The 43,517-nt window shown below is 75.5% G+C and carries 26 protein-coding genes; 7 read left to right on the top strand and 19 right to left on the bottom strand.

The genetic code is table 11. The features are described 5' to 3' along the window. From ACFVVX_RS35060 to ACFVVX_RS35020, 9 genes are all read right to left on the bottom strand, one after another. A partial coding sequence (locus ACFVVX_RS35060; protein ID WP_387951805.1) for a beta-ketoacyl synthase N-terminal-like domain-containing protein occupies nt 1-5,191 on the bottom strand: 5,191 nt, incomplete at its 3' end. A gap of 216 nt (nt 5,192-5,407) precedes the next feature. Further along, entirely contained in the window at nt 5,408-6,067 is a 660-nt protein-coding gene (locus ACFVVX_RS35055) for a 4'-phosphopantetheinyl transferase (protein WP_387951803.1), read from the bottom strand. A 103-nt stretch (nt 6,068-6,170) separates the two neighbouring features. Then, nucleotides 6,171-8,570: an arylsulfatase gene (locus ACFVVX_RS35050; protein ID WP_387951801.1), complete on the bottom strand. Its 2,400-nt coding sequence runs from the start codon at nt 8,568-8,570 to the stop codon at nt 6,171-6,173. Continuing rightward, a complete protein-coding gene (locus ACFVVX_RS35045; RefSeq protein ID WP_387951799.1) occupies nt 8,567-10,204 on the bottom strand; it encodes an ABC transporter ATP-binding protein in 1,638 nt (545 codons plus the stop codon). Before ACFVVX_RS35045 ends, ACFVVX_RS35050 begins: the two co-directional genes overlap by 4 nt. After that, nucleotides 10,201-11,058 (bottom strand): ABC transporter permease, encoded by an 858-nt coding sequence (locus tag ACFVVX_RS35040; protein ID WP_387951798.1) that lies wholly within the window; start codon nt 11,056-11,058, stop codon nt 10,201-10,203. The genes ACFVVX_RS35045 and ACFVVX_RS35040 overlap by 4 nt, the downstream gene beginning before the upstream one ends. 3 nt (nt 11,059-11,061) lie before the next feature. Further along, the gene (locus tag ACFVVX_RS35035) at nt 11,062-12,006 is read right to left on the bottom strand and encodes an ABC transporter permease (protein ID WP_387951796.1); all 945 of its coding nucleotides are present in this window, start codon (nt 12,004-12,006) and stop codon (nt 11,062-11,064) included. Nucleotides 12,007-12,009: 3 nt separating this feature from the next. Next, nucleotides 12,010-13,596 carry an ABC transporter substrate-binding protein gene (locus tag ACFVVX_RS35030; RefSeq protein ID WP_387951794.1) on the bottom strand — a complete coding sequence of 529 codons (1,587 nt, stop codon included), beginning with the start codon at nt 13,594-13,596 and terminating at the stop codon, nt 12,010-12,012. Nucleotides 13,597-13,669: 73 nt separating this feature from the next. Further along, nucleotides 13,670-14,911 carry an ROK family protein gene (locus tag ACFVVX_RS35025; RefSeq protein WP_387951792.1) on the bottom strand — a complete coding sequence of 414 codons (1,242 nt, stop codon included), beginning with the start codon at nt 14,909-14,911 and terminating at the stop codon, nt 13,670-13,672. Nucleotides 14,912-14,968: 57 nt separating this feature from the next. After that, nucleotides 14,969-15,925, bottom strand: a complete 957-nt coding sequence (locus ACFVVX_RS35020; protein ID WP_387951790.1) for a TauD/TfdA dioxygenase family protein — start codon at nt 15,923-15,925, stop codon at nt 14,969-14,971. A gap of 571 nt (nt 15,926-16,496) precedes the next feature. Between ACFVVX_RS35020 and ACFVVX_RS35015 the strand changes: the two genes are divergently transcribed. From ACFVVX_RS35015 to ACFVVX_RS35005, 3 genes are read left to right on the top strand one after another with little or no spacing between them, the layout of a single operon-like run. Beyond that, nucleotides 16,497-17,633, top strand: coding sequence for an enolase C-terminal domain-like protein (locus tag ACFVVX_RS35015; RefSeq protein WP_387951789.1), 1,137 nt, complete (start codon nt 16,497-16,499; stop codon nt 17,631-17,633). Then, on the top strand, nt 17,630-18,397 hold the full coding sequence (locus ACFVVX_RS35010; RefSeq protein ID WP_387951787.1) for an SDR family NAD(P)-dependent oxidoreductase: 768 nt from the start codon (nt 17,630-17,632) through the stop codon (nt 18,395-18,397). Before ACFVVX_RS35015 ends, ACFVVX_RS35010 begins: the two co-directional genes overlap by 4 nt. Before the next feature lie 35 nt (nt 18,398-18,432). Further along, nucleotides 18,433-19,290 (top strand): SMP-30/gluconolactonase/LRE family protein, encoded by an 858-nt coding sequence (locus ACFVVX_RS35005; protein WP_387951785.1) that lies wholly within the window; start codon nt 18,433-18,435, stop codon nt 19,288-19,290. Here ACFVVX_RS35005 and ACFVVX_RS35000 read toward each other — a convergent pair. The 4 genes from ACFVVX_RS35000 to ACFVVX_RS34985 form a co-directional block, all read right to left on the bottom strand. Next, the gene (locus ACFVVX_RS35000) at nt 19,246-19,479 is read right to left on the bottom strand and encodes a phosphopantetheine-binding protein (protein WP_387951783.1); all 234 of its coding nucleotides are present in this window, start codon (nt 19,477-19,479) and stop codon (nt 19,246-19,248) included. The two genes, ACFVVX_RS35005 and ACFVVX_RS35000, sit on opposite strands and share 45 nt — an antisense overlap. Next, on the bottom strand, nt 19,476-21,377 hold the full coding sequence (locus tag ACFVVX_RS34995) for an HAD-IIIC family phosphatase (RefSeq protein WP_387951781.1): 1,902 nt from the start codon (nt 21,375-21,377) through the stop codon (nt 19,476-19,478). Before ACFVVX_RS34995 ends, ACFVVX_RS35000 begins: the two co-directional genes overlap by 4 nt. 262 nt (nt 21,378-21,639) lie before the next feature. Then, complete coding sequence (locus ACFVVX_RS34990) at nt 21,640-22,437, bottom strand: thioesterase II family protein (protein WP_387951779.1); 798 nt, start codon at nt 22,435-22,437, stop codon at nt 21,640-21,642. Between the two features lie 118 nt (nt 22,438-22,555). Then, nucleotides 22,556-23,341, bottom strand: coding sequence for a BTAD domain-containing putative transcriptional regulator (locus ACFVVX_RS34985; RefSeq protein WP_387951777.1), 786 nt, complete (start codon nt 23,339-23,341; stop codon nt 22,556-22,558). Nucleotides 23,342-23,575: 234 nt separating this feature from the next. Between ACFVVX_RS34985 and ACFVVX_RS34980 the strand changes: the two genes are divergently transcribed. From ACFVVX_RS34980 to ACFVVX_RS34970, 3 genes are all read left to right on the top strand, one after another. Beyond that, nucleotides 23,576-23,836, top strand: coding sequence for a DUF6059 family protein (locus ACFVVX_RS34980; protein ID WP_387951775.1), 261 nt, complete (start codon nt 23,576-23,578; stop codon nt 23,834-23,836). Between the two features lie 321 nt (nt 23,837-24,157). Beyond that, nucleotides 24,158-25,873: an AAA family ATPase gene (locus ACFVVX_RS34975; protein WP_387951773.1), complete on the top strand. Its 1,716-nt coding sequence runs from the start codon at nt 24,158-24,160 to the stop codon at nt 25,871-25,873. A gap of 493 nt (nt 25,874-26,366) precedes the next feature. Next, nucleotides 26,367-27,416, top strand: coding sequence for an LLM class flavin-dependent oxidoreductase (locus ACFVVX_RS34970; RefSeq protein WP_387951771.1), 1,050 nt, complete (start codon nt 26,367-26,369; stop codon nt 27,414-27,416). A gap of 157 nt (nt 27,417-27,573) precedes the next feature. Here ACFVVX_RS34970 and ACFVVX_RS34965 read toward each other — a convergent pair whose 3' ends face one another. Continuing rightward, nucleotides 27,574-28,269 carry a TetR/AcrR family transcriptional regulator gene (locus ACFVVX_RS34965; RefSeq protein WP_387951769.1) on the bottom strand — a complete coding sequence of 232 codons (696 nt, stop codon included), beginning with the start codon at nt 28,267-28,269 and terminating at the stop codon, nt 27,574-27,576. Nucleotides 28,270-28,528: 259 nt separating this feature from the next. Between ACFVVX_RS34965 and ACFVVX_RS34960 the strand changes: the two genes are divergently transcribed. Further along, complete coding sequence (locus ACFVVX_RS34960; RefSeq protein WP_387951767.1) at nt 28,529-30,037, top strand: MFS transporter; 1,509 nt, start codon at nt 28,529-28,531, stop codon at nt 30,035-30,037. A gap of 218 nt (nt 30,038-30,255) precedes the next feature. On the opposite strand, the gene ACFVVX_RS34955 is transcribed toward ACFVVX_RS34960, so the two are convergent. The 5 genes from ACFVVX_RS34955 to ACFVVX_RS34935 all read right to left on the bottom strand — a co-directional run. Beyond that, complete coding sequence (locus ACFVVX_RS34955) at nt 30,256-31,728, bottom strand: FAD-dependent oxidoreductase (RefSeq protein WP_387951765.1); 1,473 nt, start codon at nt 31,726-31,728, stop codon at nt 30,256-30,258. Then, the gene (locus ACFVVX_RS34950) at nt 31,725-33,293 is read right to left on the bottom strand and encodes an FAD-dependent monooxygenase (RefSeq protein ID WP_387951763.1); all 1,569 of its coding nucleotides are present in this window, start codon (nt 33,291-33,293) and stop codon (nt 31,725-31,727) included. Before ACFVVX_RS34950 ends, ACFVVX_RS34955 begins: the two co-directional genes overlap by 4 nt. Nucleotides 33,294-33,431: 138 nt before the next feature. Next, nucleotides 33,432-36,776, bottom strand: coding sequence for a type I polyketide synthase (locus ACFVVX_RS34945; protein ID WP_387951807.1), 3,345 nt, complete (start codon nt 36,774-36,776; stop codon nt 33,432-33,434). 61 nt (nt 36,777-36,837) lie between these two features. Then, a complete protein-coding gene (locus ACFVVX_RS34940; protein WP_387951761.1) occupies nt 36,838-42,633 on the bottom strand; it encodes a type I polyketide synthase in 5,796 nt (1,931 codons plus the stop codon). A 53-nt stretch (nt 42,634-42,686) separates the two neighbouring features. Then, nucleotides 42,687-43,517: phosphopantetheine-binding protein (locus ACFVVX_RS34935; protein WP_387951759.1), on the bottom strand; the 831-nt coding region annotated here is incomplete at its 5' end.

Below are 43,517 nucleotides of genomic sequence, written 5' to 3'. Positions count from 1 at the left end.
CGATGACGAGGCTGGTGGGGGTGTTGATGGCGGCGATGGTGACGTGGGGGGTGAGGTGGGGGGTGATTTCCTGTTCGGTGGCTTGGATGGCGATCATGGCGCCGCCGGTGGGGGCGTTGTGCATGAGGCGGGCGCGGGTGGTGACGAGGTGGGCGGCGTCGGTGAGGGTGAGGATGCCGGCGGCGTGGGCGGCGGTGAGTTCGCCGATGGAGTGGCCGGCGAGGTGGTCGGGGTGGATGTTGTGGTGTTGGAGGAGTCGGAAGAGGGCGGTTTCGAGGGCGAAGAGGGCGGGTTGGGTGTAGCGGGTTTCGTTGAGTAGTGCGGCTTCGGGGGTGTCGGGCTGTGCGAAGACGAGGTCGTGGAGGGGGTGGTCGAGGTGGGGGTTGAGGGCGTTGGCGGCGTCGTCGAAGGCTTGGGCGAAGGCGGGGTAGGTGTGGTAGAGCTCTTGGCCCATGCCGGGTCGTTGGCTGCCTTGGCCGGTGAAGAGGAAGGCGAGGGGGGCGGGGGTGGTGGCGGTGCCGCGGATGAGGTGGGGGTGTTCGGTGTCGTGGGTGAGGGCGTCGAGGGCGTCGAGGGCCTGGGTGCGGTCGGTGGCGATCACGACGGCCCGGTGCTCCAACGACGCCCGGCCACCGGCCAGGGCGGCGGCCACGGCGGCCGGTGCGAGCTCGGGGTGGTCGAGCAGGTGGTCCCGTAGGCGTCCGCCCGCCGCGCGCAGGGCGTCCGCGCTCTGGGCGGACAGCGGCCAGAGCACCGGGCCCGCGGCCTGGTCGTCCTCGGCCGGCTGCGGTGCGTCGGGCGCGGGTGCCTGCTCCAGGATGACGTGCGCGTTGGTGCCGCTGATGCCGAAGGAGGAGACGGCGGAGCGGCGCGGGCGCCCGCGCTCCGGCCAGGGCACGGTCTCGGTGAGCAGCTCGACGGCGCCCGCCGACCAGTCCACGTGCGGCGAGGGCGCGTCCACGTGCAGGGTGCGCGGCAGGACGCCGTGCTGCATGGCCTGCACCATCTTGATGATGCCGCCGACCCCGGCCGCCGCCTGGCTGTGGCCGATGTTGGACTTCAACGAGCCCAGCAGCAGCGGCTGGTCGCCGGGCCGGTCCTGACCGTAGGTGGCCAGCAGCGCCTCGGCCTCGATCGGGTCGCCGAGCCGGGTACCGGTGCCGTGCGCCTCCATGGCGTCCACGTCCGCCGGGCTGAGCCCGGCGCCGGCCAGGGCCTGCCGGATGACCCGCTCCTGGGAGGGCCCGTTCGGGGCGGTGAGACCGTTGCTCGCACCGTCCTGGTTGATCGCGGACCCGCGCAGCAGGGCGAGCACCGGGTGCCCGTTGCGGCGGGCGTCGGAGAGCCGCTCGACCAGCAGCAGGCCGACGCCCTCCGCCCACGCGGTGCCGTCGGCGGCGGCCGCGAAGGCCTTGCAGCGGGCGTCGCCGGCCAGGCCGCGCTGGCGGCTGAACTCCAGGAACATCCCCGGCGTCGCCATGACCGTCACACCGCCGGCCAGCGCGAGGTCGCACTCGCCCTGGCGCAGCGCCTGTGCGGCGAGGTGCAGCGCGACCAGCGAGGAGGAGCAGGCGGTGTCGACGGTGACGGCCGGCCCCTCCAGCCCGAAGGTGTAGGCGATCCGGCCGGACGCGACGCTCGCCGTGCCGCCGGTGAGCAGATAGCCGTCCAGGCCCTCGGCGGGCTCGTGCAGGCGGGCGCCGTAGTCCTGCGCGGTGGCGCCGACGAAGACGCCGGTCTCGCTGCCCTTCAGCCGGTCGGGGGCGAGGCCGGCCCGCTCGAAGGCCTCCCAGGCGGTTTCGAGCAGCAGCCGCTGCTGCGGGTCCATCGCCAGCGCCTCGCGCGGGCTGATGCCGAACAGACCGGCGTCGAACCGGGCCGCCGAGGAGAGGAAGCCGCCCTCGCGGACGTAGGCGGTGCCGGGGGTGTCCAGGTCGGGGTCGTAGAGGGCGTCCAGGTCCCAGCCGCGGTCGGTGGGGAACGGGCCGATCGCGTCGGTCTCGGAGTGGACGAGCCGCCAGAGGTCCTCGGGCGAGGCGATCCCGCCGGGGTAGCGGCAGGCCATCGCGACGATGGCGATCGGCTCGTCGGCCGTCGTCCGGCGGGCGACCGGGGTGGTCGCGGTGGCGGCGTCCCCGCTGAGGCGCTCGCGCAGCAGGCGGACCACGGCGTCGGGCGTCGGGTGGTTGTAGACGAGCGCGGACGGGAGGGAGAGGCCGGTGGCGCTCTGCAGGCGGTCGCGCAGTTCGACGCCGGAGAGCGAGTCGAAGCCGAGGTCCTTGAAGCTGCGGCCGGTGTCGACCGCCTCGCCCGTGACGTGGCCCAGCACGATGGCGGCCTGGGTGCGGACGAGGTCCAGCAGGTCGGCGGGAAGCGCGGCGCGGCCGGTCCGTTCGGGGGCGGTGCGCTCGGGGGCGGCGGTCGCGGGGGGCTCGGCGGCGGCTGCCTCGGGGGCGGCCACGGGGGCGGTGTCGACGGCGGGCGGGCCGTCCAGCCAGTGGCGCTCGCGCTGGAACGCGTAGGTGGGCAGCGGCACGGGCCGGCCGCCCCGGACGGCCGGGGAGCCCGCCCAGTCCACCGGCGCGCCGTGGACCTGGGCGCCCGCCAGGGCGCCGAGCAGCGTCGCCGCCTCCGGTCGGCCGCGGCGCAGCCCGGCGAGCAGCACGTGGCCACCGCCGGTGTCGGCCAGCGCCTCCCGGCCCAGGCCGGTGAGGTGGGCGTCCGGGCCGAGTTCGAGGAACACCGTGGTACCGGCGCGGCGCAGCGTCCGCAGTCCGTCGTGGAAGCGCACGGCCGCGCGGATGTGCCGGGCCCAGTAGGCGGGGGAGGTGAGCTCCGCCGCGGTGGCGAGCCCACCGGTGACGTTGGAGACGACGGGGATCAGCGGTGCGTGGAACTCCAGTCCGGCGGCGGCGCGTTCGAACTCCGCCAGGATCGGGTCCATGTGCGCGGAGTGGAACGCGTGGCTGACCGCGAGCCGGCGGGTGCGGCGGCCCCGGGCGGCCAGTGTTCCGGCGGCGCGCAGCACCTCGGCCTCGTCGCCGGAGAGGACGACGGCGTGCGGGCCGTTGACGGCGGCCAGCGACACCCCGTCCGAGAGCAGCGGCAGCACCTCGTCCTCGGCCGCCTCGACGGCGACCATCGCGCCGCCCGCCGGCAGGTCCTGCATCAGGCGGCCGCGCGCGGCGACCAGCAGGGCGGCGTCCGGGAGCGAGAGGACACCCGCGGCGTGGGCGGCGGTGAGCTCGCCGATCGAGTGGCCGGCCAGGTGGCCGGGGGCCGGTCCGAAGCGGCGGACCAGGTGGTGGAGCGCGGTCTCCAGGGCGAACAGGGCGGGCTGGGTGTAGCGGGTCTCGTCGAGCAGGGCGGCCTCGGGGGTGCCGGGCTCGGCGAACACCAGGTCGCGCAGCGGGCGGTCCAGGTGGGGGTCGAGGGCGTCCGCGGCGTCGTCGAAGGCCCGGGCGAACTCGGGGTAGGCGGCGTACAGTTCGCGTCCCATGCCGGGGCGCTGGCTGCCTTGCCCGGTGAACAGGTGGGCGGTTGCGGGCGGCTCGGCGGGGGCCCGGCCGCGGACCACGGCGGGGTGGTCCTCGCCCGCGGCGAGGGCGGCGAGGCCGTCGAGCAGCGCCGGGCGGTCGGCGGCGAGGACGACGGCGCGCTCGTCGAAGAGCGTCCGGGTCGCGGCGAGCGCGTGGGCGATGTCGCGCGGGTCGGAGCCGGAGCCGGCGTCGGAGCTGGAGCTGGAGGCGGTGTCGGCGTCCGAGGTGAGGTGGGAGTGCAGCCGGGCGGCCTGGGCCCGGAGCGCCCGGCCGTCGCGTCCGGACAGTACCCACGGGAGCGGTCCGGCCGCGGCCCCGGCGGTCGCGGGCAGGTCGGCCGACTCCGCCGGGTCCGGCAGCTCCGCCGTCCCGGCCGCGGCCGCCGCTCCCGCCAGGTCCGCCAGCACCACGTGGCAGTTGGTGCCGCCCATGCCGAACGAGCTGACGCCCGCGATCAGCGGCCGGTCGGCCTGCGGCCAGGGGCCCTCCTCGGTGCGCACCCGCAGGCCGAGCTCGTCCAGCGGGATCGCCGGGTTGGGCTCGGCGAAGTTGAGGCTGGCCGGGAGCCGGCGGCGGGAGATGGCGAGGGTGGTCTTCAGCAGGCCGACCAGGCCGGCCGCGCCCTCCAGGTGGCCCACGTTGGTCTTGGCGGACCCGACGTGCAGCGGTGCGGGCCGCTCCCCGGCGCCCGTGCCGAGGACCGCCCCCAGCGCCGCCGCCTCGATCGGGTCGCCGACCGGCGTCCCGGTGCCGTGCAGCTCGACGTACTGGACGGACGGCGCGTCCGTCCCCGCCCGGGCGTGCGCCTCGCGCAGCACCGCCTCCTGGGCGGTCCGGTCGGGCACGGTCAGCCCGGTGGAGGCGCCGTCGTTGTTGACGGCGCTGCCCAGCAGGACGCTGTGCACCCGGTCCCCGTCGGCGAGGGCCCGGGCCAGCGGCTTGAGCACGACGGCCACCCCGCCCTCGCCGCGGACGTAGCCGTTGGCGCGCGCGTCGAAGGTGTAGCAGCGGCCGTCCGGCGACAGTGCCCCGAACCGGGCGCTGTCGGCGCTGGAGCCGGGCGACAGGATGAGGTTCACCCCGCCGACGACGGCGAGTTCGGACTCGCCGCGGCGCAGGCTCTCGGCCGCCAGGTGGACGGCGACCAGCGCCGAGGACTGCGCGGCGTCCACCGTGAGGCTGGGCCCGGTGAGGCCGAGCACGTAGGAGAGCCGGTTGGCCAGGATGCCGCGGTGCAGCCCGGTGACGGAGTGCCGCCCGGCCGCGTCCTCGCCGCGCCGGTGGTGCAGCGCCGCGTAGTCGTCCCAGATGGCGCTGGCGAAGACGGCCGTCCGGCTGCCGGCCAGCGTGGCGGGGACGATGCCCGCCTCCTCCAGCGCCTCCCAGCCGAGCTCCAGCAGCAGCCGCTGCTGCGGGTCCATCGCGGCCGCCTCGCGCGGCGAGATGCCGAAGAAGGCGGCGTCGAAGCGGTCCACCTCGTCGAGGAAGGCGCCGCGGGCCGGGGCGGCCGCGGACCAGCGTTCGGCCGGGGGCGTGCCGACGGCGTCCTCGCCGCGGCTGAGCAGCTCCCAGAACGCGGTGGGGTCCGGCGCCCCGGGGAGGCGGCAGGAGAGTCCGATGACGGCGATCGGGGCGGAGAGGTCGCTGCTCATGATCGGTGCGGTACTCCCTCGTCGTGGACACACAGGTCAGAACACCGTCACGGGCGGCCCTAACGGGGGCCTTGCGGCGTTCTAAACCGGGTGGGGTTCACCACAGGGGTTCACAACAGGGCTGTGCTGCAGGGGTGTTGCGGGCGTGCTACGGGCGCGGCCCGGTCCGGGGCCCCTTCGGGCTGGACCGGGCCGCGCCGGACCGGCCGGGCCGGCCTACTCGGCCGCCGGGACGGCGATCGCCGTGGCGAGCAGGCCGTCGCGGACGATCCAGCGGCCGTCGAAGGCGCCGACCGTCCGGCCGCCGACGACCGGGCCCGGTACCAGCAGCACGGCGTGGAAGGTCCCGTCGGGGTCCAGCGTGATGTCGGCCTCGGCGAACTCCAGGAACAGTCCGGTGAGCGGGAACCAGGCCTTGTAGACGGCCTCCTTGGCGCTGAACAGCAGCCGGTCCCAGGGCAGGTGCGGGAGCTCGGCGAGCAGCTTGCCGATCCGCTCCTGCTCGCCGGGCAGCGCGATGGCCTCCAGCACGCCCTCCGGGAGCGCCAGCGCGGGCTCGGCGTCGACGCCCAGCGAGGCGAGGTCGCCGGGCCGGGCGACGGCGGCGGCGCGGTACCCGGCGCAGTGCGTCATGCTGCCGATCACCCCGTCGGGCCAGCTCGGCGCCCCGCGCAGGCCGGGCACCAGCGGCCGGTACGGCACGCCGAGCCGGCCGAGCGCCAGACGGGCGCAGTGCCGGACGGTGGTGAACTCCCGGCGCCGGGTCTCCACGGCCTTGGCGACGACCGCCTCCTCGGCCGGCTCCAGCCGGGCCTGCGGCGGGTCGTCGTACGCGGCCTCGACCACCACGGACGCGGGCAGAATCTCGGCGATCACGCTTCCCCCTCGTGCAGGTGTGCGGGCCTGCGCCGCACGCCTGGACGAGGGTAACCCAGCGGTCCCCGGCCCGTCCGGGGCCGGGGACGGCCGGTCGGTGGTGCTACTCGAAGGCCGCCGCGGCCTCCCGCAGGGCCTGGGCCACCGTCTCCGGGTCGTACGGGGCCGGCGCGCCCGGGAGGTAGGTGACCGAGCGCAGTCCGCCGCTGTAGCGGAAGGAGCGGTGCCGCTCGTACACCGGCCAGGAGACCGGGGACTTGCGGTCCACGCCGACGCTGATGCCCTGGAACGGCGCCATGCCGATGAGCTGGTGGACCGGTCCGAGCCGGCCGCCCTCGACGCCGTCGACGAGCAGGCGGAACTCCCACTTGAGGTCCGCCACGGCCGCCGCCTCGACGGTGACCCGGCGCGCGCCGGCGGCGAGCGGGCCGCCGTCGGTCTCGTGCAGTTCGCCGTACTGGTTGTAGGCGAACCGCAGCCGCCCGTCCTCGACGTACAGGCTGTAGCCGCCGCCCTGGTCCCCGTGCGAGACCAGGACGCCCTGGTCGGCGTCCCCGTGCCGGTCGAGCTCGACCTCGATGGTGAAGGACCGGAAGGAGACCAGCCGGGAGGAGCGGTACCGCTCCAGCTCGGGCGTACCCGCGAGCAGGGTCACCGGCCGCCGCAGCCGGGCGTCCTCGGGGTTGCGCAGCGCGAGCGCGCCGCTGCCGTCGGACAGCGGGAAGACCCCGTCGCGCCAGGCGGCCGCCTCCCAGGCTGCCGCCAACTCCTTGACGATGTGGGGGTGTTCGGCGGAGACGTCGTGGATCTCGGTCGGGTCGGTGCGCAGGTCGTACAGCGCCCACTCGCCGTCGTCGTAGGGCGCGCCGAAGCGGTGCAGGGTGACCAGCTTCCAGCCGTCGCGGTAGTAGCTGCGGTTGCCGGTCATCTCGCAGTACTGCTCGTGGTGCGTGCTGGGCGCCTGCGGCTCGCGCAGGACGGGCGCGAAGCTGACCCCGTCCAGCTCCTGCACCGGCTGCCCGGCGCGCTCCTGAGGCCGCTGCACGCCCGCGAGTTCGAGCAGGGTGGGCAGGATGTCCGTGACGTACTGGTACTGCGGCCGGACGCCGTCGTCGCCCTCGGCGCGCGGCAGGCCGGCCGGCCAGGAGAGCACGAACGGCACCCGGACGCCGCCCGCGTGGGTCTGGCCCTTGTAGAGGCGGAACGGTGTGTTGGAGGCCATGCCCCAGCCGCGCGGGTAGTGGACCAGGCTCTGCGGGCCGCCGATCAGCTCGATCTCCCGCTCGACGTCGGGGTTCCAGTCCGCGGGCAGCCGCGGGTGGTGGACGAAGCGGCTGAAGTAGCTGCGGGTGCCCTCGGCGCCGCCCTCGCCGGTGCCGCCGTTGTCGGAGGTGAAGACGATGATGGTGTTGTCGAGCTCGCCGAGTGCGGCCAGGGTGTCGGTGAGCCGGCCGAGGTTCTGGTCGACGTTGTCGACCATCGCCGCGTACACCTCCATGTACCGGGCGTACAACTTCTTCTGTACGTCGGTGAGTTCGCTCCAGGGGCCGACGTCGTGGCCGGCCTCGGAGTTGCGCTCGGGCAGCTCGGTGCCCGCGGGGAAGTGGCCGGCGGCCGACTGGCGCGCGAAGCGGGCGGCGCGCAGCTCGTCCCAGCCGCCGTCGTAGCGTCCCCGGTGCCGGGCCAGGTCCTCGGGCTTCGCCTGGAGCGGGCCGTGCACCGCGTTGTGCGCGAGGTAGAGGAAGAACGGCTTCTCGGCGTCGTGCGCGCGCAGCGACTTGACCATCGAGATGGCCTGGTCGGTGATGTCGTCGGTGTAGTAGTAGCCCTCGGGGAGCTCGTCGATGTCCAGCGGGCTGTTGTCGCGGACGAGTTGGTGCGGGTGGAACAGGCTGGTCAGGCCCTCCAGCACGCCGTAGTACTGGTCGAAGCCCTTCTGCAGCGGCCAGTTGGCGCGGTTGTCGGCGGCGTTGGAGGTGGAGTCGCGGGTCAGGTGCCACTTGCCGACGGCGTAGGTGGCGTAGCCCTCGCCGTGCAGCACCTCGGCGAGGGTGGGGATGTCCCCGGCGACCTCCATGCCGTAGCCGGGGAATCCGGGGTCGGCGTTGGCGACGAAGGAGTAGCCGACCCGGTGCGGGTTGAGGCCGGTGAGCAGGGCCGCCCGGGCCGGTGAGCAGAGCGGCATGGTGTGGTAGTTGGCGAGCTTGACGCCGTCGGCGGCGAGCCGGTCCAGGGTGGGGGTGGGGATCTCCGCGCCGAACGGGCCGATGTCGCTGTAGCCCATGTCGTCGACGAGGACGACCACGATGTTGGGGGCGCCCTCGCGCGGGCGCACCCGCTGCGGCCAGGCGGGTACCGACTCGCCGAAGGTGCGGCCGACGGTGCCGGCGAAACCGGCGTACGGGTCGCGGCGGCCGGGGTGGTGCACGGGCGCGGGCTCGGACTCCGGCGTGGGAACGGACTCCGGCGTGGGCTCGGGCGTGGGCTCGGGGGTGGTGCTCATACGGTGCTCCTGAGGGCTGGTCCGGAGGCGGGTCCGACGGCGGGTCCGACAGTGGGGCCGACGGCGTCCAGGCGCGGCACGGCGGCCAGGAGCTCGGCGGTGTACGGGTGTTCGGGCGCGGTGACGACGCGGTCGGCCGGGCCGGTCTCGACGATCCGGCCGCGGTGCATCACGGCGATCCGGTGGCTGACCTGGCGGACCACGGCGAGGTCGTGCGCGATGAAGAGGACGGCGAGCCCGAGTTCGCGCTGCAGCCGGGCGAGCAGCTCGATCACCTGGGCCTGGACCGACACGTCCAGCGCCGAGACCGGCTCGTCGCAGATCAGCACGCTCGGCTCGGGCGCCAGCGCGCGGGCGATGCCGATCCGCTGGCGCTGGCCGCCGGAGAAGGCACGCGGGTGCCGGTCCGCCATCTCCGGCTCCAGGCCGACCTGTCGGAGCAGGTCGGCGACCCGGGCGGCCCGCTCTGCTGCGGTGCCGAGCCCGTGCGCGATGAGCGGCTCCTCGATGATCCGGCCGGCCGTCATCCGCGGGTTGAGCGAGGAGTACGGGTCCTGGAAGACCATCTGCAGCTCCCGCCGGGCGGCGCGGCCGCCGCCGTGGCCGAGTTCCTCGCCGCGGAACCGGATGGTCCCCGCCGAGGGGGCGTGCACCTGGACGAGGGCCCGGGCCAGCGTGGACTTCCCGGAGCCGGACTCGCCGACCAGTCCGAGCGTCTCGCCGGGGTGCAGCTCCAGGTCGACGCCGTCCAGCGCCGTGACCGGTCGCCGGCGCGGGCCGTACGTCTTGCGCACCCCGTGCACGGTCAGCAGCGGTTCGGGGCCCGGGAGGCTGTTGGCGGCGGCCTCGGAGGGCGCCTCCAGCCGCGGGACGGCGGCCAGCAGCTGCTTGGTGTACGGGTGCCGGGGTGCGGCGAGCACCTCGCCGGTGGCGCCCTGCTCGACCACCCGGCCGGCCCGCATCACCAGGATCCGGCGGCAGGTCTGCGCGATCACGCCGAGGTCGTGGCTGATCACCACCAGGGCGGTGCCGGTCTCCCGGTTGATCCGGGAGAGCAGGTGGAGGATCTGCTGCTGGACGGTCGGGTCGAGCGCGGTGGTCGGCTCGTCGGCGACCAGCACCTCGGCGTTGTTGGCCAGCGCGAGCGCGATCATGACGCGCTGGCGCTGGCCGCCGGAGAACTGGTGCGGGTGGTCGCCGAGCCGGCCGGCGGCGTCGGGGATGCCGACCAGGTCGAGCAGCTCGGCCGCCCGGGCGGCGCGCTCGGCCCGGGCGGCCGTGCCGTGGGCCCGCAGGGCCTCGTCGAGCTGCTTGCCGACGGTGAGCACCGGGTTCAGCGAGGACATCGGGTCCTGGAAGATCATCGCGATCCGCCGCCCGCGCAGGCCGCGCAGGGCGGCCTCGGGCAGGGCGGCGAGGTCCTGTCCGTCGAGCTCGACCGAGCCGCCGGTGATCCGGCCGCCGGGCGGCAGCATGCGCAGCAGCGCCAGCGCGGTGGTCGACTTCCCGGAGCCGGACTCGCCGACCAGCCCGAGGGTGTCGCCGGCGGCCAGCTCGAAGCCGACCCCGTCGACGGCCGTCACCTCGTCGAAGGCGACCGTGAGGTCGCGGACCTGCAGGACTGGGCGGCTCATCGGCGGATCCCCCTGTTCAGGGCCTCGGCGATCAGCGTGAAGCCGAGCACCAGGGCGGTGGTCGCGGCGAGCGGGGCGGCCGCGAAGGCGGGGTGGGTGTCGAGGTAGGCGACGGACTGGCTGAGGATCGAGCCGAGGGTGGGCTCCGGCGGGCGGACGCCCAGGCCCAGGAAGCTCATCGCGCCCTCGATGAAGACGCCGATGGAGAGGGCGACGGCGCTCTGCACGATCAGCGGGTCGGCGGAGTTGGGGACGACGTGGCGCAGCAGGACCCGCAGCCGGGACGCCCCGCCGACCCGGGCGGCCAGCGCGTACTCGCGCTCCCGCTGGACCAGGATGCCGGCCCGCAGCTGTCGCCCGAAGCCGGGGATCTCGGCGAGCGCGATGACGATCAGCACCGGCCAGCGGCCGGGGCCCAGCACGGCGGTCACGGCGAGCGCCAGGATGATCCCGGGGAAGGCGAGCAGCAGGTCGAAGGTGCGCTGGACGGTGACGTCCGCCCACCGGGAGGAAGCCGCGAGCAGGGCGAGCGAGCAGCCGAGCAGGGCGCCGACCGGGACGGCGCTGAGCGTGATCGCGAGGTCGGTGCCGATGCCGTGCAGCACCCGGCTGAAGAGGTCGCGGCCCAGGTCGTCGGTGCCGAAGGGGTGGTCGGCGCTGGGGCCGGCGAGCGCGAGGGCGCTCTGGGCGTTCGGGTCGAGGTCGGTGAGCAGCGGCGCGAACAGGCCGGCCAGCGCGATCACGCCGACCAGGGCCAGGCCGGTGAGGCCGCGCCCGGTGAGCAGGCCGGCCAGGTAGCGGTTGCGGCGGACGCGGGCGGCGCGCGGCGGCGCCTTGGCGGTCAGGACGGTCATCGGTCACTCCCACCGGATCCGGGGGTCCAGCCACGCGTACACCAGGTCGGTGAGCAGCTGGACGGCGACATAGACGGCGACGATCAGCAGCAGGAGGTCCTGCACGACCGGGTAGTCGCGGCGGATCACCCCCTGCTCGATCAGCTGGCCGAGGCCCGGCCAGGCGAAGATCCGCTCCACCAGCACGGCCCCGGCGATGAGTTGGCCGATCTGCAGGCCGAGGACGGTGATCGCGGACGGCAGGGCGTTGGGCAGCGCGTGCTGCCAGACGATCCGCCGGCGGGAGACGCCGAGGGCGGTGGCGGTGCGGACGTAGTCCTCGGCGAGGGCGCGTTCCATGCCGTCCTTGAGGTACCGGGCGAGCACGGCGGCGCTCGGCAGCGCCAGGCAGACGGCGGGCATCAGCAGGTACTGCACGGCCAGGTCGGGCTGGTCGAGCAGGGACTCGTGGCCGCCGGCCGGCAGCAGCCCGAGGGTGACGGCGAAGAGCAGCACCAGCAGCACGCCGGTGACGAACGGCGGCACCGCCAGGACGGCCGTGGTGAAGGCGCGGACGGCGGCGGCGACCGGCCGGCGCCGGGTGGTGGCGCCGAGCACGCCGAGCGGCAGCGCGATCACCACCACCAGCAGCAGGGCGCCGAGGGTGAGTTGGACGGTGGCGCCGAGCCCGTTGCCGATCAGGTCGGCGACCTGGCCGCCGATCGCGTAGCTGGGGCCGAGGTCTCCGGTGAGCAGGTCGCCGAGCCAGCCGACGTACTGCGAGAGCAGCGGCTGGTCGAGGCCGAGCCGGCCGCGGATGGCGGCGACGGCCTCCGGCCCGGCGTCGGGCCCGGCGAGCGAGGTGGCCGGGTCGCCGGGGATCAGCCGCAGGATGAGGAAGACCAGGAAGGAGGCGAGGACGAGGACGAGCAGCCCGGAGGGCAGCCGCTTGAACAGGAAGGATCGCATCGGTCAGGCCGTCAGGTAGGCGTCGTCGAGGATGAGGTAGCCGAACTTGTTGAGGTCGGTGCCCACCGCCTTGCTGCCGGCCACCTCCACCAGGCCGCCGATGGCGAGGTCGATCACGAACTCCTCGTCCAGCAGCACGTCGGTGATCTGCTGGTAGAGCGCCTTGGCCTCGGGGCCGGAGCTGTCCGAGCGGTTCCAGGCCTTCTGGACGATCTCGGTGTAGGCGGGCGAGCTGAAGCGCGAGCTGTTCTTGGCCTCGTTGAACGGGTAGGCGCTCACCGCGAGGGTGGCGGGCTGGAGTTGGGCGAACCCGTGGCTGAGCGTCCAGAGGGCCGGCATGGACTGGGAGATCAGCTGCTTCTGCATCGTGGGGGAGTCGGTGGGCTGGAGCACCGTCTCGATGCCGACCTGCTTGAGGTCGTACTGCAGGATCTGGGCGATCGCGGTGTTGCCCGGGTCGTTGGAGTGCGCGAACGGCAGGGTGATGCCGTCGAGCCCGGCCTCCCTGAGCAGCGCCCGGGCCTTGTCCGGGTTGTGGGTGTAGCGGGTGGCGTTGGCCTCGCTGTACGCGGGCGAGGACTTGGGCCAGGGCGCGGACGAGACGGTGCCGTACCCGCCGAGGGCCTGCTGCACCAGCCGGTCGCGGTCCACGGCCCAGGCGATGGCCTGCCGGACCCGCTTGTCGCCCACGTGCTCGGCGGTGAGGTTGGCGCCGATGTAGTAGGCGCCGGAGCCGGTGTCGTACTGCTTGATCCGGAACTGCGGGTCGCCCTTGAGGGTGGCCACGTCCTTGCCGCGGACGCCGTAGGAGAGGTGGGTCTGGCCGGTCTTGAGCGAGGACAGCAGGGACTCCGCCTGCGGGACGATCCGGATCTCGACCCCGTCCAGGTAGGGGCGGCCCGGGTTCCAGTACTTGTCGTTGCGGGCGAAGGTGATCGAGCTGCCGGGCTTGCGCTCGGTGAAGGTGAACGGGCCGGTGCCGATCAGCTTCGTCCCGGCGACGGCGTCCTCGACGCTGGCCGAGTCCGGGATGATCATGAACTCGAAGAGGTCGAAGAGGTTGCTGACCGGGTGGGCCAGGACGAGGGTCAGCTCGAAGTCGCCGTTCTTGCGGAAGTCGGTGACGGCGGCCGCCGTGGAGCGCAACTGGGCCGAACGGGAGGGGTTCTGGAGGTTCTTGACGGCGAACACCACGTCGTCCGCGGTGAACCTGCGGCCGCTGTGGAAGAGCACGTCCTCGCGCAGCTTGAGCGTGACGCTGGTGCCGTCCGCGCCGAGCTGCCAGGAGGTGGCCAGTTCGGGCTGCGGCTGGAGCTTGTCGTCGTACCTGGTCAGGGTGTTGAAGACCAGGCGCTGGACCAGGGTGTTGGCGCTCTGGGCGAAGAGCAGGCTCGGGGTGAAGTCGATCCCGGTGCCCACCGTGAGGACGCCGCCCCGGCGCGGGCTCGCCGAGCCGCCCGCGGGGGAGGAGGCGGTGTCCGCGGCCGAGCGGCAGGCCGCCAGCGCCAGCAGGCCGGCTCCGGCGACACCCCCGCGCAGCAGGGCGCGCCGGGAGAGGCCGGATACGGAGGAGGAGGTGAACGCGGTCATGGCGGGTCCTTCACAAGGGGCGATCGGGTGAACGGCGGGAGGAGCGGTGGAAGAAGAGGGGAGGGTCGGGCGGTCACGGCAGCGGACCCCGCCCGGTGGGCGGCGTCCGGTCGGGCGCGGCCGTCGCCTGCAGCGGCCGGGCGTAGAGCACACCCAGCACCGCGGCCCCGGCCGCCACGGCCAGGGCGTCCGCACCGCGCCGCTGGGCGATCAGCAGGTCCGCGTCCTGCCGCAGGCGCGAACGGCGGGCGAACTCGGCACGCACCACGTCCAGATAGGTCGGGTCGAGCATGGCGAAGGTCTCGGTCAGCACCAGCAGGTCCGGGTTGACCACGTCCGCCAGCAGGGCCAGCGCGCGGCCGATCACCTCGGACCGGTCGCGGACCAGCCGGTCGGCGCGCGGATCGCCGGCCCGGACCGCCGCCACCAGCTCGGCCCGGTCGGGCCGCTCGGTGATCCCGGCGGCGGCCGCCGCCTCGAACAGCGTGGTGTCCGAGGCGGCGGCGGCCAGACAGCCCAGCCGGCCGCAGTGACAGAGCGCGTCGCTGTCGGGGACGGGCAGGTGTGCGACGTCCCCGGTGGCCGAGGCGGGCCCGAGGTGCACCACGCCGGCGACCGCCAGGGCCGCGTCGACCACATGGCCGACGAAGAGCTGGACCATGCTGCGCCGCGCCGCCGGGTGGCCGAACAGGATCTCCGCCTGGGTGAGCGCCCGCGCGTGGTTGTCCACCTGGACGGGCAGTCCGGTGGCCCGGGTGAGCAGCTCGCCGAGCGGCATGTCCCGCCACCGCAGCGGATCGTGACGGACCGTCACGCCGCGCTCCGGATCCACCGTGCCACCGGTGACCGCGCCGAGGGCGACCACGGTCCGGCCGCCGGGCACGGTGGCGAGCAGCCGGGGCAGCCGCTCCAGCAGCGGCTTGAGCACCGCGTACCCCGTGCGCCCCCGGTTGCTCAACTCCTGCCGGTACAGCACGTTCCCGCGCACGTCCAGCAGCGAGAAGGTGGTGAACGGCACCCCGATGTGCAGCCCGGCCACGGCCAGCCGACCGGTGTCGATGTCGACCGGCAGCTGGGGCCGGCCGACCGTTCCGGCCCCGCCGCCGGTCAACTCCGGCCGCTCGTGGAGCAGTCCGAGCTGCGAGAGGTCCACCACCTGCCGGGACACCGCGGAGGCGCTGAGCCCGGTGAGCGCGGCGACCCGGCTGCGGGCGATCGGCCCGTGGTCCAAAACGGTCCGCAGCACGGCGGCGGCGTTGACGTCCCGCCGGTCGTCCCCGATGCGCACGGCGGGGCGCGGGAGCGTGTCGGACATCGGGGACCTTTCGCGAGGACGGACGGGGGTGAGGGAGGCGGGGGCCTGGGCGGGGGGCTAGGCCTGGAGAGTGACCTCCAGCTCCTCGGCGGGGACCAGGCCGGCCACCTTCGGCGGCTCGGTCGGCTCCAGCAGACGGCTCGGGGTGCCGTCGACGCCCACCGGCAGGTCCCCGTCCAGGGTGATCCGGCGGACCAGGCGCGGCTCGTCGCCGTAGTCGTTGACCGCGTAGTGCTGGGTCGCCCGGTTGTCCCAGATCGCCACGTCGCCGACCTGCCACTCCCAGCGCACGGTGTTCTCCAGCCGCTCCACGTAGCGCTGGAACAGATCCAGCAGCGCGCGGCTGTCCGCACCCGAGACGCCCTGGATGCGCTGCGCGAAGGCGCCGAGCAGCAGCGTCCTCTCCCCGGTCACCGGGTGCACGCGGACCACCGGGTGCTCGGTCTTGAACGCGGTCGAGACGAACACCTGGCGGAACAGCTTGGCGATCTCGGCGTTGTCCGCCAGCTCGGGGCGCAGCGCCAGGCTCGCCGCGTAGTCGTAGTCGTTGGTGTGCACCGCCCGCAGGCTCTCGGCCAGCACCTTCAGCGGCTGCGGCAGGTCCTGGTAGGCGGCGACGGTGTTGGCCCACACGGTGCTGCCGCCGGCCGGCGGGAGCTCCAGCGACCGGAGGATGGACGCCTTCGGGTAGGACGGGACGAAGGTGACGTCGGTGTGCCAGTTGTTGGCGCGCACACCCTTGGTGGCGTCCAGCTCGAAGATGTACCGGCCGTCGGCGCTGGGGACGGTCGGGTGGCCGACCGGCTGGCCCAGCAGGCGGGCGAAGGCCTCGTGCTCGGCGTCGTCCAGGTGGTCCTGGCCGCGGAAGAACAGCACCTTGTGCTCGTACAGCGCGGCCTCGACGGCGGCGACGGTCTCGGCGGACAGGTCGCCGCCGAGGCGGACGTCGTGGACGATCGCGCCGATCCGGCCGGCGGCCGGGGTGAGACGCAGTTCGGTGAGGGCAGCGGTCATGGCGGTTCCTCGGCTTTCACGTGGAACGGAGGGAAGGGGGGAGGCGGGCGCCGGGCATGCGGGTGTGCGGCATGGCGGCGGCGCGGCGCAGGGCATGCGGGGAGAACGGGTGGCACCGGGCGTGCGGGCACGGCCGAGCCGTGCGGGACACCGATCCGAGCGCTGGATCAGCGGGTGAGCGCTCCGCGGCGACAACAACGGCGCAGGGCGCAGCAGGGGCGGGGACAGGCAGGGCTCTGGACACGGCGAACGGCGGTCATCGGCCCTCCTTCCGGCTTGCTGCGAGTGGGCTCGGCGCTCATCGTGCTGAAGGCCGAGGCCCGCTGTCAATCGCTGTTTTGCCTGTTGGGCACGGGTGTTGCTGCCGTGTGTCGCCCTGTTGCGGGGGGTGGCCACCGGATGGCGGGAGCGCTTCGCGACGGTATTCGACCTTGTGACGGGCCCGCGCGGGTTATTAACTCTCGGAGCGAAAGAAACTCCGGAGCGGTCCCCGCTGGGGAACGCGCGGCCCCGGGCGGGCCGCGGATCGAGGGCGTGTCCTGTGCCGAGGCTGGAACTTCTTCACACCCGGGTGTCGGCCCGGACCACCTGGCGGGTGGTCCGGCTGCACGGGAGCGACGGCGCGACCGGACTGGGGGAGTACTCCGACGCCGGTCCGGCCGGGGACGCGCTGTGGCCGTCCGTAGCCGCGCGACTCGCGGACGGCGTGCCCGTCGCGGAGCTGACGGCCCGGCCGGACGGCCACCGGGGCACCGGCGACCCGGCCGCCCGCCTCGCCGAGGCCACCGTCCGCGGCGCGCTGGACCTCGCCGCCGCCGACCTCGCCGCCCGGCGGGCCGGACAGCCGCTCTGGCGGTGGCTGGGCGGCGACGGGCCCCGACCGGTCGCGCGCTACGCCAACATCAACCGGGCGCTGCGGCGGCGGACCCCGGAGGAGTTCGCCGAGGTCGCCCGGGCCGCGGTGGCCGCCGGGTACCGGGCGGTCAAGTGCGCGCCGTTCGACGGGATCCCGGTCCAGGAGCGGTTGCGCGCCGGCCTCGCCCGGGCCGTCGCGGTTCGCCGGGCGGTGCCCTCGGCGGAGCTGATGGTCGACGTCCACCACCTGTTGACCCCCTGCCAGGTGGAGGGCGCGGCGCCCGAGCTGCGCGCGCTGGACCTGCGCTGGCTGGAGGACGCCGTGCCGCTGGACGACCCGGAGGCGCTGGCCGCCGTCCACGGAGCCGGGATCGCGCCACTGGCGGGCGGGGAGTTCGCCACCCGGCCGGGGGAGGTCGCCCCGGCGCTGGCCCGCCTGGCCTGGCTGCTCCCGGACGTGAAGCACGCCGGCGGGTTCGGCCCCGCCCGCCGGCTGGCCGAGGCGGCGCTCGCGGCGGGCGTCGGCGTCTCGCTGCACAACCCGGCCGGTCCGGTGGCCACCGCCGCCGGGCTCCACCTCGCGGCGGCCCTCGGGCCGGGGGTGGAGACGGAGTTCGCCTTCGGCGAGGCGCCCTGGCGGGCCTCCGCCGTCCGGCCCCCGGAGGCCCCCGACGGGCCCTGGCTGCTTCCGCCGGACGGCCCGGGCCTCGGCCTGGAGCTGGACCCGGCCCGTTGGACGGCCACACCGGTCCGCCCCGGACGGGCCCCCGGCCCCGATCAGGACCTCGGCCCCGACCGGACCGCCGGCTTTGACCAGGCCGTCGGCCCCGAGCGTGCCGGAGTGCTCCGATGAGCCGTCCGCAGGACCTGGCCGGCCGGACCGCGATCGTCACCGGCGCGGCGCAGGGCATCGGAGCGGCCGTGACCGGGGAGCTGCTGGCCCGCGGAGCGCGGGTGGTGGCCGTGGACCTCGCGGCCGAAGCCGGGGCGCTCGGCGGGCCGGAGCGGGTGGCGGTCGTCCGCGGCGACGTCACCGACCCCGCCACCGTCGCGGCCGCGTTCGCCGCGGCCGGGGCGCTCGGCGGCGGCGACCCGCCGTCCGTGCTGGTCCAGGCCGCCTACGCGGGGGCGCCCGCGCCGCTGGACGGGCAGCAGGACGAGGACTGGGAGCGCGTGCTCCAGGTGGTGCTCTCCGCCGCCCGCCGCTTCGACACGGCCTTCGTCCGGGCGCTGGACGGCCGCCCCGGCGCGATCGTGCACCTCGCCTCCCCGCACGCCTTCGGGGCGGTGCCGGGCTTCGCCGCGTACGCCGCCGCCAAGGCCGCGCTGCTGGCGCTGACCCGGGCCGCCGCCGTGGAGTGGGGGCCGCGCGGGGTGCGGTGCAACGCCGTCGCGCCCGGCTTCGTCCCGGTCGAGCGCAACCGCCATGTGTGGACCGACCCGGAGCTGAGCGCGGCGATGCTGCGGGCGTCCCCCCTGGGCCGCTTCGGCAGTGCCGCGGAGGTCGCCCGCGCCGTAGGCTTCCTGGCCGGGGAGGACGCCTCCTTCGTCAACGGCACCTGCCTCGCCGTCGACGGCGGGATGACCGCCATGCTCCCCGAAGCCCTGCTGCGCTGACCCGCCCGTTCCGGCCCTTCCCCGAGGAGAGACCCATGCACGCCGAACCCGTGGCCGACGCCACCCGCCTCGCCCTCGGTGAGGGACCGGTCTGGGACGCGTCCGCCCGGCGCCTGCGCTGGATCGACATCAAGGAACCCCGCCTGTTCACCCTCGACCAGCCGGCCGACCGGATCGACTCGGTCGAACTCGACGTGGTGCCGGGCGCGTTGATCCCCTGTCCGGACGGCCGGCTGGTGCTGGCGAGCGAGCGCGGCTTCGAACTGATCGACGCCGCGACCGGCCGGACGAGCCTGCTGGCCCCGGTCGAGGCCGACCGGCCGGACCGCCGGATGAACGACGGGAAGTGCGACCCGTTCGGCCGCCCGGTCGCGGGCACCATGCAGCGGGCCGAGCCCCGACAGCCCGGCCCGCTGTACCGCCTGGAGGACGACGGCGCCGTGCGGCCGATCCTCGACGGGCTGGCGATCCCCAACGGCCTCGACTGGCCGGAGCCCGACCGGCTCTGGCACATCGACACCCCGACCCGCCGGATCGACCTCTACGAGTACCCGGAGCACGGACCGCTCGGCCGCCGGATCCGCTCGCTGGACGTCTCCCACCTGCCCGGCTCGCCGGACGGCATGACCCTGGACGCGGACGGCAACCTCTGGGTGGCGTTCTGGGACGGCGGGGCCGTGCACTGCCTCTCACCCGAGGGCCGGCCGCTGGCCACCGTGGAGGTCCCCGTCCCGCGTGCCACCAGCTGCGCCTTCGGCGGACCGGATCTGCGCACGCTCTACATCACCACCGCCCGGTCGGCCGAACACCCGCTCTCCGGCGCGTTGTTCAGCGTGGACCCGGGCGTCTCAGGACGCCGGGGCGGCGGTCAGGTCGAACACGGCGCGCAGTGACGGCGCCTCCAGGATCGCGGCGAGCGGGAGGCTGCGGCCGGTCTCCCGCTCCAGGGCGGTGAGCAGCCAGAGCAGGTGGACGGAGTCCCAGCCGGGCACGTCGTCGAAGGCCGCGTCCGCGTCCGCCGCGGTGAGCGGCAGGCCCAGTTCGTCCTGGAGCAGGGTGATCAGATCGTCGACGCTGTTCATGCCGAGGTCCTTTCGGGGGAGGAGAGTTCGGAGTCGAGGGTGACCCAGGCGGGCGGTTCGAGCGGTGTCGTGAGGTCGTGGCGGTAGAAGGAGGCGCCGTCCTCCCCGGCTGCCGGCTGCTCCGCCGTGAAGCCGTAGCGGGGCAGCAGGTCGCGCACGGTGGCGTTGCGCGCGGTGGGCCGGTAGCCGCCCCGGACCTCCCGGGCGCCGGTGGCGGCCGCGTGGCGGAGGATCTCGGCGAGGGCCGCGTGCTCGATGCCGCGGGAGAAGACCCGGCAGCTGAGCAGGAAGTTGTCGATCGACAGCCGGGCCCCGCCGTCCTCGCTGCGCAGCAGCACCGCGCCGACCAGGCCGTTCTCACCGAACCGGTCGGCGGAGTGCAGGGCCAGCACCAGGTGGTCCGGGTGCTCGGTGCGGGCGGTCACCTCGGCGGGCTGCAGCCGCTCGGTGGTGAGGTTGAACTGGTTGGTCCGCAAGGTGAGTTGGGAGATCCTCGGGACGTCCTGCGGGCGGGCCCGGGTGAGCCGGACCCGGACGTCCAGCTCGGCGAGGTAGTCGTCGAGCGAGGAGAACTGCTGGAGGAAGTCGCCGCGGGCCAGCTCCTCGCGGTAGCGGGCGGGGCGGGCGCGGTCCTCGGCGGTGGCCTCGCGGACGTCGAACCAGCCGTCGCGCAGCAGGCGCGGCAGGTGCAGGGCCGGTTCCCCGTCCAGGTCCACGACGGCCACCGCCGGGAGGCCGGCGCGGACCGAGCCGCGTTCGAAGGGGCTGTCGTCGGCGAAGACCAGGCTGTCCACCCCGAGGTTGAGCGAGTCGGCGAGGGCGGAGAGGTTCTCGTCCTTGGGGCGCCAGTTGGCGATCACCCGGACGAAGTCCGGCTCGCGGAGCACGGTGTCCGGGTGCTCGGCGAGGACCTGGGCGACCGGCTCCGGGTCGTTCTTGCTGACGGCGGCCAGCAGGACCCCCTGGGAGGCGATCTGCCGGACGGCCTGCTGGAAGGTGCGGAACGCCTCCCCCCGGTAGCCGCCGCCGAGTTCGATGCCCTCGGGCCCGTCGTCGCCGAGCACGCCGCCCCACAGGGTGTTGTCCAGGTCCACGGCCAGTACCTTGCGGGTGCGCCCGGTCAGCGCCCGGGCCAGGTGGCCGGCCTGCCGGGCGTAGCCGGCCAGCAGGGCGGGCGAGAGGTGCGCCTTGGCGTACGCGTCCAGGCGCGGATCCTGGACCTGCACGCCCTCGTTGGCGAGCGGTTCGAGGTCCAGCACGAGGGTGGCCGGGTGCTCCTCGCCGATCCGCAGCAGCCGGGCGTTGGCCTCCCGCCAGAGGGCGCCGAGCCGGGCGCGGGCCCGCAGGTCCACCAGCTGGGCGGTGTACCGGTGCAGCAGCGGAAGGGTGTTGAGGACGAGGGTGGCGCCGGCGGCGGTCGCGCCGAACCGGGCGGCGAGCCGGGTGAGCAGGTCGGTCTTGGCGGCCAGCACCCGCTCGACGTCCTCCGGGCCCCAGGGGACGGGCAGTTCGTCGAAGACGACGGCCGGGTCGAGCACGCAGAGCACCAGCGCGGGCCGGGCCGCGTACAGGGCCGAGGCGGGGTCGGAGAGTTCGAAGACGTAGCTGTCGAAGTCGGTGAGGTACGGGCGCAGCAGCAGCCCGTGGCGGGCGAGTTCGGCGGTGAGCGCGGGGCGCAGCGCGGCGAGCGTGCCGTGGCCGGTGACGGCCACGGTCAGCGCGGTGGTGCCGGGGTGCAGCCGCAGCACCTCGTCGGGGTCGAGTCGGGCCAGCAGGTTTCCGGCCAGGGCGAGTTCGGCGTCATCGGCCTCGGCCAGCAGCCGCTGGACGGCGGGGTACTCGGCGGCGAGGCGCCCGGCGCGGTGCAGGGCCCGCAGGCCGTCGGTGGTGGTTCCCATGTGGTCAACCCCTCGGAGAGGTCGGGTCGGGTGGGGGGCGTCCCCGCGGGGGCACGGGTGCGGGTGCGGATACGAATGCGGGTGTGGGTACGAGTGCGGAGCGTGCACGGGCACAGGTACGGGCACGGGTACTGCCACGGGCACGGATTCGGCGCGTGCGCGTGGCCGTGTCGGCAGTCTTCGCGGGGGCGCTAAAGCGGCGCTGAGGCCGCGGTGCCGGCGGCGCGGGATGCCGCGCCCGGCAGGATCGGCCGGACCGGGCCTAGCGCAGTTCGGAGACGGGGCTGAGCCGCCGGGCGAGCAGCTGCAGCACCTCGGCCTGGTGCTCCGCCAGGTAGAAGTGCTCGCCGTGGAAGACCCGCAGGTCGAAGCCGCGGGTGGTGTGGGCGGACCAGCCGGCCGCCTCCAGCAGGGTGGTCCACGGGTCGTGGTCGCCGGTCAGGGCGAGGACGGGGACGTCCACCGCGGCGCCGGGTGCGCTGCGGTAGGTCTCGATGGCGCGCAGGTCGCTGCGGATGGCCGGCAGGATCATCTCCAGCGCCTCCGGGTCGGCGAGCAGCCGCCGGTCGGTGCCGCTGAGGTGTTCCAGGTGTTCGGCGAGGCCCGCGTCGTCCAGCCGGTGGTAGGCCTCCTGGCGGATCAGCGAGGGTGCCCGGCGTCCGGAGACCACGAGCAGGTCGGGGGACTCGCCGCCGGTCAGCCGCCGCGCCACCTCGAAGGCCAGGGCCGCGCCGAGGCTGTGTCCGAACAGGGCGAAGCGGCCGCCGGCGACGGCGGAGCGCAGTGCGGGCATGACCAGGTCGGCCAGTTCGCCGATGTTCTCCACGCCGGGCTCGCGGTAGCGGTCCTGGCGGCCGGGGTACTGGACGGCGAGGATCTCGACGGACGGGTCGACCGCCTCGGCCCACGGCCGGTAGGTGCCGGCGGACCCGCCCGCGTGCGGGAAGCAGACCAGGCGGACGGCGGCCTCGGGGCGGGGGCGGAATCTGCGGATCCAGCGGTCGGTGTCGGCGGAGGCGCCGGCGCGTCCTGCGGTGCCGGGAGATGCGGTGGGACTCATGGTCGGGCTCCCTTCGTGTTGCTGCTGTTGCTGCGTCCGATGGCGGGGAAGGTGGCGGGGAAGGTGGCGGGGAGGGTGCGGCGGTGCCCGCCGAAGGCCGGGGGCGGGGGCGCGGTGCTCAGGCCGCCGTGGACAGGTCGAGGTCGAGGCTGCGGTCGGAGAGGAGGATCGCCCGGTGCACGTCCTGCAGGGCCCGGCCGGGTTCGATGCCCAGCTCGTGGTTGAGCGTCCGGCGGGTCGAGCCGTAGACGCCGAGGGCGTCGGCCTGCCGCTCGGAGCGGTACAGGGCGATCATCAGCTGCCGGCGGAACCCCTCGTGCAGCGGGTGCTCGGAGGTCAGCGAGTAGAGCCGGCCGACGAGTTCCTGGTGCCGGCCCAGGGTCAGGCCGGCCTCGACGTGCATGCCGACGCAGCCGAGCCGGGCCTGTTCGACCCAGGCGATGAAGCCGTCCAGGATCGGGCCGGCCCGCAGGTCGCCCAGCGCGGGGCCGCGCCAGAGGCCGAGCGCCGCCTCGAAGGCGGCCGCCGCCTGCTCGGGCCGGCCGAGCCGGAAGGCCTGGCGGCCCTCGTCGGTGAGCCGCTGGAACTCCTTGGCGTCCAGCCGGTCGCGGTCGAGGTGGAGCAGGTAGCCGGGCGAGCGGGTGACGATCGGGGTGTCGGTCGCGCCGTCCCGGGCGAGCAGCTTGCGCAACTGCGAGATGTAGACGTGGATTGCCGCCAGATAGCGCTTGGGCGGGCGTTCACCCCATATCTCGTAACTCAACTGTTGGACCGACACCACCTCGTCGGCTCTGATCAGGAGTGTGGCGAGGACGACCTGCATGTTCCGGGCGTTGATCGTGGCGGCACGCTGATCGCGCTGCTCCGGCTGGATCCGCAGGCTTCCCAGGATTTCGTACCGCATGACTGCCCCTCAGGTCGGATATCGGGATTCGCCATCCAATCTGCCTGGTCTGCCGGGCCGGCACATCTGCGAAATTACGTACCGTCCGTCCGGCTGCGTACGAGTGCCCGGTCGGGCAGTGCCCTTCAGCAGCGCTTTAGCGGAGCTTGAGCCGCTGCGCGGACACTCGGCCCGCCGGGTAGGACCGCCGGCCAGGGCTGCGAGGTGGGGAGTGCGACCGGGGATGCGTGAAGGATGAGGCGGTACTGGGCGGGCTGGTTGGACCGGGTGGGCCCGGGGCTGAGCGCGCTGGCCTGCGTCTGGGGCATGGGGCCCTGCCTGCCGGTGCCCGAGGGCCCGGAGCCGCCCGCCGTGGAGCGCCGTTCCCGGGGCCCCAGAGCGGCTCGGGGCCTGGCCGGACCGCCGGTGGACCACCCCGAGCGGCCCGCCGGGCACATCCCGCCGACCGCGGTGGAGCGGGCGCTCTGGCAGCAGTTCGACCGCGCACTCCCGTGAGCGGCGGTCGACGGTGAGCGGCGGCCCGCGGTGGGCGGCGATGCGAGGCTGTGGCCAGGCGAGGGTGGGTAGGTGACGCGAAGGCGGGGCGCCCGGTCGGGGCTAATCCTGACCGCGATCTGACAAGGACTCATATTCTTTTTAACAGGCGTCACTTGGTATGGCCCGAAGGTTTCGCCGTGTGAACATTGCATTGCGGGTGGGGTGATGACGGGTGGGCTTGGCTACCGTTGCGTCATCGCACGCCTGATCGATGAGCTGCGGCGCAGCCGGTAGCGGCAGGATTCAGCGGCGCCTCGGCCGGAAGGGGGACACGCAACGATGGTGCCCACGGGGAATCGACCTCTCAACGGACCGGCTCCGGAGGTCCGCGAGGCGGAGGCGGAGGCGCTCCACACCGTTCTGGACGCCCTGACGGACGGGCGCGGCCGCATGGCCGAACTCATCGGCGAGCCCGGCGCGGGCAAGACCAGGCTGCTCGCCGGCCTGGCCGAGCAGGCCGAGCGCCGCGGCGCCGTGGTGCTGCGCGGCCGCGCCACCGAGGCGAGTGCGGGGCTGCGCGGCCACGTGCTGCTCGACATGCTGGGCCGCTGGGGCGGCGCCGGACTGGACGACGGGCAGCTCGACTCGCTCGCCGCGCTCACCCACCAACTCTCCTACGGTCCGGGCCCGCAGACCTGCCCGGACGACGTCCCGCAGTCCCGCTGGCACTGCATCTTCTACGCCGCCTTCGTACGCCGGCTGCGCCACTGCGCGGCCGGCGGCCTGGTGCTCCTCTTCGACGACGCGCACTGGCTCGACGAGGGCACCCTGGAGCTGCTGGACTACCTGATCCAGCGGCCGGTCGGCGCCCCCGTCGCGGTGGTCGCCTCCTACCGGCCGCGCCAGGCGCCCGCGCAGCTGGCGGGCGCCTTCGCCCAGGGCATCGAGCTCGGCACCGCCGAGCGGGTCGAACTGGGCCCGCTCGACCCGCGCCGCAGCGCCGCGCTCGCCGGGATGCCGGTGGACTCGCCCGCGTTGCGCCGACTGCACCGGGAGGCCGGGGGCAACCCGCTGTACCTGCTGACGCTGGTGGGCCAGAGCGCGTCGGCCCCGTCCTTCCGGGCGGGCGAGCCGGCGGAGTCCGAGCCGGCCGAGGAGTCGGCCGAGGAGCCGGTCGAGCCGACCCTGCCGGTGCGGTTCAGCGCGCGGATCTCGGCCGAGTACGCGGCGCTGGACGAGGACCTGCAGCAGGCCGCGGCGGCCGGCGCCGTTCTGGGCGAGCGCTTCGACGCGGCCGGGGTGGCCGCGCTGATCGGGTTCCGCCGGGAGGCGACCTGCGGGCTGCTGGACGGGCTGGTCCGCCGCGACCTGGTCCGCACGGTCGGCGGGACCGACCAACTCGCCTACCGGCACCCGCTGGTGCGCCGCTCGGTGTACGCGGCGGCGGACGCCTGCTGGCGGATCGAGGCGCACCGCAAGGCACTGGATTTCCTCGCCGCGCGCGGTGTGCCGGACGCCGAACTGGCCGAGCACGTCCAGCGGTCCGGCCCCGGCGACGGGGAGCGGGACCACCTGGTGCTGGCCGCGGCCACCCGGGAAGCGCTGCGCTCCGGCGACACCCGGGCGGCGGCCGTGCTGCTGCCCCAGACGCTGCGGCTGCTGGCGGTGCGCGGGCAGACGCAGGAGGCGGTGGAGCTGAGCGCGTTCGCGCGCAGCGTCGAGGAGGGTGGCGTGCGGCCCGCCCCGGAGGTGCTGCTGAGCTGCGGCGTGCCGCTGCCGACCGGGTCGTCGGCCATCGGTGCCGCCCGGGCCGGGAGTGCGGTCGGGGGTGCGTCGGTGGAGCTGTTCGCGGCGCTGACCGAGCGCGAGCGGGAGGTGGCCGACCTGGCCAGCACCGGGCGGCGGACCCGTCAGATCGCCGCCGAGCTGAGGCTCAGCCCGCGCACGGTCGACGTCCACCTGACCCGGATCTACCGCAAGCTCAACATCAGCTCGCGGGCGGCGCTGGCGCGGATGGTGGTCGAGTCGGGGCGGGTCGGCGGCCTGGCCGGATAGCGCGGGACCGGACCGGCCTGGCGCGGACCTGGTCGGACCGGACCGGCGCGGGCCCGGCCGGGTGGGTCCGGGTCGGCCGGGCCCGGTCACCGGGTGGTGAAGTGCCCTGCGCGCAAGGGTCCTTGCTATTCGGAGGGCCCCTCCGTATTGTGGGTGCCGCAGCCGGGCGACCCGTATCCGGATCCGGCCGCGAGCCGTCCGACCCGCCCGCGCGACGCAGCACGCGCCGTGCGCCGCGGCCGACCCGGCGGCGCTTCGTCCGCCGACCGCCCACGCCCGTGCGCGCGGTGCCACCCGTGGCGCCGCGTCCACCGGGTGTGCGGCGGCAGGGCGGCGGGCCCGGCCGTCCCCCGTCGGCCGGTGCCGCCGCCCACGCGACGACGCCGGCCGTCCACGCGACGCGCCGGTGCCGCCCGGCCCGGCACGGCGGACCCGGCCACCCACCCCTTCCCCGCCCCGCCCGTCGGGGCCGCGCCCACCCCGGAGGACCCGCATGTCCCAGCCCGGCTCCGTGCCGCTCTCCGTCCTCGACCTCGCCCCGGTCCTGGTCGGCCAGACCACCGCCGAGGCGCTGCACGACAGCGTGGCCCTCGCCCGGGCCGCCGAGGAGCTCGGCTACCACCGCTACTGGGTGGCCGAGCACCACAACGCCCCGGGGGCCGCCAGCTCCGCGCCGGCCGTCCTGATCGGCCAGATCGCCGCCGCCACCAGCCGGCTGCGGGTCGGCTCCGGCGGGGTCATGCTCCCCAACCACGCCCCGCTGGTGGTCGCCGAGCAGTTCGGCACCCTGGCGGCCTTCCACCCGGGGCGGATCGACCTCGGCCTCGGCCGCGCTCCGGGCACCGACCCGGTGACCGCCCAGGCGCTGCGCCGCGCCGCCGGACCGCTGGCCGGCGGGGACTTCCCCCGGCAGGCCGTCGAACTGCTCGGCTACTTCGACGGCCCGCAGGACGAGGCGGAGGCGGCCCTGCGCGCGGTCCCGGCCGAGGGCAACCGCCCCGAGGTGTGGGTGCTGGGCTCGGGCCTGGGCAGCGCCGAGCTGGCCGGTTCGCTGGGCCTGCCGTTCGCGTACGCGCACCAGTTCAACGCCCAGCTCACCGTGCCGGCCCTGCGGGCCTACCGCGAGTCCTTCCGGCCCTCCGCGGTACTGGAGCGCCCGCACGCGCTGGTGGCGGCCTTCGTCCTGGCGGCGGAGACCGCGGAGGACGCCGAGCGGCTGGCCGGGCCGATACGGGTGGCCGCGGTGCGCACCGTCCGCTCCGGAGGGCGGCAGAACGCCTATCCGACGCTGGAGGAGGCGGCCGCGTTCCACTACACCGAGCAGGACCGGCAGATCGTGGAGGGCTTCCTCGGGCAGCAGGTGATCGGGGACCGGGCGCTGGTCCGCCGCCGGGTCGCCGAGCTGGTCTCGGCCGGCGCCGACGAGTTCATGGCGATGACGGTGACCCCGGACCTCGAAAGCCGGGTGGCGTCCTACCGGATCCTCGCCGAGGAGGTGGCCGCGCTCGGCTCGGGCCCGCTCGCGGGCGTGCAGCGCGGCTGACGGTCCGCCATCGGCCCCTCGCCGGGCCCGCCTCCTCCAGGCGGACCCTGGGGCGGCCCGCTTGCGGGCCGTCAACGACCCCCGCCGGTCCCTCCCCGGGCGTCCGGCGGTCCCGGTCCCGGCCCGGCCCCACCTGCGGGGCCGGGCCGGGACCGGTTCACGCCCCGGCCGGGGGCCGCAGGCCGTCCGCCACCACGGCGAACAGCCGCTCGAACTGGGCCTGGTCGCCGGTGCCCTGCTCCAGCGACCAGACCAGCGCGTTGACCAGCGTCACCGCGTCGGGCATCGAGATGTCCGCCCGGACGGCGCCGGCCAGCTGGGCCCGCCGGAGCAGGGCGTCGGCCGCGTGCAGCATGCCCGCGCAGGACTCGAACTCGGTGTGCTCGTCGACCAGGTTGACCATCACGGCGGAGGCCAGCCCCCGGTAGCGGGAGGCGTACGCGGCGAGGTCGCGCAGCCAGAGCAGCACGCCGGCCGCGGCGTCGGGTGCGGCGGCGAGTTCGCGGGCCCGGGTCTCCAGGGTGGTCATGCTCTCCTGGAGCACCGCCTCCAGCAGGGCCGCCCGGGTGGGGAAGTGCCGGTAGAGGGTGCCGATGCCGACGCCGGCCCGCCGCGCGACCTCCTCCAGTGACGCCTCGGTGCCCTGTTCCTCCAGGACCGTCGCGGCGGCGGCCAGCAGCCGCTCGTAGTTGCGGCGGGCGTCGGCGCGCATCGGGCGGGCCCCGGCGCGCGCCCTGGCCGGCGGCTGCGTGGCGTCCGCGGGCGGGGCGGGGTCGGCGGCGGGCTGTGCGGCACCGCCGGGCTGCGGAGCGTCGGCGGGCCGGGCGGGGCGGGCGGATTGAGGGGGCGTCATGTTCTCTCCGGGCGGGTCGGTCGGGCTGGTCGCTGCTTGCAAAGTGGAGGGCTCCTCCGTATTGTATTCGGAGGGGCCCTCCTGTTCTATCGGGCGCCCGCATGCCGATGCTCTTCCGATGTTTTCCGGTCCCCTCGCGCGACCGACCCCATCACCCGGATCCACAGCCCGCCTCCCTGACCGGGCTGCCGCGCACCCCCTCGCCGGAGGTTCGCCGGATCCCACACACCCGCGTGCTCACGGCCCTGTGGAGGCTATCGTGACGACCTCGTCCACCCCGTCCGCGACTCTGAAGGACGAGGCGGATCCGCCGGCGTCGGCGCAGTCCGGCCCGTCCCGGCCCGGCATCACACTGGCGATCATCGCGGTCTGCCAGTTGATGATCATTCTTGACGCGACCATCGTGAACGTCGCCCTTCCGGACATCCAGAAGGACCTCGACTTCACCGGATCCGACCTGTCCTGGGTGCTCAACGCCTACGCGCTGACCTTCGGCGGCCTGCTGCTGCTCGGTGGCCGCTTCGGCGACATCCTCGGGCGCCGCCGGGTCTTCATCGCCGGTGTCCTGCTCTTCACCGGGGCCTCGCTGCTCGGCGGCATCACCCCCAACGGCGGTCTGCTGCTGCTCGCCCGGGCCCTCCAGGGCGTCGGCGCGGCGCTCGCCGCACCCGGCACCCTCGCCCTGATCGCCACCAACTTCCCCGAGGGCAAGGCCCGTACCAAGGCGATGGGCGTCTACGGCGGCGTCACCGGCTCCGGCGCCGCGCTCGGCCTGATCCTCGGCGGCGTGCTCACCGACGTCGCCTCCTGGCGCTGGGTCTTCTTCGTCAACATCCCCTTCGGCATCCTCATCGCCGTGCTCACCCCGCGGTTCGTCCGCGAGTCCGAGCGCCACCCCGGCCGCTTCGACCTGCTCGGCGCCCTCACCTCCACCGCCGGCATGGCGCTGCTGGTCTACGGCTTCATCAACGCCGGGTCCAAGAGCTGGGGCGACGGCACCACCGTCGTCTGCTTCATCGCCGCGGTGATCCTGCTCGGCGCCTTCCTGGTGGTCGAGACCCGCGCGGCCCAGCCGATCCTGCCGCTGCGCCTGTTCCGCGACCGCGACCGGACGATCCTGCTCGGCGGGATGCTGTTCCTCTCCGGCAACCTGGCCGGCATGTTCTTCTTCCTCACCCAGTTCGTGCAGGAGGTCATGAAGTTCAGCGCGATCAAGGCCGGGTTCGGCTTCGTCCCGGTCGCCTTCGCGCTGATCGCGGCGGCCGGCGTGGTGATGAAGACGCTGCCCAAGGTCGGCGCCAAGCCGTTCATGCTGGCCGGTGCCGTCCTGGTCACCGCCGGCATGGTCTGGCTGGCCCAGCTCGACGCCGGCAGCGGCTACCTGACCGGGCTGTTCGGGCCGATGGTCCTGATCGGCGTCGGCGCGGGCTTCTTCATTGTCCCGCTCAACATCATCGCGGTCGCCGGGGTGGCCCAGGAGGACGCGGGCGCGGCCTCCAGCCTGCTCAACGTCGTCACCCAGGTCGGCAGCGCGCTCGGTCTGGCCATCCTGGTGACGGTCTTCAGCAGCACCGTCAAGGACGAGACCGCGCACCCGCCGACGGACCTCGCGCCCGCCGACTTCCCGTCCCACCTGCTCTCCGTCGGCAGCGCGGCGGCCTTCTGGGTCGGCGCCGGCCTGGCGCTGGTCAGCGTGGTCGCGGGGCTGGTCGCCCGCTCCCGGGAGGTTCCGGACGACCCGTCGGCGGTGCTCACGGCCGTGCACTGAGCCGACGGCCGACGGGCCGCGGGCCGCGACCACCGTGCGGGTGGCCGCGGCCCGCTTCCGCGTCCGGGGCCGGTCCGGTGAGCCGCGCCGCGTGCGACGCGAACCGTCGGGCACGGCCCAGGCCGAAGGGGGCCGTGGTACCGGTGGGTACCACGGCCCCCTTCGGGGTGTGCCGCGAGGTCGGACCGTCTCGCCGGGGTCGGACCGCCGTGCCGAGGTCAGACCGCCTCGCCGAACCAGGTGGTGAGGGCGTGGCGCAGGGTGCCCGGGTCGTCCGTGACGGCGGCGATGTGACCGTCCGGGCGGATCAGCAGGGCGGCGGCGTCCAGCTCCGGGTGGGGTTCGGCGGTGAGCACGTCCACCCGGTCCGTCCAGCCCCCCACCTCGGGGCCCTGGGCGAACCGGACCAGCAGCCCGCGGCCGCCCCGCAGCCGGCCCGCCGGGGAGACGGGCCCCTCGGGCGTCACCAGCTCGACGTCCGGCACGAGCCGGCCGAGCAGCGGGTGCGGCTCGCCCGCGCCCTCCGGCAGCGGCAGCTCGTAGCGCAGGCCGACCCCGCCCGCCAGGTCCACCAGGAACTGGTTCGGGCCGTCGAAGGCGACCAGCTCGCGCAGGATCTCCCGCAGCGGTCCGACCTTCTCCGCCGGGTGCAGCAACGCGGTCTGAGCCCGGGTCGCCCGCAGCGCGGCCCGGCCGGCCGGCCGGCGCTCCGCCTCGTAGCTGTCCAGCAGCCCCTCCGGGGCCCGGCCCCGGACGGTCGCCGCCAGCTTCCAGCCCAGGTTGAGCGCGTCCTCCAGCGCGGTGCTCAGCGCCAGGCCGCCCAGCGGGTAGTGGACGTGGGCGGCGTCGCCGGCCAGCAGCACCCGGCCCGCGCGGTACCGGTCGGCCTGCCGCGCCGCGTCGTCGAACCGGGCCGACCAGAGCGGCTCCAGCGCCCCGAGGTCCAGATCGGCGATCCGGACGGCGGCCTTGGCGAGCTCCTCGCCCGTGACCGGCCCGGCCGGGGCCGCGGGCGGGGTGCCGAACTCGGTGGTGATCAGCCGCAGCCGGTCCGGTCCGACCGGGGCGCCCATGAACAGCCCGCGCTCGAACCAGCGCGCGCCGAACACCTCCGGCGGCACGTCGGCGAAGTCCACCCGGATGTCGGCGACCAGCCCCGAGGACTCGGCGGCCGCACCCTCGAAGGCGATCCCGGCCAGCTGCCGGACGGTGCTGTGCGGGCCGTCCGCGCCGACCAGGTAGGAGGCCTCCAGCCGGTACGGCCCGTCCGGGCCCTCGACCTCCACGACCACGCGCTCGTCGTCCTGGGTGAGCCCGGTGACCTGGTGGCCGCGCCGGACCTCCACCCCGTCCGCCGCGGCCAGCTCGGCCTCGATCCGCTCCTCGACCCGGGACTGCGCCAGCAGGTACGGGTAACGGGAGGGCCCGCCGGCCCGGTCCGGGTCCAGCCAGAGCAGCGAGAAGTGCACCTGCGGCAGGGCCAGGGCGCCCTCCCGCAGTTCGGCGAAGAGGCCGCGCCGCTCCAGCACGGCGACGGCCGCCGTGTTCAGTGCGACCCCGGCCGCCGTCCGCTCCCCGGGCGCCGAGCGCTCCAGCACCACCACCGGGACGCCGGCCCGGACCAGCTCCGCGGCGGTGAACAGCCCGGTGATCCCGGCTCCGGCGATCACCACCGGCCGCGGCGCGCTCACGCGGCACCGCCCGCGGTGGCGTCGGTGGCGTCGGTGTCGTCGGTGTCGGTGCCAGCGGTGTCGGCGGGGGCGCCGAACCAGGTGGCGAGGGCGTGGCGCAGGACCGCGGGGTCGTCCGTGGCGGCGGCGATGTGGCCGTCCGGGCGGATCAGCAGGGCGGCCGCGTCGAGGTCGGGGTGGGGTTCGGCGGTGAGCACGTCCACCCGGTCCGTCCAGCCCTCGGCGTCGAGGCCCTCGGCGAAGCGGATCAGCAGCCCGCGCCCGTCGTGCAGGTGGGAGGCGAGCGAGGTGGGCCCGTCGGCGGCCACCAGCTCGGCGTCCGGGACGAGCCGGCCGAGCAGCGGGTGCGGCTCGCCCGCGCCCTCCGGCAGCGGCACCTCGTACCGGGTACCGACACCGGTCACCAGGTGCAGCAGGTAGTCGTTGACCTCCTTGAACTTCACCAGTTCGGCGAAGATCTCCCGCAGCGGCGTGATCTTGTCCAGCGGATAGAGCAGCGAGACCTGCGCCTGGGTGTTGACGCAGACCCGCTGGCCGACCGGCCGGCGCTCCGCGTGGTAGGTGTCCAGCAGCCCCTCCGGGGCCCGGCCCTGGACGGTCGCCGCGAGCTTCCAGCCCAGGTTGAAGGCGTCCTGCAGACCGGTGTTGAGGCCCTGCCCGCCGATCGGGTAGTGCACGTGGGCGGCGTCGCCGGCCAGCAGCACCCGGCCCGAGCGGTACTCGTCCGCCAGCCGGGTCGAGTTGCCGAACCGGGACAGCCAGGTGGTCTCCTCGAAGTCCGGCGCCGAGCCCGTGACCCGCTTGATCGCCTCGCGCAGCTCGTCGTTGGTCACCGGGACGTCGTCCCCGGGGCGCTCCTGGTCGAACTCGGTGGTCATCAGCCGCAGCTTGCGCCCGCCCTCGATCGGGACGTTGGCCAGCCAGCCGCCCGGGTACAGCTCGGCCGAGTAGGCGACGGTGTCGCCCTCCTTGACGACGACGTCGCCGAGCACCCCATAGAAGGTCGAGCCCGTCCCCGGGAAGCCGATCCCCGCCAGCTTGCGCACCCGGCTGTGGCCGCCGTCCGCGCCGACCAGGTAGGCGGCCTCCAAGCGGTACGGGCCGTCCGGGCCCTCGACCTCCACGACCACGCGCTCGTCGTCCTGGCTGAGCCCGGTCACCTCGTGGCCGCGCCGGATCTCGGTGCCCAGCTCGCGGGCCCGGGCCTCCAGGGCGTGCTCGGTCTTCCACTGCGGCACGGCCAGCGTGTAGTCCGCCTTGGGGCCCTCCGGGCGCTGCAGCCAGAACAGGCCGAAGTGCATGGCCGGCCAGGCCTCGGTCTCGGGCGTGCGGAACCGGTCGACCAGGCCGCGCTGGTGCAGGATCTCAAGGCTGCGCACGTGCAGGCCCAGGCCCCGGGACTCGCCGCTCGCCTCCGGCAGCCGCTCCAGGACGACGGTCTCGACGCCGGCCAGCCGCAGTTCGGCGGCGAGCAGCAGGCCGGTCGGTCCGGCACCGGCGATGACGACCCGCTGGTTCGCCGGGCTCGACGGGCTCGACTCGCTGCTCTGGCTTGTCTGGCTCACGGGCGGTGCTCCTTCGGTGAGTTGTGCGCGGCCCGCGCGTCGGATGGCTCGCGCGCGACCTGGAGGAGGGGAGGTGCCAGTCACGCGGCACCTCCCCTCGACCCTGAACTCACCGGCTAAGCACGGCCTTTGCGGCTGCTAAAGCGAAGCCCCCACTGCTGCGGGCAGCTGCCGCACGAGCTCCCGGGCCAGCGCCTCGGCGTCCGGGTGGTCGTAGGCGACGGCCGCCGGCAGCTCCACGCCGAGGGCGTCCGCCAGCCGGTTGCGCAGCTCCAGCGCGGTGAACGAGGTGAAGCCCGCGTCCAGGAAGTTCTCCCCGGTGCCGAGTTCCTCCGGCGACTCGTGCCCCAGCACCGCCGCCGCGTGCAGCCGGACCAGCGCCAGCAGGGCCGCGGCGCGCTCCGCCGGGGCCAGCGCGGCCAGCTCGGCTCTCAGCGCGTCCGCCGCCGCGGTGTCCGCCGTCGCCGCGTCCGCCGACGGGCCCGCCGGAGCGGAGCCGGACCCGTCGGCGTGGCCGGTGGCCGGTCCGGCGCCCTGGTCCGCGGCGGGGGCCCGGCCGCTGCGCCGCCAGGCGGTCAACTCGGGCAGTACGGCGGCCAGTCGGTCGACCAGTTCCGGATCCCCGCCGACGGGGCCGAGCAGTTCGGCCAGGGCGGGCGCACCCGCCTCGACGGCCGCCCAGAACGCCTCCTGGCCGGGCTCGGCTACCGCCGTGGGGGTGGCCTCCAGCCAGAACGTCCGGTGCTGGAAGGCGTAGGTCGGCAGGTCGGCGAGCGGCGCCGGGCCGGGCCCGTGGACGGCGGCCCAGTCCACCGCCGCGCCGCCGACGTGCAGTCGGGCCAGCGCGCCCAGCAGCGCGCCCGCCTCCGGCCGGTCCCGGCGCAGCAGCGGCACGACCTCGACGGCCCGCGGATCGACGGCCACCGCCTCCTGGACCAGCGGCGCGAGCACCGCGTCCGGCCCGACCTCGACGAACCGGCCCACGCCCTCCGCCGCGAGGGTGCGCAGCCCGTCGTGGAACCGCACCGCCTCCCGGACGTGCCGCACCCAGTAGTCCGGGGCGGCGAGTTGGTCGGCGGTGGCGAGCGCCCCGGTCAGGTTGGAGACGAGCGGGATCCGCGGCGGCGCGACCGCCAGACCCTTGGCGACCTGCTCGAACTCGGCCAGCATCGGCTCCATCAGCGGGGAGTGGAACGCGTGGCTGACCTGCAGCCGCCGGGTCTTGCGGCCCAGCAGCCGCCAGCGCCCGGCGACCTCCTCCACCGCCTCCTCCTCGCCCGAGATGACCGTGGACGCGGGCCCGTTGACCGCCGCGACCGACACCCGGCCCTCGTACCCGGCGAGCGAGGCGAGCACCTGCCGTTCGGGCGCGCGGACGGAGACCATCGCACCGCCCGCCGGCAGCGCGTCCATCAGTCGGGCCCGGGCGGCGACCAGCGCGGCCGCGTCGGCGAGCGTCAGTACGCCCGCCGCGTGCGCCGCCGCCAGCTCGCCCACCGAGTGCCCGCCCACCAGTTCGGGCTGCACGCCCCAGGAGAGCAGCAGCCGGTACAGGGCCGTCCCGACCGCGAACAGGGCCGGCTGCGTCCAGGCGGTGCGGTGCACCGACTCGGCGTCGGCGCTGCCCGGTTCGGCGAACACCACCTCGCGCAGCGGCCGCTCCAGATGCGGGGCGAAGGCCGCCTCGACCTCGTCGAAGGCCTCCGCGTAGGCGGCGAACGACTCGTACAACTCGCTTCCCATGCCCGGGCGTTGGCTGCCCTGTCCGGAGAACAGGAAGGCCGTGCGGCCGGTGCCCGCTGCGGCGGAGCGCAGCAGCGCGGGGGCCTCGGCGCCCTTCGCCAGCGCCGCGAGCGCGTCCAGGCGTGCCACCGGGTCGGCCGCGACCACCGCCGCCCGGTGGGCCAGCGGGGCCCGGGCGGTGGCCAGCGTCCGGGCGACGGCGGCCGGATCCTGCGGGGTGGCGGTGAGGTGGGCGTGCAGCCGCCCTGCCTGGGCGCGCAGGGCCGGCTCGGAATGGGCGGAGAGCAGCCAGACCTGCGGACGGCGGCCGCCCTGTGGCGGGGCCGGTGGGGCCTGCTGGGCTTCGACCTCGGCTTCGGCCTCTCCGTCCGCCTCCAGGGATTCCGGGGCTTCCGGGGCTTCGAGGATGAGGTGGGCGTTGGTGCCACTGATGCCGAAGGAGGAGACGGCGGCCCGGCGCGGCCGCCCGGTCTGCGGCCACTCCCGGTGCCCGGTGAGCAGTTCGACCCGCCCCGCCTCCCAGTCCACGTGCGGGGAGGGCGCGTCCAGGTGCAGCGAACGCGGGATCTCGCCGTGCCGGAAGGCCTCGATCATCTTGATCACGCCGGCCACCCCGGCCGCCGCCTGGGTGTGCCCGATGTTCGACTTCACCGACCCCAGGTACACCGGAGCGCTCCGGTCCTGCCCGTACGTGGCCAGAATGGCCTGGGCCTCGATCGGGTCGCCGAGGGTCGTCCCCGTGCCGTGCGCCTCCACCACGTCGACCTGGTCGGGGGTCAGCCCGGCGTTGGCCAGCGCCGCGCGGATCACCCGCTGCTGGGCCGGCCCGTTCGGCGCGGTCAGACCGTTGCTGGCGCCGTCCTGGTTGACCGCCGAACCGCGCAGCACCGCCAGCACCGGGTGCCCGTTGCGCCGGGCGTCGGACAGCCGCTCCAGGACCAGCAGACCCGCCCCCTCGCCCCAGCCGGTGCCGTCCGCCGCCGCCGCGAACGGCTTGCACCGCCCGTCCGGCGCCAGCCCGCGCTGATGGCTGAACTCGGTGAACACCCCCGGCGTCGCCATCACCGTCGCCCCGCCCGCCAGCGCCAGCGCCGACTCGCCCGAGCGCAGCGACTGCGCGGCCAGGTGCACGGCCACCAGCGAGGAGGAGCAGGCCGTGTCCACCGTCACCGCCGGACCCTCCAGGCCCAGCGTGTAGGCGATCCGGCCGGTCGCCACACTGCTCGCGCTGCCGTTGCCGATCCACCCCTCGAAGCCCTCCGGCACCGCCGGGTAGAGCCGCGCGCCGTAGTCGTCGTACATCACCCCCGCGAACACGCCCGTCCGCGAGCCGCGCAACGAGGCCGGGTCGATGCCGGTCCGCTCCAGCGCCTCCCAGGCGAGCTCCAGCAGCAGCCGCTGCTGCGGGTCGGTGGCGAGCGCCTCGCGCGGGCTGATCCCGAAGAACGCGGCGTCGAAGTCCCCCGCGTCGTAGAGGAACCCGCCCTCGCGGGTGTACGCCGTCCCGGGGTGGTCCGGGTCCGGGTGGTACAGGTTCTCCACGTCCCAGCCGCGGCCGCCAGGGAACGGGCCCACCGCGTCCACCCCGTCGGCCACCAGCCGCCACAGGTCCTCCGGCGACGCGACCCCGCCCGGGAAGCGGCAGGCCGCCCCGACCACGGCGATCGGCTCGCTGCGCTCCGCCTCCAGGGCCGCGACCCGGCGGCGGGCGCGGTGCAGGTCCTCGGTGACCCACTTCAGATACTCGACGAGCTTCTGCTGCTCAGTCATTGGTCCCTGCCTCTTCCCTGTTCGCCACTGGTCAGTGCCCCGCCGCGCCGGCGCGGCCGAGCGTGGTGTCGATGAACGCCATCAGCTCGCCGATGTCCGCCTCCCGGATGGACTCGCTGACCGCCTCCTGCTCGGCCGCCTCCTGCTGGGCGGCCTCCTGGGCGGCCCCGGCCGCGGCCGGCTCCGGCCGGGCGGCGCCCCAGCGGCCGCGCAGCGCCTCCAGCCGGACGGCCACCCGGCCGTGGCCCGCCCCGTCCAGCTCCGCGGCGGCCAAGGCGGCCTCCAGCCGGTCGAGTTCGGCCAGCAGCCGGTCCGCCTCCGCGCCCGGGCGGGGCTCCGCCGCGCCGCGCAGGTACCCCGCCAGCGACGCGGCCGTCGGGTGGTCGAAGACCAGCGTCACCGGGAGCCGCAGCCCGGTCGCCGCGCTCAGCCGGTTGCGCAGCTCCACCGCCGTCAGCGAGTCGAAGCCCAGCTCCTTGAACGAGCGCTCGACCGGCACCGCCGCCGGATCGGCGTGCCCCAGCACCACCGCGATCTCCCCGCGGACCAGCCGCAGCACCACCGCGTCCCGCTCCTGCACCGGGACCCCGGCCAGCCGATCGGCCAGCGAGGGGCCACCGGCCGAGGCGGCGCCGGCCCGGCCGCTCGCCGCCCGCACCAGCTCCCGGAACACCGGCGGCACCGAACCCGCCGACCGCAGCGCCGCCGAGTGCAGCGTCGCCGCCAGCAGCAGCGGCTCCGGCGAGGCCAGGGCCAGGTCCAGCAGCTCCAGGCCCAGCGCGGACGGGATCGCGGCGAACCCGCTGCGGGCGATCCGCGCGTGGTCGGCCGCCGTCAGGTGCCCGGTCAGACCGCCGCCGTCCGCCCACCGCCCCCACGCCACCGACACCGCCGGCAGCCCGAGGGCGTGCCGATGCTGCGCCAGCGCGTCCAGGAAGGTGTTCCCCGCCGCGTAGTTCGCCTGGCCCGGCGCGCCCGCGATCCCGGCCGCCGAGGAGAACAGCACGAACGCGGACAGGTCCAGCCCGGCGGTCAGCTCGTGCAGGTGCCAGGCCGCGTCCGCCTTCGGCCGCAGGACCGCCGCCAGCCGCTCGGCGGTCAGCGCCTCCAGCGTCCCGTCGTCCAGCGCGCCCGCCGAGTGCACCACCGCGGTCAGCGGATGCCCGGCCGGCACCGAGGCGAGCAGCGCGGCCAGCGCCGCCCGGTCCGCGACGTCGCACGCCGCGATCCGCACCTGCGCGCCGAGCGCCGTCAGCTCCTCGGCCAGGGCGGCCGCGCCGGGCGCCTGCGGACCGCTGCGCCCGGTCAGCAGCAGGTGCCGCGCGCCGTACCGGGTCACCAGGTGCCGGGCAACCAGGCCGCCCAGTAGGCCGGTGCCGCCGGTGATCAGGACGGTGCCCTCCGGATCCAGGGCGACGGAGCGTTCGGGCCGCGCCCCGGCCGTGCGGGAGAGGCGCGGGACGAGCGCGGCCCCGTCGCGCAGGGCGAGCTGCGGCTCGTCGGCGGCCAGTGCGGCGGCCAGCGCCGCGGGGAGGGCGAGCAGCGAGGACGGCAGGGCGTCGAGGTCGGCCACCGCGAAGCGGCCGGGCTGCTCGTTGACGGCGCTGCGCAGCAGGCCCCAGACCGGGGAGCCGGCCAGACCGGGCAGTTCCTCCTGCGGTCCGGTGGCGACCGCGCCGCGGGTGACGGCGACCAGGACGGCGTCGCCGGTCCAGTCCTGGCCGGCCCACTCGGCGGCCAGGGCGAGGGCCTCTCCGGCGGCGGCGTGCGCGGCCGTGAGCAGGCCGTGGTCGCCGTCGGCCTCAGCGGCGGGTCCGGTGGCGGGTCCGGTGGCGGTCGCGCCGGGGGCCGCCAGGAACACGGCGGGCAGCGGCGCGCCGTCGGCGGTGGCCGCCGCCGCCGCGGCGGCCAGGTCGGGGTGGCGGACCGTCCGCACCCCGGCCGCCGCCAGCGCGGCGGCGAGGTCGAGCGCGTCCTCGCCGATCAGCGCCCACGGCCGGGCGTCGTCGCGCAGGCCCGGCGCCTGGGACAGCGGTGCCTGGGACTGCGGTGCCTGGGACTGCGGTGCCTGTGTCGGCTGCGCCTGGGGCAGCGGGCTCCAGCCGAGGCGGAACAGCGAGTCGCCGGCGCGGCCCACGGCGTGGGCCAGCTGCTGGTGCGAGATCTGCCGGAACTCCAGCCGGGCCACCGAGCCCAGCTCGGCGCCCGAGGCGTCCTGGAGCGTCAGCGCGGCCGCCTCCCCCTCCAGTCGCGCGACCCGCACCCGCAGCGCCCGCGGCGTCGCGGCAGCCCGGTCCAGCGAGACCCCGTGCCAGGCGAACGGCAGCCGCACGCCGTCCTGCCGCCCGTTCGAGGCCGCGTTCGAGGCCGCGTCCGAGGCGGTGTCCTGCGCGGCCGCCAGCACCAGCACGTGCAGCGCGGCGTCCAGCAGCGCCGGGTGCACGGCGAACCCGTCCTCGGCCTCCCCGTCCAGTCGGACCTCCGCGTAGAGGTCGTCACCGTGCCGCCAGGCCGCCGTGAGCCCCTGGAACGCGGGCCCGTAGACGTAGCCCTGCGCGGCCAGCAGCTCGTAGTGGCCCGCCAGGTCGAAGGCGGTGGCACCCGGCGGCGGCCAGGCCCCGGCGCCGCCGGGCGGCGCGGTGCGGGCCGCCCGCTCGGTGCCCAGCAGGCCCGAGGCGTGCCTGGTCCACTCGGCGGGCTCGGACCCGGCCGACTGCACCGGCCGGGAGTGCACGCCGAGCGGCCGCAGCCCCGCCGCGTCCTGCACACCCACGCGCAGCTGGAGCTGCCGGACCTCCTGCGGGCCGATCGCCACCGGCGCCTCCAGGGTGAGCTCCACCAGCTCGGGCACCCCGGCCGCCGCACCCGCGTGCAGCGCCGCCTCGACCAGCGCGGCACCGGGCAGCAGCACGGCGTCCAGCACCGCGTGGTCGGCCAGCCAGGGCTGCTCGGCGAGCGACAGCCGTCCGGTGAGCACCAGCGTGCCGTCCTCCGCGACGGGCAGTGCCCCGGTGAACAGCGGATGCCCGCCGGCCTCCAGACCCGGCCCGACCGCCCCGCCGCCGGCCGGCACCTGCAGCCAGTGCCGGGTGCGCTGGAACGGGTACGTCGGCAGCTCGGTGTGGACGGCGGCGGGCCGGTCCTCGGTGGCCCACCGTGCGACGGGCGCGCCGACCGTCCAGGCCCGGCCGAGGGCGGTGAGGAACTGCTGCCGGTCGTCGTGGTCGCGGCGCAGCGTGCCGAGCACCGTGGTGCTCGCGTCGGCGTCGAGCCCGTCCAGGGTCTGCTGGAGCGCGTAGGTGAGGACGGGGTGCGGGCTGGCCTCGATGTAGTGGGTGTGGTGGTCGCGGTGCAGGTTGGCCACGGTCTCGTGCAGCCGGACGGTCTGGCGCAGGTTGCGGTACCAGTAGTCGGCGGTCAGCTCGGTGGTGTCGATCCGCTCGGTGGTGACGGTCGAGTAGAACGGCACGGTCGCGGGCCGGGGGGTGATGTCCGCGAACAGCTCGCGGAGCTCCCGCTCCAGTGGTTCGACGTGGTGGCTGTGGGAGGCGTAGTCGACGGGGATGCGGCGGGCGCGGATGTCGGTGGTGTCGTAGTGGTGTTGGAGGGTGTCGAGTTCGGTGGCGTTGCCGCTGATGACGGTGGTGGCGGGTCCGTTGGTGGCGGCGATGGAGAGGCCGGGGGTGAGGGTGATGCGGTCGGGTGGGAGGGGGATGGAGAGCATGCCGCCGTGGCCGGTGATGGTGGTGATGGCTTTGGAGCGGAGGGCGATGATTTTGGCGGCGTCGGTGAGGGTGAGGGCGCCGGCGGTGTAGGCGGCGGCTATTTCGCCTTGGGAGTGGCCGAGGACGGCGTCGGGGTGGATGCCGTGGGTCTGCCAGGTGTGGGCGAGGCTGGTCATGATGGCGAAGAGGACGGGTTGGACGACGTCGACGCGGTCGAGGGTGGGGGCGTGGGGGGTTTGGTGGAGGACGTCGAGGAGGTTCCAGTCGGTGTGGGGGGTGAGGGCTTGGGCGCAGGCGTGGATGTGGTCGCGGAAGGCGGGGGAGTGGGTGAGGAGGTGGCGGCCCATGCCGATCCACTGGGAGCCCTGGCCGGGGAACACGAAGACGGTGCGGGTGTCGGTCCGGGCGAGGGCGGTGTGCAGGGCGGGGTGGGGGTGTCCTTCGGCGAGGGCGTCGAGGGCGGTGCGTAGTTCGGTGGGGTCGGTGGTGGTGATGGTGGCGCGGTGGGGGTGGGCGGTGCGGGTGGTGGCGAGGGCGTGGGCGGTGTCGGCGGGGGTGGCGGTGGTGGTGTCCAGGTGTGCGCGCAGCCGCCGCGCCTGCTCGCGCAGCGCCGGGCCGGTGTGGCCGGAGAGCGGCCAGATCAGCGGGGCCGCGTCCTGCTCCGCCTCCGCTGACGCCGGCGCCGCGGGCTCCGTGGCCTCCAGGGGTTCCGCCGCGTCGGCCGCCGGGGCCGCTTCGAGGATGAGGTGGGCGTTGGTGCCGCTGATGCCGAAGGAGGAGACGGCGGCCCGGCGCGGGCGCCCGGTCTGCGGCCAGGGCGTGTGCTCGGCGAGCAGTTCGATGCTCCCCGCCGCCCAGTCGACGTGCGGGGAGGGCGCGTCCAGGTGCAGGGTGCGGGGGAGCTCGCCGTGCCGGAAGGCCTCGACCATCTTGATCACGCCCGCGACGCCGGCCGCGGCCTGGCTGTGCCCGATGTTGGACTTGATCGACCCCAGGTAGAGCGGGTGCTCGCGCTCCCGGCCGTAGGTGGCCAGCAGGGCCTGCGCCTCGATCGGGTCGCCGAGCACCGTCCCGGTGCCGTGCGCCTCGACCACGTCGATCTCGTGCGCCGCCAACCCCGCGCCGGCCAGCGCCTCCTGGATGACCCGTCGCTGGGAGGGGCCGTTCGGCGCGGTGAGCCCGTTGCTGGCGCCGTCCTGGTTGACCGCCGAACCGCGCAGCACCGCCAGCACCCGGTGCCCGTTGCGCCGCGCGTCCGAGAGCTTCTCCAGGACGACGACGCCGACGCCTTCGGCGAAGCCCGTGCCGTCCGATCCGGCGGCGAACGGCTTGCACCGGCCGTCCGGCGCCAACCCGCGCTGCCGGCTGAACTCCACGAAGATGTTCGGCGTCGACATCACCACCACCCCGCCGGCCAGGGCGAGTTCGGACTCCCCGCGGCGCAGCGACTGGGCGGCGAGGTGGATCGTCACCAGCGAGGAGGAGCAGGCCGTGTCCACCGTCAGCGCCGGGCCCTCCAGCCCGAGCACGTACGAGACCCGCCCGGACAGCACGCTCGCCGCCGCGCCCGTGATCACGTAACCCTCCACGGCCGCCGGCACCTGCGGCGTGCGGGTCGCGTAGTCGTGCGAGGAGGCGCCGACGAACACCCCGGTGCGGGAGCCGCGCAGCGCGGTCGGGTCCAGGCCGGCCCGCTCCAGCGACTCCCACGCCGTCTCCAGGAACAGCCGCTGCTGCGGGTCCATGGCCAGCGCCTCGCGCGGACTGATCCCGAACAGCTCCGCGTCGAAGTCGGCCGCCCCGCGCAGGAATCCGCCCTCGCGGACGTACGAGGTGCCCGAGTGCTCCGGGTCCGGGTGGTAGAGCGCGTCGGTGTCCCAGCCCCGGTCGTCCGGGAACGGGCCGATCGCGTCCGCGCCGTCGGCGACCAGACGCCACAGCTGCTCCGGCGACTCCACCCCGCCCGGGTAGCGGCACGCCATGCCGACCACGGCGATCGGCTCCCGGTCCCGCTCCTGCGCCTCCTGGAGGCGCCGGCGGGTGTCCTGGAGGTCGGCGGTCGCCCGCTTGAGGTACTCGAAGAGCTTCTGTTCGTCTGCCATGTCGCCTCTGCCTTCCTCGGATTCTCTTACTGGTCCAGCGAGCTGACGTGAGGTCAGCTCGATCCGCCGTCGATGAGGGCGAAGAGCTCGTCCTCGGTGACGTTCTCCAGGTCGACCGCCGGCGCCTCCGGGCCTCCGGCCTTCGCCTCCAGCCGGGAGAGCAGGCCGCGCAGCCGGGTCAGGACCGGGCCGGGCACGGCGGCCTCGCCCGCCAGCGCCTCGGCGATGGCCGCCTCCAGGGCGTCCAGCCCCGCCGGGGCCGCGCCGTCCGGGCCGTCCGCGCCGTCCGCCGGCTTGGGGACGGCCAGGTCCTCCAGCAGGCGGGCGGCCAGCGAGTCCGGCGTGGGGTGGTCGAAGACCAGCGTGGTGGGGAGGTGGAGTCCGGTGGTGGTGCGCAGGCGGTTGCGGAGTTCGACGGCGGTGAGGGAGTCGAAGCCGAGGTCCTTGAACGGCTGGTCCGGGGCGAGCCGGCTCGGGTCGGGGTGGGCGAGGACGGTCGCCGCCTCCCCGCGCACCAGGTCCAGCAGCAGGTTCCGCCGCGCCGCCGCGTTCAGTGGCGCGAGCCGCTCGGTCAGCGACGGACCGCTCGGGGCCGCCGCCGCGGCGGCCGCCCGGCGGAGCGGCGGGCGCAGCACGCTCCGCAGCAGGGCGGGCACCTGGGCGCCGTCGCCGCGCAGTGCGCCCTGGTCCAGGTGGAGGGCGGTGACCACGGGCTGCGCACCGGCCAGTGCCGCGTCCAGCAGGGCCAGGCCTTCGGCCGTGCTCAGCGGCCGGCTCCCGGAGCGGGTGATCCGGGTGTGGTCGGTGGTGTGGAGGTTGGTGGTGAGGGTGCTGGTGTCGTGCCAGAGGCCGTAGGCGATGGAGGTGGCGGGGAGGCCGTGGGT

Source organism: Kitasatospora sp. NPDC058170 (assembly GCF_042883905.1).
Classification (GTDB): Bacteria; Actinomycetota; Actinomycetes; order Streptomycetales; family Streptomycetaceae; genus Kitasatospora.
The sequence above is the reverse complement of the archived record's forward strand: the minus strand, read 5'-3'. Positions and strand labels throughout refer to the sequence as shown.

Excerpts from the sequence above, each read along its gene's own strand:
- ACFVVX_RS35010 (WP_387951787.1), top strand. The coding sequence starts at position 17,630 with ATGAGCCGTCCGCAGGACCTGGCCGGCCGGACCGCGATCGTCACCGGC.
- ACFVVX_RS34940 (WP_387951761.1), bottom strand. The coding sequence starts at position 42,633 with ATGGCAGACGAACAGAAGCTCTTCGAGTACCTCAAGCGGGCGACCGCC.
- ACFVVX_RS35000 (WP_387951783.1), bottom strand. The coding sequence starts at position 19,479 with ATGAACAGCGTCGACGATCTGATCACCCTGCTCCAGGACGAACTGGGC.
- ACFVVX_RS34980 (WP_387951775.1), top strand. The coding sequence starts at position 23,576 with ATGAGGCGGTACTGGGCGGGCTGGTTGGACCGGGTGGGCCCGGGGCTG.
- ACFVVX_RS34995 (WP_387951781.1), bottom strand. The coding sequence starts at position 21,377 with ATGGGAACCACCACCGACGGCCTGCGGGCCCTGCACCGCGCCGGGCGC.
- ACFVVX_RS35050 (WP_387951801.1), bottom strand. The coding sequence starts at position 8,570 with ATGAGCACCACCCCCGAGCCCACGCCCGAGCCCACGCCGGAGTCCGTT.
- ACFVVX_RS34990 (WP_387951779.1), bottom strand. The coding sequence starts at position 22,437 with ATGAGTCCCACCGCATCTCCCGGCACCGCAGGACGCGCCGGCGCCTCC.
- ACFVVX_RS34965 (WP_387951769.1), bottom strand. The coding sequence starts at position 28,269 with ATGACGCCCCCTCAATCCGCCCGCCCCGCCCGGCCCGCCGACGCTCCG.
- ACFVVX_RS35045 (WP_387951799.1), bottom strand. The coding sequence starts at position 10,204 with ATGAGCCGCCCAGTCCTGCAGGTCCGCGACCTCACGGTCGCCTTCGAC.
- ACFVVX_RS34970 (WP_387951771.1), top strand. The coding sequence starts at position 26,367 with ATGTCCCAGCCCGGCTCCGTGCCGCTCTCCGTCCTCGACCTCGCCCCG.
- ACFVVX_RS35035 (WP_387951796.1), bottom strand. The coding sequence starts at position 12,006 with ATGCGATCCTTCCTGTTCAAGCGGCTGCCCTCCGGGCTGCTCGTCCTC.
- ACFVVX_RS35020 (WP_387951790.1), bottom strand. The coding sequence starts at position 15,925 with ATGACCGCTGCCCTCACCGAACTGCGTCTCACCCCGGCCGCCGGCCGG.
- ACFVVX_RS35040 (WP_387951798.1), bottom strand. The coding sequence starts at position 11,058 with ATGACCGTCCTGACCGCCAAGGCGCCGCCGCGCGCCGCCCGCGTCCGC.
- ACFVVX_RS34985 (WP_387951777.1), bottom strand. The coding sequence starts at position 23,341 with ATGCGGTACGAAATCCTGGGAAGCCTGCGGATCCAGCCGGAGCAGCGC.
- ACFVVX_RS35025 (WP_387951792.1), bottom strand. The coding sequence starts at position 14,911 with ATGTCCGACACGCTCCCGCGCCCCGCCGTGCGCATCGGGGACGACCGG.
- ACFVVX_RS34975 (WP_387951773.1), top strand. The coding sequence starts at position 24,158 with ATGGTGCCCACGGGGAATCGACCTCTCAACGGACCGGCTCCGGAGGTC.
- ACFVVX_RS35030 (WP_387951794.1), bottom strand. The coding sequence starts at position 13,596 with ATGACCGCGTTCACCTCCTCCTCCGTATCCGGCCTCTCCCGGCGCGCC.
- ACFVVX_RS35005 (WP_387951785.1), top strand. The coding sequence starts at position 18,433 with ATGCACGCCGAACCCGTGGCCGACGCCACCCGCCTCGCCCTCGGTGAG.